This is a genomic window from Thermobacillus sp. (assembly GCF_003390775.1).
GTDB lineage: Bacteria > Bacillota > Bacilli > Paenibacillales > Paenibacillaceae > Thermobacillus > Thermobacillus xylanilyticus.
The window spans coordinates 57,050-113,964 of the sequence record NZ_QEWA01000033.1 but is presented as its reverse complement, the minus strand read 5'-3'; the positions used below and the strand labels follow the sequence as shown (position 1 = coordinate 113,964).

Below are 56,915 nucleotides of genomic sequence, written 5' to 3'. Positions count from 1 at the left end.
AATACTCGCTGCGCGAGCTTGTCGCGCTGGCCGAAACGGCCGGCGTCGAAGTGCTCACTGCGGTCACGCAGCACCGCGAGGCGCCGGACCCGCGCTTTTTTCTCGGCAAGGGGAAGGTGGAAGAACTGCGCGCGGTCGCGCAGGAGCTCGGTGCGACGACGGCCATTTTCGACCAGGAGCTGTCCGGCGCGCAGGTGCGTAATCTGGAGGAAGGGCTCGACCTGAAGATCATCGACCGGACGCAGCTCATTCTCGACATTTTCGCAGGCCGCGCAAAGACGCGGGAAGGCATCATCCAGGTCGAGCTTGCCCAGCTCAGCTATCTGCTGCCGCGCCTTGCGGGCCACGGCAAGAATCTGTCGCGGCTCGGCGGCGGCATCGGCACGCGGGGGCCGGGCGAGACGAAGCTGGAGACGGACCGCCGCCATATCCGCGAGCGGATCGCGGATCTGAAGCGGCAGCTCAAGGAAGTGGTCCGCCACCGCAGCGTGCAGCGCGAACGCCGGCGCAAGACGGGCGTCACGCAGGTCGCGCTCGTCGGCTATACGAACGCCGGCAAGTCGACGCTGCTCCGCGAGCTGACGAATGCGGATGTGTACGTCGAGAACCAGCTGTTCGCGACGCTCGATTCGACTTCGCGCGCCTGGACGCTTCCGGACGGGACCGAGGTCGTCCTGACGGATACGGTCGGCTTTATCCAGAACCTGCCCCACGAGCTGGTGGCCGCATTCCGGTCGACGCTCGAGGAAGCGGCGGAAGCCGATCTCATCCTCCATGTCGTGGACAGCTCGTCGCCGTACCGGGAGGAGCAGATGGCGGTCGTCGATCGGATTTTGACCGAGCTCGGAGCCGGAGACAGGCCGCGGATCGTGCTGTACAACAAGATCGACCTGTGCACGAATGAGGAACTGCATCTGCTCCGGCGGGACGGGGACGCGCTGCTCGTCAGCGCGTTCTCGGCAAGCGACCGGGAGGCGATCGGCCGCGCCGTGCAGGACAAGCTGACCGGCGAAATCCGTTCGTTCGCGATTCCCGCCGCAAGGGGCGATCTGATCGCCCTTGCGCACCGGATGGGTGAAGTTGTCGAACAGTCGGTCTCGGACGACGGGGAGACGATGCGGATTGCGGTACGGCTGAACAAGCGCGAATATGAGGTGAGCGGATATAAGCTGCAGCCTTATGCGCTGTAGGCTGGGGCCAGGTTCGTTCCGGACCTGGCTATTCTGTTTCGCCGCCTTGCGATTGATTACCGGAAACGAAATGTGCTTTAATGGGTCTGACAATTATGAAGCGATGGGATGGAGACTGGATGATTCACGGCATTGACAGCGAACTGCTCCGTCTCGCCGAGGCGGTGGAAGAGCGGATCGCCCCGCGGCTCCGCGAGGCCGACCGGATCGCGGAACGGAACCAGTGGAAAGTGATCCGCGCGTTTCAGCGCCACAAGGTGAGCGATTTTCATCTGAACGGTTCAACCGGATACGGATACAATGACAGCGGGCGCGAGGCGCTCGACCGGGTGTATGCCGACGTGTTCGGCGCGGAGGCGGCGCTCGTGCGGCCGCATTTCGCATCCGGCACGCATACGATCAGCTGCGCGCTGTTCGGCGTGCTCCGGCCGGGGGACGAACTGCTCTACATGACCGGGCGGCCGTATGACACGCTGCACAAAGTGATCGGCGAGCCGGGAGACGGCAAGGGATCGCTGCGCGATTTCGGCATCGGCTACCGGGAGGTGCCGCTGGCCGAAGGCGGCCGCGTCAACTGGGACGCCGTGCTGGACGCGATCGGCGAGCGGACCCGCGTCATCGCCATCCAGCGGTCGCGCGGCTACGACTGGCGCGCATCGTTCACCGTGGACGAGATCGGCGAGATGGTGCGCCGGGTGAAGGCGGTCAAGCCCGACGCCATCGTCTTCGTCGACAATTGCTACGGCGAATTTACCGAGGAGACGGAGCCGACGGAGGTCGGCGTCGATCTGATGGCCGGCTCGCTGATCAAAAATCCCGGCGGCGGGCTGGCGCTGTCCGGCGGCTACATCTGCGGCCGGGCCGATCTCGTGGAGAAGGCGGCCGGCCGGCTGACCGCGCCCGGCATCGGCGGCGAAGTCGGCGCGACGGCCGGCATGCAGCGCTGGATGTTCCATGGATTTTTCCTTGCGCCGCACATGGTAGGGCAGGCGGTGAAAGGGAGCATTTTTGCCGCTGCCATGTTCGAGGAGCTGGGCTTCGAGTCGAAACCGCGCTGGAACGAGCCGAGAACCGATCTGATTCAGGCCGTCCGGTTCGATTCGGCCGACTCGCTCATCGCCTTCGTGCAGGGCATCCAGCAGGCGGCGGCCGTCGACGCGCACGCCGTGCCGGAACCGGGCGACATGCCGGGATATGCGCATCCCGTCATCATGGCGGCCGGCGCGTTCGTGCAGGGCGGAAGCCTGGAACTTTCGGCCGACGCGCCGATCCGGGAGCCGTATATCGCGTATATGCAGGGCGGGCTGACGTACGCGCACGCAAAACTTGGGGTGCTTTCCGCCTTGACACGGCTTGCCGAACGGTCTAACATTGTAATTAAACCTAACATTTCTTGACACGTTTTATTCGTGTCGATACGAGTACCCATACTACAAAAAATTGGAAGGTTGATGCGGCATGGGTGACGAGATCCGCAGAAACATGGCGCTCTTCCCGATCGGCATCGTGATGAAGCTGACGGATTTGACCGCCCGCCAAATCCGCTACTACGAGCAGCACGGTCTGGTCATGCCGGCGCGGACTTCGGGCAACCAGCGCCTGTTTTCGTTCAACGATGTCGAGCGGCTGCTGGAGATCAAGTCCCTGATCGAGAAAGGCGTCAACATCGCCGGAATCAAGCAAGTGATGAATCCGGTTTCAAAGGAATCGGAAGAAGCGACGGTCATTACGCCGCAGACGGAAAGCAAACGCCGCGAACTGACGGATCTGCAGCTCCACCGGCTGCTCAAGCAGCAGCTGCTCGAACGCCGTCCCGGCAGGACATCGCTCATCCAGGGTCAGCTGTCCAGGTTCTACAACAATAAACCTTAATCGCGGCAAGGAGAGGATAAGATGGGCTACACCAAGGAGGACATCCTGCGCATCGCGCGGGAGCAGAACGTCCGGTTCATCCGTCTGCAGTTCACGGATCTGCTCGGGACGATCAAGAACGTTGAAATTCCGCTGAGCCAGCTCGAGAAGGCGCTGGACAACAAGATGATGTTCGACGGTTCCTCGATCGAGGGTTACGTCCGGATCGAGGAGTCCGACATGTATCTGTATCCCGATCTCGATACATGGGTCGTCTTCCCGTGGGTGACGGAAGACCGGGTCGCCCGTCTGATTTGCGACGTGTACATGCCGGACGGGACGCCGTTCGCGGGAGACCCGCGCGGCATTCTGAAACGGGTGCTGAAGGAAGCGGAGGAGCTCGGCTTTTCCACGATGAACGTCGGTCCGGAACCGGAGTTCTTCCTGTTCAAAACCGACGAGCGCGGCAATCCGACGCACGAAGTGAACGACCAGGGCGGCTATTTCGACCTCGCGCCGACCGACCTCGGCGAGAACTGCCGCCGGGAAATCGTGCTCACCCTCGAAGAGATGGGCTTCGAGATCGAGGCTTCGCACCATGAAGTCGCGCCCGGCCAGCACGAGATCGACTTCAAGTATTCCGATGCGGTAACGGCGGCGGACCGGATTCAGACGTTCAAGCTCGTCGTCAAGACGGTTGCGCGGCAGCACGGCCTGCATGCGACGTTCATGCCGAAGCCGCTGTTCGGCGTGAACGGATCGGGCATGCACTGCCATCTTTCGCTGTTCCGGGACGGCGAGAACGCGTTCTACGATCCGGACGATCCGCTCGGTCTGAGCGATACCGCGCGCTGGTTCATGGCCGGGGTGCTGCATCACGCCCGCGGGTTCGCGGCCGTTACGAATCCGACCGTCAATTCGTACAAGCGGCTTGTGCCCGGCTATGAAGCGCCGAACTATGTCGCCTGGTCGGCGAGCAACCGGAGCCCGATGGTGCGCATTCCGGCGTCGCGGGGGCTGAGCACGCGGATCGAGGTGCGCAACCCCGATCCGGCGGCCAATCCGTACCTTTGCCTCGCGGTCATGCTCAAGGCCGGACTTGACGGCATCAAGAACCGGATGAGACTGCCGGCGCCGACGAACCGGAACATCTATGTCATGACCGAGGAGGAACGGATCGAAGAAGGCATCCAGATGCTGCCCTCGAGCCTGCGCGAAGCGCTGGACGAGCTGATCCGCGACGAAGTGATCTGCGAGGCGCTGGGGGATCACGCCCTGTCCTATTTCTACGAACTGAAGGAAATCGAATGGGACATGTACCGCATGCAGGTTCACCAGTGGGAACGCGATCAATATTTGACGCTGTATTGATGAATAAGAGCAAAGGAAAAGCCCCGCAAGTTCGGCATCGCTGCCGGACAAGCGGGGCTTCAATATTCGGGCGCCGTATTCAACGGATGCTGCGGAACAATCCGATGACTTTGCCGAGAATCGTGACATGTTTCAGCCGGATCGGCTCCATCGCCGGGTTCTCGGGCTGCAGCCGGATATGGTCGCGCTCCTTGTAGAACGTCTTGACGGTTGCTTCGTCGTCTTCCGTCATCGCGACGACGATGTCGCCGTTCTGCGCCGTCTGCTGCTGGCGCACGATGACATAGTCGCCGTCGTGGATGCCGGCTTCGATCATGCTGTCGCCCTTGACCGTAAGCATGAACACATCGTCATCACCGGTGAAATGGGCGGGGAGGGGGAAATATTCCTCGATGTTCTCCGTCGCCGTGATCGGCGCGCCGGCCGTTACCTTGCCGACGACCGGGACGCGGGTGACGGCGAGCGGGAACGGCAGCTGATCTTCGTTGTCGTCATCCAATATTTCGATCGCGCGCGGTTTGGTCGGATCGCGGCGGATGAGTCCCTTCTTCTCCAGCCGATCCAGGTGGCCGTGGACGGTCGAGCTGGAAGCAAGGCCGACGGCTTCACCGATTTCCCGAACGGAAGGGGGATAGCCTTTCTCCCGGACTTCCCGTTTAATGAATTCCAGTATGGCTTGCTGGCGGTTGGATATTCTGGACACGGCATTCACTCCATCAAATATTGGTTACACCAAATTATAGCACAGAACCCGAGTTCGCACAAACATTCGTTCTCGAAAACACAGGTTCGCATTTTTGCAGGAAATCCGGCGGACGGCTCAAAGCGGGAACATGCATTCCCGGAACAAATGTTCTAAAAATGATTGACGGCAAACAGATGTTCGTGTTATGATGGGATTACAAAACGAGAACGTTTGTTTGGGGTGTTGGCCATGATGTATGTAAGTGAATGCCGGTCCTATCGTTCCATCCAAGAAAGCCGTCCTGGCGAAGTTGGACAGACTTCCGCGGTTCGCAGGCAACGCGCGGCGAGCGGGGAACGGATCACTTTCATGCGTTATGCCGCAGCCATGCTGTTCATCGTGCTGGTCAGCGCGGGTTTCATGATCATGGGAACCGGCGCGTCGGAACGGGTGCCGGCCGAACCGGCTCCCGCGGAATCGGTCATTGTCGTGGATGCCGGCGAGACGCTGTGGGAGATCGCCGCAGCGGCGAAGGCGGAAGGGATGGACACGCGCCGCGCCGTCTATGAAATCCGGAAGCGCAACGGTCTGGACGGCAGTGTGATCCAAGCGGGACAGCAGCTCGTCATCCCGGATTGGTCCGGCCGCTGATCCGGTGCGGAAGCGGAAGACGGGAGCGTCCCTGTCGATTGCCGATGGATTGGCCCGGGAACGGTTCAAGCCGTTTCCGGGTTGTTTTTGTTTTGTTGTCGGCTTGACAACGATCCGGCCGGGATGTCAAAGTAAGGTGTGGTATGTCAGGGGTATGGGAGGCACATCACGCATGGACGAATTGACGGCGCGCATCAACGAGCTTGCCCGCAAGCACAAGACGATCGGTCTCACGCCGGAAGAGACGGCGGAGCGGGACAAGCTGCGCAGGCAATATCTGGCGCGTTTCCGAAGCAATCTGAAACAGCAGCTCGACGCGATCCGCTGGACGGATGAAACAGGCGGCACGTTGAAGCATTAGCGTATAGAAGGGGGAGCTGGCATGTCCCGCTCTTGGGAACGGAAAGTCCGCAAGAACACGGAACAGCTGAACAAACGGCGCAAGAAAGCCGGTCTCAAAGCCGTCGCTTCGCCGGGAGCGGTGACGGACCGCTACAGGGGACGCAATTACGTCTTGCCGGCTTTGTTGATCCTGTTCATCGGCTTCTACATTTATATGATGACGATTCCCGCGGACGATCCGAACACGACGAATCCGTTCGAGACGCCGATCTTCTGGCTGACGGTCGCGTGTTATCTGGCGTTGGCGGCGCTGTTCTGGTTCCGACGGCCCTATCTGCTCGTGGGAAGGGATTTCGTCGGCACGCGCAAATTTACCGGCGACAAGACGCTGACGGCAAGCGCGATCAAGGCGATTACCGTCATCCGTCCGGGATACATCATCATCGAGCCGAAGAAGGGCGGCAACTGGGTATTCTCGCGCATGCTGAACCGGTATCCGATCGACGAGATGGCCGACCGGCTGCAGCGGTTTGCGGAGGATAACCGCATTCCCTACACCGAGCAGCAGAAAGACAAGAAAAAGTAATGACGGGAGAGAAACCGGATGGCAAAACAAGCGGTACTGTTCGACCTGGATGATACGCTGCTGTGGGACGAACGCAGCGTGAAGGAGGCGTTCGAGGCGGTCTGCCGGTATGCGCAAGAGCGGACCGGCGCGGATCCGGAGAAGCTGGAAGCGTCGGTTCGCCGGGAAGCGCGAGCGCTGTACGAATCCTACGAAACCTATCCGTTCACCCAACGGATCGGCATCAATCCGTTCGAAGGGCTGTGGGCGCGTTTTCGCGAGGGAGAGCAGGAGGAGTTCCGCAAGCTCGAGGCGCTTGCGCCGGCCTATCGCCGTGAATCGTGGATCCGCGGCCTGCGCGGCATCGGCATCGAGGATGAGCGGCTCGGCGAAGAATTGGCCGAACGGTTCCCGGCGGAGCGCCGGGCGCGGCCGCTCGTCTACGACGAGACGTTCGAAGTGCTGGATCGGCTGCGCGGCCGCTACAAGCTGCTGCTCTTGACGAACGGATCGCCCGATCTGCAGCGCGAGAAGCTGGCCGGCGTACCGGAGCTCGCGCCGTACTTCGACCATATCGTCATCTCGGGCGAATTCGGGGAAGGCAAGCCCGCGGCATCAATCTTCCGTCATGCGCTGTCGCTGCTCGGTATCGGGCCGGATGCCGGCGTCATGGTCGGCGACAAGCTGACGACCGACATTCTCGGCGCGAACACCGTCGGCATGGATTCGGTATGGATCAACCGGCACGGTCTCAAGCGGTCCGGCGAGATTGAACCGGCCTGCGAAATCCGTTCGCTGCGCGAACTGCCGGCGCTGCTTGAGCGGCTGTAAGCAGCGAAGAAGCCATCCGCTCCTTGCCGAAAGGGGCTTGGGCGGATGGCTTCCGAACATGTAAGGCCGAATTTATGCTTTTTGGAATTCCGGATCTTCGTACGGATGGGCGACCCAGCCCGCCGGCTCGATGAACAGACGCACGGCGACGATCTGACGGTTTTCCATCAGCGTGAAGTAGTGCGGATTGCCTTCCGGAACGGAGATGACATCGCCTGCTTCCAGCTCGACGTCGAAGTAGCCGACTTCCGGCTTGCCCTTGATGATGAAGATGCCTTTGCCTGCCACGATGGCGCGGACTTCGTCCTCGGTGTGCGTATGCACCTGTTCGAATTTCTTCAGCAGCTCATCCAGGTTCGGCGTCGCGTCGGACAGGGAAATGACGTCCCACGTCTGATAGCCGCGCCGGCCGGCGAGATCGCGGATCTCCGCGTCATACGCTTGGAGGATTTCGTTCTTCTCCTCATCGCTCAGCACGAATTTTTCCCGCAGATGCTCCGGCAGTTTGGACGTATCCCAGTGCTCGTAGAGGACACCTTGTCCATTCAGAAATTCGCGCACATTCTCCTCGCCGGTGATTCTCTCGTTGGTGTTGCGGATGCGAATCTCGGCCATCTTAATCCCTCATTTCCAATAGGATTTATCAATCATTAACCTGAATTATACACGATTTCAGCGCGTTTGTCGATGGGTCCGGGCTTTTCAGGCGTTTTTCATTCTGCTAGAATAAGGCTTAACTTTTTTGGCGGAAGGTGTGCCCATGTCGAAACCGACCCTGCAGGAAGCGATGAAACATCGCATTCTCATATTGGACGGCGCAATGGGGACGATGATCCAGCAGGCGAACCTGACCGCCGCCGATTTCGGCGGCGAAGAGCTGGAAGGCTGCAACGAGATGCTCGTCCTGACGCGACCGGATGTGATCCGCGGCATCCACGAGGCGTATCTGGACGCCGGCGCGGATATCATTGAAACGAACACGTTCGGCGCGACGAGCGTCGTGCTGGCCGAGTACGGCATCGCGGACAAGGCGCGCGAGATCAACATCGCCGCGGCCCGGCTTGCGGCCGAAGCGGCGGAGAAGTTCTCGACGCCGGAGAAGCCGCGCTACGTGGCCGGCTCGATGGGGCCGACGACGAAGACGCTGTCCGTGACGGGCGGCGTCACGTTCGACGAGCTCGCCGAAAGCTATTATGTCCAGGCGCTGGCCTTGATCGAGGGCGGCGTCGACGCGCTGCTCATCGAGACGTGCCAGGATGCGTTAAACGTCAAGGCGGCGGGCATCGGCGTACATCGCGCGTTCGAGGAAGCCGGACGGAAGCTGCCCGTCATGATCTCCGGCACGATTGAACCGATGGGCACGACGCTGGCGGGACAGAACATTGAATCATTCTATATTTCGCTGGAACATCTGGAACCGATCTCGATCGGCCTCAATTGCGCGACCGGTCCGGAATTCATGCGCGATCACATCCGCAGCCTCGCGTCCATCGCCAAGACGGCCGTCAGCTGCTATCCGAACGCCGGGCTGCCCGACGAGAACGGCCATTATCACGAATCGCCCGAATCGCTCGCGCGGAAGATGGAGCAATTCGCGCGCGAAGGGTGGCTCAACATCGCGGGCGGCTGCTGCGGGACGACGCCGGCGCACATCCGGGCGCTCGCCGAAGCGCTGGCGCCTTACAAGCCGCGGACCGAAACCGGCAGCCATCCGCCGGCCGTCTCCGGCATCGAGACCGTGTACATCGAGCCGGAAAACCGGCCGTACCTCGTCGGGGAGCGGACCAACGTGCTCGGCTCGCGCATGTTCAAAAGGCTGATTGCGGAAGGCAAGTACGAGGAAGCGGCCGAGATCGCCCGCGCCCAGGTGAAGAACGGGGCGCACGTCATCGACGTCTGCCTGCAGGACCCGGACCGCGACGAGCTGGCCGACATGACCCGTTTCCTCGAGCAAGTCGTAAAGAAAGTGAAGGTGCCGCTCGTCATCGACACGACCGATCCGCGGGTCATCGAAGCGTCGCTCAAGTTCTCGCAGGGCAAGGCGATCATCAACTCGATCAACCTTGAAGACGGTGAAGAGAAGTTCCAGCGGGTCGTGCCGCTCGTCCAAAAATACGGCGCGGCGGTCGTCGTCGGCACCATCGACGAACGGGGCCAGGCGATCGCGCGCGATGCGAAGCTGGAGGTGGCGCGGCGGTCGTATGACCTGCTCGTCAACAAATACGGGCTGCAGCCGGAGGACATCATTTTCGACCCGCTCGTCTTCCCGGTCGGCACCGGCGATGAGCAGTACATCGGCTCGGCGAAGGAGACGATTGAAGGCATTCGGCTCATCAAGCAGGAGATGCCGCGCTGCCAGACGATCCTCGGCATCAGCAACGTCTCGTTCGGCCTGCCGCCGGCAGGACGCGAAGTGCTCAACTCCGTGTTCCTCTACGAATGCACGAAGGCGGGGCTTGACTACGCCATCGTCAACACGGAGCGGCTGGAACGCTACGCCTCGATTCCGGAGCATGAGCGCAAGCTCGCCGAAGCGCTCATTTACGATACGAACGACGAGACGCTCGCCGCGTTCGTCGCCGCTTTCCGCGACAAGACCGTCGAGAAGAAGGCGAAGAACACGGCGGATCTCCCGCTGGAAGAGCGGCTCGCGAATTACGTGGTCGAAGGTTCGAAGGACGGCCTGTTCGCCGATCTCGACGAGGCGCTCAAGAAATATGCGCCGCTCGACATCATCAACGGCCCGCTTATGCGCGGCATGGAGGAAGTCGGCCGGCTGTTCAACAACAACGAGCTGATCGTCGCCGAAGTGCTGCAGAGCGCCGAAGTGATGAAGGCGTCCGTCTCGTACCTCGAGCCGCACATGGAGAAAACCGAGACGAGCGTCAAGGGCAAAATCATGCTCGCGACCGTCAAGGGCGACGTGCATGACATCGGCAAAAATCTCGTCGAGATCATTCTGTCCAACAACGGATACGAAATCGTGAACCTCGGCATCAAAGTGCCGCCGGAAGCGATCATCGAGGCGCAGCGGCGGGAGAACGCCGACATCATCGGCCTGTCCGGCCTGCTCGTCAAGTCGGCGCAGCAGATGGTGACGACGGCGCAGGATCTGAAGGCGGCCGGCATCGACACGCCGATTCTCGTCGGCGGCGCGGCGCTTACGCGCAAGTTCACGAAGACGCGCATCGCGCCGGAGTACGACGGGCTGGTGCTGTACGCGAAGGACGCGATGAACGGCCTCGAACTGGCGAACAAGCTGATGGACCCCGATGCCCGGCGCGAATTGGAGGAAGAACATCGGGAGTTGAAGGCGTCTTTGGCTGAATCGCGGGAACGGGAACGGGAGGAGGCGGCACCGGCGAACGTACGCTCGAACGTTTCGCAGAACGTCCCCGTATTCATGCCGCCGGATTTCGAGCGGCGCGTGCTGCGCGATATTCCGATCAGCCAGATCGTGCCGTACATCAACATGCAGATGCTGCTCGGCCACCATCTCGGTCTGCGCGGCACCGTCAGCGACCTGCTCGCTGCCGGAGACGAGAAGGCGGTGCAGCTGAAGGAAGCGGTGGACGGGCTGATCCGCGAAGCAGCTGAGAAGAAGACACTCAGGCTCGATGCGATGTATCGCTTCTTCCCGGCGCAGTCGGACGGCAACGACATTCTGATCTACGACCCGGCGGGCAGCGGGGAAATCATTGAGCGGTTCTCGTTCCCGCGCCAGCGGACCGAACCGTTCCTGTGCCTGGCCGATTTCCTGAAACCGGTCGAAAGCGGCGTCATGGATGTTGTCGGCTTCCTCGTCGTCACGGCCGGACGAGGCGTGCGCGGGCTGGCGGAAGAGGCGAAAGAGCGGGGCGACTACTTCCGCTCGCACGCGCTGCAGGCGCTCGCCCTCGAGACGTCGGAAGGGCTCGCGGAGCGCGTCCACCAGATGATGCGCGACGTCTGGGGATTCCCGGACCCGCCGGAAATGACGATGAAACAGCGGTTCGCGGCCCGCTATCAGGGCATCCGGGTGTCGTTCGGCTACCCGGCCTGCCCGAACCTGGAAGACCAGGAGAAGCTGTTCAAGCTCATGCATCCGGAGGATATCGGCGTGGAACTGACGGAAGGGTATATGATGGAGCCGGAAGCGTCGGTCAGCGCGATGGTGTTCGCGCATCCGGAAGCCCAATATTTCAACGTGGACAAATGACGGACCAATCCCCCGCACGGCAGCGTGCGGGGGATTTCTCGATCACCGGACCCGCGGCCGAGTAGGCTCGACGGCGATCGGCTACACTGGATACGGAGGTGTGTCGGATGGAACTGACCATGCTCGGAACGGCGGCCGGACGGCCCGCGGAAGGACGGAACGTGACGGCGTCGGCGCTTGCGATGCCGCCGCAGCGCGGCACGTTCTGGCTGTTCGACTGCGGCGAAGGGACGCAGCATCAGCTGCTCCGCGCCGGATTGAAGCTCTGCAAGCTGGAGCGCATCTTCGTGACGCACCTGCACGGCGACCATGTCTTCGGGCTTCCGGGGCTGCTCGGCAGCCGTTCCTCGATGGGCTGCGAAACGCCGCTCACGCTTCACGGCCCGCGGGGCATCCGGCACTGGCTCGAGACGACGTTCACCGTCACGGGGGCCCATGTGCATTACGAACTGGAAATCCGGGAAATCGACGAAGACGGCGGAGTCGTCCATGAAGATGACCAATTTACGGTCACGGCCGCGCCGCTGAACCATCGGATCGCCTGCTACGGCTACCGGATCGAGGAGCGGCCGAGGCCGGGAAAGCTGGACGCCGCGAAGCTGGCCGAACTTGGCGTGCCGCAGGGGCCCCTGTATGCGCAGCTCAAGCGGGGAGAGGATGCGACGCTGCCGGACGGCCGCGTCATCCGCGCCGCCGACGTCGTCGGACCGCCGATTCCGGGGCGGATCATCGCCATCCTCGGCGATACGACGCCGTGCGATGCGGCGGTCAGGCTGGCCGAAGGCGCCGATCTCGTCGTGCACGAAGCGACGTTCGAAGCGGCGCTCGCCGACAAGGCGGCCGAATACGGGCACAGCACGACGGCGGAAGCGGCGCGCACCGCGCGCGATGCGCGGGCCGCGCGGCTCCTGCTCACACATTTCAGCGGCCGCTACCGGGACGAAGATCTGCCGCGGCTGGAAGCGGAAGCCCGGGAAGTCTTTCCGTCATCCGCCGCGGCCCGCGATTTCCTCACCGTTCAGCTGCCGCACAAGCGGAGAACGTAACAGCGTCATTCCCCTTGTTCGCGCTGAAAATTTGCTTCGTCCCGGATTTCGGAGCGAAGGCCGGCAAGGCTTTCCCGCCGCCGCTCGTTCTTCGCTTCGATCCGTCTCCGCTCTTCATCGCCGATCTCGCTCGCGTGCTCGTCGAGATATTCTTCGGCTTCCCTCATGTTGCGAATCGTGTTCGTGATCGCCTTCTGCAGGCGAGGCACGTTGTCTTCGCGATTGTCCGGTTTGGCCACGGCTTCATCACCTCGTGAAGGATTTGACCGCTTCCCGGCACGGCAAGCCGGAGAACGCGGATTTACGCGATTAGGATGGATCGCGCGCAAGGTGCTTATGACTTGAGGCACTTCGGAATCGCCGGGAAGGCGGGCCAATCGTTGACATGGTGTGAGCGGTCTTTCCGGCGAAGCGTTGCAGGGCGAACATATATTCTGTACAATGGAGTAAAGTGCGTAAAGCATGGGAGCAGATGCAATGAACCGTTGGACCGGCAAGGCAGAAAATCTGGACGAATGGCTGAACGATCTTCGCAGCCGCCCCGAGATCATGAACAACGTCACGCACTGGGAGACGATTCCGGCGCGCGAAGCGGTGTACGCGCCGCTGCCGCGCGGATTGCACCCCAAGCTGGAGGCGGCGCTCCGCGCGAAGGGGATCGACCGGCTTTATTCCCACCAGGCGTCGGCCTTCGAGGCCGTGCTTGCCGGCCGGAACATCGTGACGGTCACGCCGACCGCTTCCGGCAAGACGCTCTGCTACAACCTGCCCGTCCTGCAGGCGCTGCTGGAGGACAACGGCGTGCGGGCGCTCTACCTGTTCCCGACGAAGGCGCTCGCGCAGGATCAGGTCGCCGAGCTGCAGCAGCTGGCCGATCTGATGGAGGCGGACATCAAGACGCATACCTACGACGGCGACACGCCCCCGACGGTCCGGCAGGCGATCCGGAACGCGGGGCACATCGTCGTGACGAACCCGGACATGCTGCACGCCGCAATTCTGCCGCACCATACGAAATGGGTCAAACTGTTCGAGAACGTGAAATATATCGTGCTGGATGAGCTGCACGCCTACCGCGGCGTCTTCGGCAGCCACGTCGCGAACGTCATCCGGCGCCTCAGACGGATCTGCCGGTTCTACGGCTCGAACCCGATCTTCCTCTGCGCCTCGGCGACGATCGACAATCCCGGCGAGCACGCGGAGCGGCTCATCGGCGACAAGGTGCAGGTCATCGACAACAACGGCGCGCCGTCCGGTGAGAAGCATTTCATCTTCTACAACCCGCCGGTCGTCAACCAGCAGCTCGGCATCCGGCGCAGCAGCGTGCTCGAGACGCAGCGGCTCGCCGCGATGCTTCTCCGCCAGGGGGTTCAGACGATCGTCTTCGCCCGCAGCCGCGTCCGGGTCGAAATTCTGCTGACCTACCTGCAGGACGCGGTGAAGCAGCTGCCCGGCGGCAAGCAGATCCGCGGCTACCGCGGCGGCTACCTGCCGAAACAGCGGCGCGAGATCGAGCGCGGCCTGCGCAATGGCGAGATCCTCGGCGTCGTCAGCACGAACGCGCTGGAGCTCGGCATCGACATCGGCCAGCTGCAGGCGTGCGTCATCAACGGCTATCCGGGCACGATCGCGAGCACCTGGCAGCAGTCGGGCCGGGCCGGCCGCCGGCACGGGACAGCCGTGACGTTCCTCGTCGCGAGCAGCAACCCGCTGGACCAGTATGTAATCCAGAACCCGGAATTCTTCCTCAACCGGCCGCCGGAGCGCGCGCTCATCCATCCCGACAACCTGCTCATCCTGATCGACCACGTGAAATGCGCGGCCTACGAGCTGCCGTTCGAGAAGGGCGAAACGTTCGGCTGCGAGAAGCTCGAGGACATGCTGGAGTTTCTCGTCGAGGAGCAGGTGCTGCACCGGGTGAAGGACCGCTGGTACTGGATGGCGCAGTCGTTCCCGGCGAACAACATTTCGCTTCGCTCGGCGGCGCAGGAGAATTTCGTCATCATCGACATCACGAACGGCAGCCGTGTCATCGGCGAAGTCGACCGGTTCAGCGCGCCGACGCTCATCCACGAGGAAGCGATCTACATCCACGAAGGCGTGCAGTACCAGGTGGAGAAGCTCGACTATCCGGAGAAAAAAGCTTACGTCCGCGAAGTGAGCGTCGATTATTTCACCGATGCGAACATGGCCGTGGAACTGAAGGTGCTCCATGTCGACCGGGAGGCGGAGAGCGGCGGCATCGTGCGGCAGTACGGCGAAGTGACAGTGAACGCGCGGCCGACGATTTTCAAAAAAATCCGCCTCCGCACCCACGAGAACATCGGTTCCGGACCGATTCATCTGCCCGAGGAAGAACTGCATACGAGCGGCTATTGGTTCTCGTTCAGCGAGGAGGCGGCGGCGCGCCTCGGAACGAATGCGATGCAGAGCGCGCTGCTCGGCATTGCGAACGTGCTTATCCACATCGCGCCGCTCTACCTGATGTGCGATCCGTTCGACATCCGCGTCTATCCGCAGGTGAAGTCGGTGCACATGAAGCGGCCGACGATCTATTTCTACGACCGCTATCCCGGCGGCATTGGCCTCTCCGAGCGGCTGTTCGAATTGCACGACGAACTGCTTGAACGGGCGAGGCAGCTCATCCGCGGCTGCACCTGCCTGAGCGGCTGCCCGGCCTGTGTCGGGCCGATCGAGGAGGTCGGCCTGCTCGGCAAGAGCCAGGCGCTGCAGCTGCTCGAGGAAACGGCGGTGGGGGCGCCGTGAGCAGTCTGCGCGAGCGGATGAACCGGCTGCGCGGTTCGGCCGGCGCGCAGCCGGGCGGCGGGGGAGCGAGCCCGAACGGAACGGGCGGGGGGCAGCCGGAATGCCGGCAGCCGGATGCAGCCGGGGCCGTACCGGCGCCGGAGGCCGGCGATCTTCGGCACGCGGACAGCGTCAGCCCCGCACTCGACCCGGCGTGGACGGCGCTCGGCGTGACGCGCCTCGTCAATGAAGCCGGCGAATGCCTTGTCCGCCGGGTCGACTATCCGCTCGATCACCGGCACGGCTTTCACCGGCTCGATGAACTGGCCGAATGCGCCCATGCGCTGGCCGCGCTGTGCAGCGGCGGCAACGGCCCCGCGCCGGAGGCCGAGCGCATCCTGTTCCTCGACCTGGAGACGACCGGGCTGGGCGTCGGCGCGGGCAACGTGCCGTTCATGACCGGCATCGGATACGTCGAAGGGGACCGGTTCGTCATCGAACAGACGCTGATCCGCCATCCGGCGGAAGAACGCGCGATGCTGGAAGAGCTGCGCGTGAAGCTGACGGAGCGGCCGTATCTGGCCACCTACAACGGCCGGACATTCGACTGGCCGCTCCTGAAAGGCCGGTTCATCATGAACGGATTCGGCTGCCGCGCGGCAGCCGAACCGTGGCATCTCGATTTTCTCCATCCTTCGCGCAGCATCTGGCGCAACACGCTCGCTTCGCTCCGCCTCAGCCATGTCGAGGAAGAGCGGCTCGGCATCGTCCGCTCGGGCGACGTGCCGGGTTCGATGGCGCCGGCGATCTATTTCCGGTTTCTGCAGGACGAAGATCCCGAGCCCCTGGGCGCCGTGTTCCGGCACAACGAGCTGGACATGCTGTCGCTTGCGTGTCTCGCGATCCGCTTCGGCCGCCTGCTGTCCGGCGGCCTCGGCCGGCATGTGCCGCTGCCGGAGGAAGACGAGGAACTGCTGCGCACCGGGCTTTGGCTCGATCGGATGGGATGCGCGGAGGAAGCGGAAGCGCTGTTCGAGCGGCTGGCCGGCCGGGAGACGGCCGGCCCCTGGTGTCTGCCGCTGGCAGCGCGCGACAAGAAATGTGGAAATTGGCGCCGCGCTGTGCTATTGTGGCAGAAGGCGGCGCTTGCCGCCGAGCGTCAGGGGTGGGCTTCGGGCGAAGCGCACATCGAGCTGTCGATGTACTACGAACATCGGGCCAAAGATTATAAGCAGGCGCTCCGCTACGCCTCGGCCGCGCTGGAGCTCGCCGCGCGGCGGGCGTCCCTCGGCCGCTTCGACGCGAAGAAGCGCGCGGAGCAGGACGCGATCCGCAGGCGGATCGAGCGGCTGACGAAAAAGGCGGGGCGGATCGAGGCCTGACGACCCATTACGTCCGCAGAGCTGCGGATGGATAGAACTTACGGAACGAAAGAGGAATGACCATGCCGGAATGGCCGGAAATGGAACATTATCGCAAACTGCTCATGGAACGGATCGGCGGACAGCGGATTGTCGGCGTTGAGATCGAGCGGCCGCAATCGATCAATGTCGACCCCGGCGAGTTCGCGCGCGAGACGATCGGATCGGCCGTCTGGTACGTGGAGCGCCGGGGCAAATATCTCATCTTCCATCTCGACAACGGCAAACGGCTGCTGCTGCACCTGATGGTCGGCGGCTCGCTGTTCTTCGGCACCGAAGAGGAGCGGCCGGACCGCACGGCGCAGATTACGCTCCAATTTCCGAACGGCAATCTTTATTTCATCGGGCTGCGGCTCGGTTACCTGCACCTGCTTTCGGTGAAGGATGCAGCCGGCCGCCTCGCGGAGCTGGGCCCCGACCCGATGGACCGCCGGCTGGACGCCGCGGCTTTCGCGGCGCGGTTCGCGGGCAAGCGCGGCATGCTGAAACCCGCGCTCACCGATCAATCCAACGTCGCCGGCATCGGCAACTGCTACGCCGACGAAATGCTGCACAAGGCGGGCATCCGCCCGGACGTGCCGGTGCCGCAGGTCGATGCGGCCGGCTGGCAGCGGCTGCATGGCGCGATGCGGACGGTGCTGGAGGAAGCCGCGGCGCACGGCGGATACATGGAGATGCCGCTGTACGCGGGGGACACGCGGACAGGCAAGGCCGTCAACCTGCTGCAGGTGTACGACCGGGAAGGGGAACCGTGCCCGAAGTGCGGCGGCGCCATCGTGAAGACCGAAGTGTCCGGCCGGAAGACATTCTTCTGCCCGGTTTGCCAACCGGAACCTTGATCCATGCGGATCGGCTGCCATGTAAGCATCCGCGGCGGCTACGCGGAAGCGGCCGTCCGCGCGGCCAGGCTCGGATGCACGGCGTTTCAATATTTTCCGAAAAATCCGCGCGCCTTGGGGCTAAAGGCGTTCGACCGCGCCGACGCCCGCCGCTGCGCCGAATATTGCCGCGAGCGCGGCATCGTTTCGATCGCGCACGCGCCGTATCCGGTCAACCTGGCGGCGGAGCGGCCGGAGCAGCGCGCGCGCATGGCGGCATCGCTCCTGAATGACCTGGAAATCGCCGAAGCCAACGGCTCGATCGGTGTTGTCGTCCATTTCGGCATTTACAAAGGCGCGGACCCGCTTGGCGGCTACCGGCTCATCATCGAGGCGCTGAATGCGGTGCTCGGACGGTGGGAGGGCGCCGCGAAGCTGCTCCTCGAGAACCAGGCCGGCGACCACGCGCCGATGGGGACGACGCTCGAAGAGCTTGTCCAGATTCGGCGGCTGTGCGCCTATCCGGAACGCGTCGGTTTCTGCCTCGACACCTGCCACCTGTTCGCCAGCGGCCAGTGGAACGGCCGGAATGAAGCGGAATGGTGCCGCCGGGCGCGGGAGCTGGGGTATTTCGATCATCTGGCCGCCGTGCATGCGAACGATTCGCTCCACGAGAGCGGGCGGCGGATCGACCGCCACGCGCCGCTCGGCGCGGGCCGGATCGGAGCGGACGGCTTCCGCCGGCTGCTGGCCGCGCCGGAGCTGAGCAGCCTGCCCGTCATACTCGAGACGCCGGAGACGGACGAACTGCCGCTGGACCGGCAAATGCGGCTGCTCAGGGAATGGATGGGAGAGAAGTAGCAATGATTCACGTTTTTCTGGACGATTACCGTCCCTGCCCGCCGGGATTCGTCGCCGCGAAGTCGGCGGAAGAGTGCATCCTGCTGCTGGAAGCGGAAGAGGTGGACATCCTGTCCCTCGATTACGACCTCGGCTGGGGAAATCCGACCGGGCTTGACGTGGTGCGGTACATCGCGGACAACGGCCGCTACCCGCGCCGCATCTACATGCATTCGTCCAGCCCTTCGGGCCGGGAGCGGATGTACCAGGTGCTCCGATCGGCATTGCCGCCGGGCGTACACCTTTCGCACTGTCCGATGCCGGACAGCGTGGCGGCCGAGGCGGCCGGAAAGCGGGTATAGCATGGAAGGAGACAATCCATGATCAGGCTTCAACAAGTCACCTGGCGGCGCGAGAACCGCGACATTATCAAAGGCGTGGATCTGCACGTCCGCCCGGGCGAACATTGGGTCATCCTCGGCCGGAACGGCTGCGGCAAGACGACCATACTCGAAATGATCACCGGATACCTGTTCCCGACTTCGGGCACGGTCGAGGTGCTCGGCCATCGCTACGGCCGGGTCGACGTGCGCGAAGTGCGGAAGAAGATCGGATACATCAGCCAGTCGCTCGTCGAGAAAATGAGCCTTTCCGACCCCGTGTGGGAAGTCGTCGCGACGGGCGAATACGCGTACCTGCGCTTCTACCAGACGATCGATCCCGATGTCGTCCGCAAGGCGCATGACATGCTCGAACGCCTCGGCATCGCCCATCTGGCGAACCAGCCGTTCGGCACGCTGTCGCAGGGCGAGCGGAAGAAGGCGCTGCTCGCGCGGGCGCTGATGGCGGAGCCCGAGCTGCTCATCATGGACGAAGCTTGCGCCGGGCTCGATCTGTACGAGCGGGAGAAACTGCTGGCCGACCTGAACCGGCTCGGCAACCTTGCGAAAACGGTGCTCTACGTGACGCACCATATCGAGGAAGCGATCCCGCTGTTCACCCACGCGGCCATCGTGCACGACGGACGGATCGCCGCCGCCGGACCGAAGCGCGAGGTGCTGACCGGCGAGACGCTCAGCCGGGCCTACGAACTGCCGATCGAAGTCGACTGGGTGTACGACCGGCCGTGGATCCGGACGCAAGGGGCCAGGGTCCGGACATGACGCGCTTCATCTGCACGGCCAACCACGGCTTTGCGCCGTACGCCATGGAAGAGCTCAGGCGGCTGCTTGGGCAGGCGTCTTTCCGGATGGTCGTGCCGGGCGAAGTGTTCGAACTGTCCGCGGAGAACGGCCGGGACGAGATTCTGGCGCAAATCCGGCAGGCCGAACCGATCTTTCTCCGCCACATCCAGCCCGTCGACTTCGCCAGGCCGATTGCGGGAGGACCGGACGATCTGGCGGCGCTGGCCGATATCGTGCGAGGGACGCCCGACCGGTTCGCGGGGAAGCGGACAGCGGTGCATATCCGGCGCAGGGAAGGAAGTCCGTTTGCGTATCCGGCTGCGGAGGCGAAAGCGGCGGCCGACGCCGCGCTGAGGGAAGCCGGCGCCGAGCCCGCCCAGCAGTCACCGGATCTCATCCTGTCGGTCTTCGCGACGGACAGCGAGCTGCTGATCGGCTGGGGGACCGCGGACGAGATGCTGTCCGACTGGCCGGGCGGCGCCATTCGTTTCCGCCGGGAAGACGGCCAGATCTCGCGGGCGAAGTTCAAGCTGCTCGAAGCGGAGCGAACGTTCGGCCTGCGCCTGGATGCGCACGAGCGGGCGCTGGACATCGGCGCCGCACCCGGCGGCTGGACGTCGCTGCTGCTCGAGCGAGGGCTGGACGTTACCGCCATCGATCCGGCCGATCTGCATCCGTCGCTGGTCGGCCATCCCCGTGTGACGTGGCTGAAGCGGAACGCCGGCGAGGTCAGTTTCCCTCCCGGCACGTTCGATCTGCTCGTCTGCGACATGAGCTGGGACCCCGCGACGATGGCGAAGCTGGTGCTCCGCCTTTCGCCTTGCCTGAAGCCCGGCGCGGAGGCCGTCGTCACGGTGAAACTGCTGCACCGCAAGCCGATGCAGACCATACGAAACGTGACGGAACAGCTCGCCCAGGCGTTCGACATCCGGCGGGCGAAACAATTGTTTCACAATCGGGATGAAATTACGCTATACTTGATTTATCGGGGAGCGTGACGCTCCATCGGATCGGGAAAGCATCCCGTTCAGCCGCCTCATGGCCGCGGCAGGATGGGATGCTTTTGTTTTATGTGAAGGAGGAGAAAGACGGACATGAATTGGCGTGGTCCATCCGATGCAGGCCGCAGCCCGCTGCCCGCGCCCGGCGAAATCGTCGCCGAACGGTATGCGATTATCCGCGAAGCCGGGCGGGGCGGCATGAGCGTCGTCTATGAAGCGGCCGATCTGAAACTCGGCGGCAAGCGGCGGGCGCTGAAGGCGATGAAGCCGGGGACGCCGTACGCGGACGAAGGCGGCATCGGCGAACTCCGCGTGCTCCAGCGGATCGATCATCCGCGGCTGCCGCAGGTGATCGACGTCATCCCGCCGGCGGGCGGAAGGCCGCTCATGCTGGTGACCGACTTTGTGCACGGCGAGCCGCTGACTGCCGCCTTCGCGCGCGCGGGCGGGAAGATGGAAGCGCGGCAGGCGGCGGCCATCGCAATCGGCATTTGCGAGGCGCTCGCTTATCTGCACGAACTGCGGCCGCCGGTCGTCCATTTCGACGTGAAGCCGTCGAACGTCATGCTCGACCCGGCGCTCGGCGTCCGGCTGATCGACTTCGGCATCGCCAAGCTGCTCGGCAAGGGGCGGGACGCCGCCTTGCGCCTCGGCACGCCGGGGTTCGCGGCGCCGGAACAGGCCGCCGTCGGTCCGTGCGGGCCGGCGGCGGACGTATACGCGGTCGGCGCGCTCCTCTACTTTCTGCTCAGCGGCGGGCATGCGCCGAAGCCCGGAGAGCATCAATTCCGGGGCCTTGAGGCCGGCGTTCCCGATCCGCTGCTGGACGTGATGGCGCGGCTGCTCAGCCGCGATCCGGCCTGCCGTCCGTCCGCCCGGCAGGCCGCAGCCCTGCTGCGGCAGGCGGCCGGCGGCGCAGCGGCGCTCCCGGGCCTGGCAGCGGGGGCCGATGGCGCGCATTCGCCGGCCGGCGAAGCGCTGCCCCGCCCGCGCCTGATCGGCGCCGCGTCATTCTCCCGCGGCGCCGGGGCGACGTTGATTGCCGCCATCCTGGCCGCACAGCTCGCGCGCTCGCGGCCGACGGCGCTCGTCGAAGCCCCGGGCGGAGAGCCGGAGCTGCTCGCGCTGCTGGCCGGCGCGGATGCGGCCGGCCGGCGGTCCGGGCGGCCCGCGCCGCCGCCGGTCAGCCGCCGCCACGTCTGCTGGCTGGACGGACCGCGGCTGCAGGTGCATGCGCTGCACCCCGACACTGTGATTCCGGCCATTGAACCGGACCCGTACGGCGCCCCGGAAGGGGCGGCCGATGCAGTAACGGCGATGTTCGCGCCGGAGCGGTTCTCGTTCCCGGCGGCGTCCGCCGCCGAACCGCCGCTCGTCATCGCCGACCTGTCGTCCGGATGGACGGCGGGCGGCGCCCGCAAGCTCGCCGCCGCCTGCGACGTGCTGCTGATGGTCGCCGACCCGGCGGTCTGGCGATGGACGCCGCAGCGGCAGTCCGCCTGGTGCGAACTGGCCCGGCAGCGGGAGGCCGCGGGACGCGCATCGGTCTGGATCGCGAATCAGGATGCCCGCTTTCCGCAGCGCTCCGCCTGGCTCAAGCTGATGCCGCAGCCTCCGGCCGCGTGCGTGCCGCAGCTGGCCCCGGGCGCGTGGCCGTCCGCCGTATGGTCGGGCAAGCCGCTTGCGGGCGGCGGGAAGCTGCCGGCCGAAGTCGAGCGGTGTCTGCGGCCGGTCGTGGATCTCCTCCTGAACGGATAGGCAGCGCAAGAAGCCGTATGATACAATAGAAACCGGGTTTTTTGACCCGAGCTTGACCGAACTTGCAGGAAATGCCGAACCGGCATGCGATATGGCGATGCATGAAGCAACGGATGCGGATTCAGCCGGAAGGAGGATCTGTGTGAACGAACGTTTGCTGGTCATCGAAGACGAGACATCGATCGCGCGTATTTTACAGCTGGAGCTGGAGCATGAAGGATACACCGTCGGACGCGCCGAGGACGGTCGCAAAGGGCTTGAAATGGCGCTCTCCGGGGAATGGGATCTCGTGCTCCTCGATGTCATGCTGCCCGGTCTGAACGGCATCGAAGTGCTGCGGCGCATCCGCAGCAGCGGCAGCCAGATTCCGGTCGTGCTGCTGACGGCCCGCGACACCGTGCCCGACAAGGTGAGCGGGTTCGAGACCGGGGCCAACGACTACATTACGAAACCGTTCGCGATGGAAGAACTGCTCGCGCGCGTCCGCAACCTGCTGCGCATTTTCCAGCAGAAGCAGGCAGAAGGCGAGAAAGGCGACGTGCTGAAAGCCGCCGATCTGACGATCGAGCTGCGCACCCGCAAGGTGTACCGCAAGGAGATTGCGGTGGAGCTTACGCCGCGCGAGTTCGATCTGCTCGTCTATCTGGCCGAGCACAAGAACCAGGAGAAGACGCGGGAGCAAATATTGTCCGATGTGTGGGGCTATGATTTCGTCGGCGAGACGAACCTCGTCGACGTTTACATCCGATATTTGCGGCAGAAGATCGACCGCGGATTCCGGACGAAGCTGATCCATACGATCCGCGGGGTCGGCTACATGCTGAAGGAACCGGAAGCATGACGCTGCGCAAGCGTTTTACGCTGTTCACCATCTTCTGGTTCATCTTCATCCTCATTCTGTTCAACATCTTCGTCTACTTCTTCGTCATCCGGATTTCGACCGGCAGCGAAGAGCAGCTCATCGCGAACAAGGTGAACCTGATCATCGAACATATCCGTTCCGAACCGGAACGTCCGCTCAAGGATCCGGCGCTCCTGGTCGATTTCTACAATGTCAACGAAGTAATCCGGATTATCGACCGCGGCGGAAACATCGTCAACCAGATCGGCACCGACGAAGATCTGCTCGAACGGGAGACGACGTTCTCCGCCACCCACCAGTCGGGTCTGACTTCGATCCGCGGCATGCGCGTCATGTACATGAAAGTCCCGCTGCTGCGCGAATACGAAATCATCGGGACAGTGGAAGTGCTGCGCAAGCTGACGTCGCTCGACCGTTACCTTCAGGTGCTCGTCGGCGCGCTCACCGTGACCAGCCTCGGCGCGGTGCTGTTCGCCATTTTCGGCACGTACTGGTTCACGCTCCGGCTGACGGCGCCGATCCAGACGATGGTGCAGACGATGCGCGAGATCGAGCGGAGCGGCAAGCTGCGGCCGATCGAGCTGAAGGACAAGGAAGAGTCCGCCGAACTGCAGCAGCTCATCCGGGCGTTCAACCAGATGATCGAGCGGCTGGATCGGCGGATGGACGGGCAGCGCCAGTTCGTCGCGGACGCTTCGCACGAACTGAAGACGCCGCTGACGGTCATCAGCAGCTACGCGGGCATGCTGAAGCGCTGGGGAAGGGAAGACTCGGCGATCCGCGACGAGGCGATCGAGGCGATCGCGAAGGAATCGGAACGGATGCAAAATCTCATCAAGTCGATGCTTACGCTCACCGAAGCGGAACAGGAAGTGTGGGCGAGAGAAGACGAATTCGATCTCGTGCAGCTCATCGATGAGATCGCGTCCATGCTGCACAAGACGTTCAACCGGATCATCCGGGTGCACGCGTACGATGAGTCCGGCATTCCGATGAAGGGCGACCGGGACAAAATCAGCCAGCTGATGGTCATCCTCATTGACAACGCGATCAAATACAGCAAGGACGCCATCGACATTACCGTGAGCCAGTCGCGCAACATGATCCGGGTACTCGTCTCGGACAAGGGCATCGGCATTCCGGAGGAAGAGATTCCGAACCTGTTCGACCGGTTCTACCGGGTGGACGGCGCGCGCCAGCGCGAGACGGGCGGTTTCGGCCTCGGCCTGTCCATCGCCAAGCGGATCGTCGACCTGCACGAAGGAACGATCGACGTGTTCAGCAAGGTCGGCGTCGGCACGACGATCGCGCTTCAGTTCCCGAAGAAATAACGAAAGGACCGGAGAGGCTCCGGTCCGCTTCGCGGAAGGAGATGTGTTGGATGCAGGTTTGGCGTCATGCGCCGAGTCGGCGTGCGGTGGCATAGTTTTTCTTCCAGTAAGTCGTGTTGATGCTCGAGAACTTGACGCCGCCTGCGCCGTAAGTATGAATCATTTTGCCGTTGCCGACGTAGATGCCGACGTGCCCGATGATATTTCCGCGGCTCGGCACCTTGAAGAAGACGAGGTCGCCTTTCTTGAGATTCGATTTGGAGACGTAGCGGCCCACCTTCGCCTGCTCCCTGGCCGTGCGGGGCAGATTGTATCCGAATTTCTTGAACACATGTTTCGTGAAGGACGAACAGTCGAAATATCGGGTCGTGCTCGTGCTTGCGCCGAATTTGTACGGCGTTCCGAGGTAATTGTCCGCATAGCTGACCAGCTTGTCCGCCGTCGATTTCGACAGCGCGTCCGCCTGGCCGGCTCCGGCGAATCCGAGCGCGGTGAACCCGATCGCGGTGCCAAGTGCCAGACCCAAGAGCCGTTTCATCGTGTTGCGCAGTTGTTTCATCGTGCTGCAGCTCCTTTCGTTGTTGGGCGGTTGTCCGCCCGTGCAACTGTGCAGCTATTACATTACCAGATCCGCCATTTCCTAAATGATTCCTCGGTGAACGGAAGTGCCGTTCCCGCAAAGGTTGCAGCAAAATCATGAAAAATCGATTAAAAAATTCTCATGCTGGACAGGAGGAAATCGCTTGAACAAGGAGTTGCATGTCTATGTGGACGGAAAACCCGCCCGGGTGACGATCCGGCGATACGGGGAGAAGGACTTCGACGCGCTCATCGATATTCAGCGCGAAAGCTTTCCGCCGCCGTTCCCGGAGGAACTGTGGTGGAACAAGGATCAACTGCGCGAGCATATCACGCGGTTTCCCGAAGGGGCGCTGTGCGCGGAAGCGGAAGGCCGGCTTGTCGGTTCGATGACGGGACTGCTTGTCCGTGACGAGCAGCTGGAAGGCGCGCATACGTGGGAAGCGGTGACAGACGGCGGCTATATCCGCAATCACGATCCGTCAGGGGAGACGCTGTACGTCGTCGACATCTGCGTCATCCCCGCATACCGGAAAGCCGGCATCGGCAAATGGCTCATGTCGTCGATGTACGAGACGGTCGTCCATCTCGGCAAGAGACGGCTGCTCGGGGGCGGACGGATGCCCGGCTATCACAGGGTGAAGGACCGGATGACCGCCGAGGAGTATCTGGACAAAGTCGTGGCCGGGGAGCTGCATGATCCGGTCGTCGGCTTTCTGCTCCGCTGCGGCCGGGTGCCGGTCGGCGTGGCGGCCGGCTACCTGGAGGACGAGGAATCGTGCAATTACGCCGCGCTGATGGAGTGGCGCAACCCGTTCCGGTGAACCGGAAACGAAGCATGTACATACTGAATCGTCAAAGGAGAGAATGCAAATGGAATATGTGCGACTGACGTCGATTCGGGACCCGCTGTTCAAATCGATGCACGAGCTGCTAGGCCGCATTTTTCCGAAGGAGGAAGTGCTGGCGTTCGAATTGTGGGAAGAGCCGCTTCGCGACGAAGGCATTTACGTCTACGCCGCCGTCCACGACGGTGAAGTCGTCGGCGCGACGGAGTACCGCTATTATGCAGACATGCGCGTAGCGGTGACCGACTTCACGGCGATCGGCCGGGAGGGGCTCGGCATCGGCCGCTTCCTCGCCGAGAACCGGCGGAAGCATCTGGAGCAGCTGGCGGCCGAAACCCGCACGTCGCCGCTCGGGATGTTCGCCGAAATTTACGATCCGCGGAAAGCGGACACTGCGGGTTCCGAACTGACACCGATGCATCCGTACGTCCGGCGCGAAGTGCTGTCCCATCTCGGTTACCGCAGACTCGATCTCGACTACGTGCATCCGTCCTGGGACCATGAGGGGAACGCCGTCACCGGGCTGGATCTCTGCTTCATGCCGGCCGACGAACGGACGACATTCCTGCCCGCATCGCTCGTCGCGGCATATCTCGAGCGTTACTATGCCGCATTGCCGAACCGTCCCGACAGCTGGTACGCGATGATGGACGGCCTCCGGAAGCGCGCCGCGGTTGATCTGCTGCCGCTCTGACGATCGAGCGGACGGGAAAGGATGGGAAACGGATGACGGCAACGCTGCGCTTCCTCGGGACGGGCGATGCGATGGGGGTGCCGCGCGTTTACTGCGACTGCGCCGTCTGCACGGAAGCGCGCGCGACCGGCGTGAACCGGAGATTCCGCTCCGCGGTGCTGATCGACGATCCGGAAGCCGGGCACACTTTGATCGACTGCGGGCCCGATTGGGGACGGATGATGGAGACGGCCGGCTTGCGCTTTGCGGAGCAGATGCTGCTGACGCATGCGCACTACGACCATATCGGCGGGCTGCCGGAGTGGGCGGATGCCTGCCGGTGGCTGAACCGCCGGGGAATCGCCTGGGCGCCGGAGGAGACGATCCGCGAGGTGACGGCGCGGTTTCCGTGGCTGGCGCGGCGGATCGAGTTCCGGCCCGCGGACGGCGGATTTCGCCTCGGCGGGTGGAACGTGCGCATCTGGCGCGTCAACCACGGGTTCAACGGCCATGCTTACGCCTATCGGTTCGATCATGACAAGATCGGCTGGGCATGGGCGTATTGCCCGGACGCGATCGGACTCAGCGACACGGAAAAAGCCCCGCTGGCGGGGCTTGATCTGCTCGTGCTGGGGACGAGCTTCTGGCACGAGACGATCCCGTACGAAAGACGGTCCGTCCACGACGTGGTCGAAGCGCTGGAGCTGCTGCGCGAGCTCAAGCCCCGCGCGGCGGTATTCACGCATCTGTCGCACGACATTGACCTGACGCGCCGTTACGACCTGCCGGAATCGGTCCGGTTCGCGGAGACGGGGCTCAGGATCAGACTCGGCGACGGCTGACGGCCGCGCAGCCGGGCGAGCAGTTCCGCCGCCTTCGCTTGCGGAATGTGACGGATCAGCCAGACGGCGGCATAACTGCTCGAAGCGGTGACGACCTGCAGCGTCGCAAGCTTGCGCCGCGCCTGCAAGGGCGACACCTTCGTCCGGAGCCATTGGATGCGCCGGCGCGGGATGAACGCCACTTGAACGCCGAAACCGCCGCTCCGGACGATGATGCCGTCATTGCTCAGACGCCAGCCCGCATGCCGGAAGCGCAGCACGCCGTGCAGGAGGGCGGCGGCGGGCAGCGCCAGGGCCGTCCAGCCGTACCCGCCCGGAATCCAGATCAGTCCCGGGACGGCGGCTGCGGCGGCAACCGCCAGGGGGAAGGCGATGTAGCCGGTCAGCGCTTCCCGGCCGGGCCGTTCGAAGTCTTCCGGCCAGACGGCCTCCGGAACGAATGCGGCCAGCAGTTCGGGAATGTCGCGCACCGGAACAAGCGGGCAGAGCAGGGAATGGATCTGCCCGTCGTTCTTGATGGACGCAAAGGTGACCAGGTTGACGCTGGCGCAGCCGAACATGCGGCGCAGCGCGTTCTGCGTCACCTGCACCGCCTGGATCCGCTCGAGCGCGACGGAGAACTGTTTGCGTTCGAGCAGCCCGCGGCGGATGAGCAGCTTTCCGCCCTGGCGTTCGATCGTGAAGCCGTATTCCTTCACCGTGATGACCGCCGTGCCGAGCAGCCAGATAACGGCGCATGCCGCTGCCGCAAACCACGCCCAGCCTCTGGCGTCGGACGGCATCACGGCTTCCCATGCGTCCGGATCGAACAGGCCGAGATTCCGGACCCAGTCATCGAACTGCGAGTACAGCGCCGCGATGATGGCCAGCGACAGGAAGATCCGTCCGGATGTCGCGCTGTACAGCAGAATGCGGCCCGTCGGCACCTGATAGAGCGGCCGGGCTGCGGCAGATCCGTCTGCCGAGCCGGCTGAAGCGCCGCTCGGGCCCTGACCGTCGTTGTGCGCGCCGCTGCCGGCGCCCGTTACTGCGGCGTCCGACGCATCTTTCACCATGGCGGTGCGGATCCGGTCGGCTTCGGCTTTCGACACCGCGCTCAGCACGACTTCCGGCTTGCGGCTGCCCGCGGTTTCAATCACCAGCTTCTGCACGCCGAAGAGCCGCTGTACGATGCCGGCCGACATGTCCACCGACTGGACGCGGTCGCGCGGGATGGACAATTTTTTCCGGATGATCAAGCCGTACTCGACGTGCATCGCGTTCGGCTCCAACCGGTAGACGTAGCGGAGCCAGGACAGCGCGCCCAGCGCGATGGCAACGGCTGAGAACAGCGCGATGCCGCCCCAGAGCCACAGCGGATGCACGTCTTCCCTGAGCGTCGTGGACAGGATGAATGCGGCGAGCGGATAGATCATGTCCTTGACGATCTTCATGATGAAGAACAGGACGGAGATCGGGTGCTGCCGCCTGGGCATGCTAGAGTTCTTCATCGGTGATCCTCGCGAGCTTCGCGATTCTGGACTGGACTTCTTCGGCCCGCGCCGCGCCGAGCGCCGGAATTTCGTGCTTGCCGGCGGCGGTCGAGAACGTGACGGTCAACAGGCCGTACCGGCGCAGAATCGGGCCTTGCTTCGTGTCGACATGCTGAATTTTGACCATCGGGATGAGCGTCCGCTTGCGGACGATGATACCGTGGAGCAGATCGATTTCGTCTTCCCGGATCGCATAGCGGATCCGTGCCATCCGGACTTTCGGCACGACGGCGATTTCAACCGCCGCGGCGGCCGCGGCAAGGACGGCGAGCAGGCTGACAATCCATGCCGGCCAGTCGAAACGGAGCGTCAGCCACAGCACAATACCGACGATGACCGCGTACACCGCGGCGGAGATCCAGCCGGTCGTCCGCCAGACGCGGAGGGCGGCATCGTCGATTTTTTCATCGGGCAGGGGATAATGCAACGATTGCTCACCTCTCACGATGCACGTTATTTCAATCCCGGCTCAAGATGACGAGCAGCAAGCCTTCTCCGACCGTCACGGCGCCTTCATCGGCTTCCAGCACATTGCTGATGCCGAGCGACTGGCCGATCTCGAGCCGCGCGCCGCTCAGCGGATAGAGGAAACCTTCGAGCGTGATGCCCGTTACGACCGGCGTCAGCGGCAAGAGCGACACGGCCGGATGATCCGTACGGCGAAGCGTCAGCCGTTCGCCCCCGGCGGCGAGACGGATTTCATTGCGATCGTCCGTGACGACGGCCCGGACGCCGCGCCGATGAGCGGCCGCGAGCAGATGAACGTTCGCGAGCGAATGATCGAAGCGCGTGCCGAGCGCGCCGGCAATGACGATTTCTCCGGGTTCAAGTTCGAGCGCGCGGTTGAACGCAAGCTCGGTATCGGTGTAGTCTTTGTCCACCGGATCGACGATTTCCGTCCGGCGGCTTATCCGGCGGATCGTCTCGAGTTCATCCGGCGAGACCGAATCGAAGTCGCCGATGGCCAGATCCGGCACAAATCCGAGCTCGATCATCCTGGCCGCGCCGCTGTCCGCGCCGATCAGCAGATCGCCGGGGCGGATGAACTTCGCCGAATCATTCCCGAGATTTCCTCCGGCGAAAATGACGATGCGCTTATCGTCAGCCATTGCGCCAAATCCCTCCGTGTATGCAACATCTCCCAGCCAAGTATAACCGTATGCGGCGCCGCAGACCATACCCGCGAGCGAAGCTTGGCCGGTTAATCACCGAAAAAATGACAACATCATGCAAGATGCTATTGCGTTCGACCGTCCGCCGTCTATACAATGGTGAGGTACGATCGACTAGCCGCGCTATTTGTCCCGGCGTTTCCGGCGGGCGCGGCCGGAGGAAAACATTCATGGAATGGCATGTTTTTGATGTTCTGAGCATGATCGGAACCGTCGCGTTCGCGGTGAGCGGCGCGGTCGTCGCGATGGAGGAAGAGTACGACGTGCTCGGCGTGTTCGTGCTCGGCCTCGTGACGGCCTTCGGCGGAGGGATTGTCCGCAACTTGCTGATCGGCGTGCCGGTGACGACGCTGTGGAGCCAGAAGTCTCTGCTTACGGCGGCGATCATTTCGATCGCGGTCGTTTTCGTGCTGCCGGTCGCCTGGATCCGGCATTGGCGGCGGAGTGAAACGTTTTTCGACGCCATCGGGCTGTCGGCGTTCGCCGTCCAGGGCGCGCTCTACGCAACGCAGCAGAACCACGCGCTGCCGGCCGTCGTCGTCGCGGCCATGCTGACCGGCATCGGCGGCGGCATGATCCGCGATCTGCTCGCGGGCCGCAAGCCGCTCGTCCTGCGGGAAGAGATCTACGCCGTATGGGCGATGGGCGCCGGCCTCGTCATCGGTCTCGGATGGGCTGACAGTACAAGCGAGTATTTGGTGCTGTTCACCGCGGTCGTCGCTTGCCGCATGCTGTCCGCGCACTACAAATGGCGGCTGCCGCGCCGCTCGCTGCGCCACGCTTTCGCGGAATCCGTCCACGCCGTAAGGCCGGTTCCGGACGGGGGGGAGAACCGGAAGCAATCCGAATCGGAAGGAGCCGATCCATCATGATCCGCATCTTGTTCGTCTGTCTCGGCAACATTTGCCGCTCGCCGATGGCCGAAGCGGTCATGCGGCATCTGATCGAGCGGGAAGGGCTGTCGGACCGCATCACCGTCGATTCGGCCGGCACGGGCGACTGGCACATCGGCAAACCGCCGCACGCCGGAACCCGGGAAGCGCTGGACCGCCGGGGAATATCCTGGGAAGGCATCCGGGCGCGGCAATTCACGAAGCGCGATCTGGACGCGTTCGATTACATCGTCTGCATGGATACGAGCAACCGGCGGGACGTGGAACGGTTCGGAAGGGGCGGCGCCCGCGTCATGACGTTCATGGAACTGGTGCGGGACGCGCGCTCCCCGGACGTTCCGGATCCCTATTACACGGGCAACTTCGAAGAAGTGTACGCGCTTGTGGAAGAAGGATGCGAAGAACTGTTGCGCCGCATCCGCAAGGAAATGAAAGAAGCTCCGGCAGCGCCGTGAGGCGCCCGGAGCTTGCTTGTTTCTCACATTCCCGCGAACCACTTGAGACCGTCGGGCACATCTTTCTGCCAGTATCCCCACAGATGTTCGCCGTCCCGTTCGGCATATTCGACGCGTGCGCCGCGCTCTTCCAGCAGCTTCCTCGCTGTTCGGTTCATGGCGACGAAATCGAATACGCCCCGGTCCGTCTTGAACGCCGTTTCCTGCAGGCCGACCGTCATGAAAATGTTGAGATGCGACAGGCCGCCGGCTGCGGCAATGGCCGCCTGCGACGACGGATAGAACGCGCCGGACAGCGACATGACGTTCACGAATCTCTGCGGAAACGCAAGCGCCAGCTGCAGCGAGACGGCGCCGCCCAGCGAACAGCCCGCGAGAAGCACGTATTCCGGCTCGGTTCTGACAGGGTATCGGGCGGCGATGAAGGGAACGAGTTCTTCGGCGAAAAACGCGGTGTACCCTTCGTGCAGATCGCCGTCCGCCGCGTATTCCCGCGTGCGCACCGATTTGTCGACGTCGACGCCGACGACGAGAAGCGGCTCGATCTCGCCTTCGGCGATCAGAACGGACGCGATCGTCGCAATCCGTCCGAAGTTGAAGAAGTCTTCGCCGTCCTGGCAGTAGACGACCGGATATTCCGTCAGCTCATTGTAGCCGGGCGGCAGACTGATGCGCACATCCCGCGATCCGGCCGGAAGCAGACGGCTGGGCACGGATTCCTTTTTTACGATTCGTTTCACGTGCGGTTCGCTCATGGCTGATCAGGCTCCTTTGCTTTCAGCGGGCGGCTGAATGGATTGGATGGGCGGTGGGCAAACAAAAGAAGCAGGCAGCGGTCGGCATCCTTGCCGCCGGATCGGATTGTATTATTCTGTACTAACGATTTCTACATGCTGTTTTATAAACAAAACCGTATGAAAAATAAAATAAATGTCGATAAATAAAGGTTTAGCTCGTTTTTATTTTTGACCTTCGCATAGAAACAGTATTATAATGATTCTATAACAGAGTCCTTGCGGATTTCAATTCATCGATGAGGTGAACGATACGATGAGCAAGCTGCCGTACGAAGTGCAGACGGAGCCGGTTACGCCGCTCTCCATTCTGTCGCCCGAAGGCGAAATTCTCCAGCCGGATCTTGTGCCGGAACTGACGGACGATCAGCTGCGCGAGATCATGTACCGCATGGTGTTCACGCGCACCTGGGACGAGCGGGCGGTCAACCTGGGCCGTCAGGGGAGGCTCGGATTCTACGCGCCGGTATCCGGCCAGGAAGCGTCCATGGTCGGCAGCGAGTATGCGCTGAACCGCGACGACTTCATCTGTCCGGGTTACCGCGACATGCCGCAGCTCGTCTGGCACGGACTGCCGCTGTACCAGGCGTTCCTGTATTCCCGCGGCCATCAGCACGGCGGGCAGATTCCGGAAGACGTGCATGTGCTTATGCCGCAGATCATCATCGGCGCGCAGGTGCTGCATGCCGTCGGCGTCGCAATGGCGTTCAAGAAGCGCGGCGAGAAGCGCGTCGCCGTCGCGTACACGGGCGACGGCGGATCGTCGGAAGGCGACTTCTATGAAGCGTTGAACTTCGCCGGCGTGTACAAGCTGCCGGCCCTGTTCATCGTGCAGAACAACCGGTATGCGATCACGACGCCCTTCGAGAAGCAGACGGCGGCGCTGTCGATCGCGCACAAGGCGATCGCGGCCGGCATCCGCGGCGTGCAGGTTGACGGCATGGACGTGCTTGCCGTTATCCACGCCGTCCGCGAAGCGGCGGAACGGGCGCGGGGCGGGGAAGGCGCGACGCTGCTTGAGCTGCTGACGTACCGCTACCGTCCGCACTCGATGGCCGACGACGCGACGAAATACCGCACGAAAGACGAAGAAGGCGAGTGGGCGGAGAAAGACCCGCTCATCCGGTTCGGCCGCTATCTCGAGGCGAAGGGGCTGTGGTCAGAAGAAGAGACCGCGCGCGTCCGGGAAGAGGCGAAGTCGGTCGTGAACGAACAGATCAAGAAGGCGGAGTCGGTCGAAAAAATGACGGTTGCCGGCCTGATCGATTCGATGTTCGAGACGACGCCGAAGCATCTTGAGGAACAGAAAGCCGATTTCGAGTAAACGGGGAGGAACCAGCGACCATGGCGCAGATGAATATGAAAGAAGCGATCCGCGACGCCATCCGCACGGAGCTGCAGCGCGATCCGAACGTGCTGGTGTTCGGTGAAGACGTCGGCAAGGTCGGCGGCGTATTCCGGGCGACCGAAGGGCTGCAGGCGGAATTCGGAGAGGACCGGGTGTTCGACACGCCGCTCGCCGAGTCGGCGATCGCCGGCATGGCGGTAGGCCTCGGCATTCAAGGTTTCCGGCCGATCGCGGAGATTCAGTTTATCGGATTCATTTTCGAAGCGATGGACCAGATGTTCGTGCAGGCGGCGCGCATGCGCTACCGTTCCGGCGGCCGGTACAACGCACCGATCGTCTTCCGTACGCCGTGGGGCGGCGGGGTCAAGGCGGCGGAGCTGCACACCGACGCGCTGGAAGGTCTGGCGATGCAGACGCCGGGCATCAAGGTCGTCGTGCCGTCCAACCCGTTTGATGCGAAGGGCCTTCTGATCTCGGCGATCCGCGACAACGATCCGGTCTTCTTCATGGAACATCTCAATCTGTACCATGCGTTCCGTCAGGAAGTGCCGGAAGGCGAATATACGATCGAGCTCGGCAAGGCGAACGTCGTCCGCGAGGGCAAGGACGTGACGATCATCGCCTACGGCCTGATGGTGCACACGGCGCTGAAGGCGGCCGACGAACTGGCGAAGGAAGGCGTTTCGGCGGAAGTCATCGACCTGCGCACGCTTGTCCCGCTGGATACGGACACGATCGTGGAGTCGATCAAGAAGACGAATCGGGCGATCGTCGTCCAGGAAGCGCAGAAATCGGCCGGCGCCGCTGCCGAAATTATCGCACGGATCAACGAGCTGGCGATTCTTCACCTGGAAGCGCCCGTGCTCCGCGTGGCGGGACCGGATACGGTCTATCCGTTCGCGCAGATCGAGGACATCTGGCTTCCGACGCCGGCGCGCATCGCGAAAGCGGTCCGCAAAGTGCTGGAGTTCTAATCGAGGAGGATAAGGCCAGTGGCAAGATTCGAATACCGGTTCCCGGAGCTGGGCGAAGGACTGCACGAAGGCGAGATTATCAAAATCAACATCAAGCCCGGCGACAAGGTCACCGATGACGACATCATCATGGAAGTGCAGAACGACAAGGCGATCGTCGAAGTGCCGTGCCCGGTGAACGGCACCGTGCTGGAAGTGCTCGTGAAGGACGGGCAGGTCTGCCATGTCGGCGAAGTCGTCGCCGTCATTGAAGCCGAAGGCGACGTGCCGGAGCAGGCACCGTCCGCCGGCGGCGAGTCGCAAGGCTCCCAGGCGCCGGCACCGGAGGCTTCGGCGGCAACGCCGGGAGCAAGCGCGCCGTCGGCGCCGCCCGCGCCTGCGGCACCTGCGGCGGCCGAAGCGCCCAAGGCGGGCGGCCTGGTGCTCGCGACGCCGGGCGTACGCAAATACGCGCGCGAGAAAGGCGTCGATCTGACGCAGGTAACCGGCACGGGCAAGAACGGCCGAATTACGCGCGAAGACGTAGACCGCGCGGCGGCGGGCGGTGCGGCGCCGGCAGCTCCGGCTGCGGAGGCGGCTCAGGCCGCGCCGACAGCAGCGGCGGCAGTACCGGCGGGATCTCGCGTCGAGGAACGCGTGCCGCTCAAGGGCATTCGCAAGGCGATCGCGAACGCGATGGTGAAGTCGGTCTATACCGCGCCGCACGTGACGCTGATGGACGAAGTCGACGTGACGAAGCTCGTCGAACTGCGCGCGAAGGCGAAGCCGCTCGCGGAGAAGAAGGGCGTCAAGCTGACGTATCTGCCGTTCATCGTGAAGGCGCTCGTCGCCGCGTTGCGCGAGTATCCGATCATGAATGCGTCGCTCGACGAAGAGACGCAGGAGATCGTCTACAAGAAGTACTACAACATCGGCATCGCGACGGATACGGATGCCGGCCTGATCGTGCCGGTCGTCGCGGACGCCGACCGGAAGAGCATCTGGATGATCGCGGACGAGATCCGCGACCTGGCGGCGCGCGGCCGCGAAGGCAAGCTCGCGCCGCATGAGCTGCGCGGCAGCACGATGACGATCACGAACATCGGCTCGGCGGGCGGCATGTTCTTCACGCCGGTCATCAACTATCCGGAAGTCGCGATTCTCGGCACGGGCCGCATCGCGGAGAAACCGATCGTCCGCGGCGGGGAGATCGTCGCCGCGCCGGTGCTCGCACTCTCGCTCAGCTTCGACCACCGGCTGATCGACGGCGCCACGGCGCAAAATTTCCTGAACTACATCAAGCAGCTCCTCGGCGATCCGGAACTGCTGGTCATGGAGGTGTAACCGATGGTCGTGGGCGACGCATCCCTCGATATCGACGTGCTCGTCATCGGCGCCGGCCCTGGCGGCTATGTAGCCGCCATCCGCGCCGCGCAGCTCGGGTTCTCCGTCCTGTGCGTCGACAAGCAGTATGTCGGCGGCGTATGTCTGAACGTCGGCTGCATTCCGTCGAAGGCGCTCATTTCGGCCGCGCATCAGTATGAAGCGGTCAAGCACGCGGCTCAGTTCGGCATTGAGGCCGGCGAACCGTCCGTCAACTGGGCGAAAGTGCAGGAGCACAAGAATAGTGTCGTGTCCAAAATGACCGGCGGCGTCAACGCGCTGCTCAAGGGGAACAAAGTGCAGTTCTTCAGCGGCGAAGTGATGTTCATCAACGAGCACGAAGCGCGCGTGTTCAATGAGCAGGAATCGCCGCGCTACCGGTTCAAACATTGCATCATCGCGACCGGCTCCCGGCCGATCGAGCTGAAGGCATTCCCGTTCGGCGGCCGCATCCTGTCGTCGACCGAGGCGCTGTCGCTGCCGGAGCGGCCGCAAAGCCTGGTCGTCATCGGCGGCGGCTACATCGGCATCGAACTCGGCCAAATGTATGCGAAGTTCGGCACGAAGGTAACGGTCATCGAAGGCGCGGACACGATCCTGCCCGGCTTCGATCCGGAAATGTCGCGGCTTGTGGCGAAGAAACTGGCGTCGTCGAACGTCGACGTCTACACCGGCGCGCAGGCGCAATCGGCCGAACAGACCGACAAGGATGTGACGGTGACGTTCACGGTCGGCGGCGAAGAGAAGAAAGTGACGGCCGACTACCTGCTGGTTACGGTCGGACGCCGTCCGAACACCGACGGCGAGCTTGGCCTCGATCTGATCGGCATCAAGCTGACGGACCGCGGCCTCGTCGAAGTCGACGATCAATGCCGCACCAACATTCCGCACATCTACGCGATCGGCGATATCGTGCCGGGTCCGGCGCTTGCGCACAAGGCGACGTATGAGGCGAAGGTCGCGGCCGAAGCGATCGCCGGCCTGCCGAGCAAAGTGGACTACCGCTGCATTCCGGCGGTCTGCTTCTCCGATCCGGAATGCGCGAGCGTCGGCCTGACCGACGCCGAAGCGAAGGCGCAGGGGTACAAGACGAAGGTCGGCCGCTTCTCGTACGGCGCGAACGGCCGCGCCGTCTCGCTCGGCGCCGCCGAAGGTTTCGTGAAGCTGGTCGCGGACGCGGAAACGGGCCTGCTGCTCGGCGCGCAGGTTGCCGGCCATGAAGCGTCCAACCTGATCGCCGAGATGGGCCTGGCGATCGAGATGGGCGCCACGCTGGAAGATGTGGCCTTGACGATCCACGCGCATCCGACGCTCGGCGAGATGGTCATGGAAGCGGCCGAAGTGGCGCTCGGCCATCCGATCCACGCGATCGTCCGTTGACGGAGAGTCATAATCGAGAACATGGGGGAGGACTGCCGCAGTCGGCGGTTCCTCCTTTTGTTTTTTGGACAGAGAAAGGAGAGAGCCCGATGGAAAGCGCGCAAGACCGCAAGCCATGCGGCGCGTCCCGAACGATCATGACACAGCTCGTCTTCCCGCAGGACACGAATCATCACGGCACGATGTTCGGCGGCAAGCTGATGGAATACATCGACAAGACGGCGGCGATTGCCGGAATGCGGCATGCGCGCAAGCCGGTTGTCACCGCGTCGAGCGACAGCATGGACTTCCTGAAGCCGATCCGGCTCGGCGAAGTGATCCAGCTCGAGGCGTTCGTCACCCGGACGTTCCGGTCGTCGATGGAAATCTATGTGAAGGTCGACTCCGAACAGCCGTATACCGGCGAGCGGCAGACGACCGTCACGGCGTTCCTCACCGGCGTGGCGCTCGGGGAAGACGGCAGGCCGGCGCCCATCCCGGAGGTCTACCCCGAGACGGAAGAGGAACGCTGGCTGCACGAGTCCGCGGAAGATCGGCATGCGCAGCGGCAGGAGCGCAGGCGGAGAAGGAGCGGAAAATAGCCGGCGTTCCGCAACATTTCAACCGGCCCCGTCCGAAACATGGTACAATAGGGATATCAATGGTCATGGCGGAGGGCGAGCAATGAGCAAGAACGAGAGAGCATATCTTGATCTGCTGGATCACGTGCTTCACAATGGCGTGCGCAAGGAAGACCGGACAGGGACGGGAACGCTGTCGGTGTTCGGCTGCCAGATGCGTTTTGATCTCGGGGAAGGATTTCCGCTGCTGACGACCAAAAGGGTGGCGTTCCGCCTGGTGGCCAACGAGCTGCTCTGGTTCATCCGCGGCGACACGAACATTCGCTATCTGCTTCAACACAACAACAACATCTGGAACGAATGGGCGTTCAAGCGCTGGGTGGAAAGCCCGGATTATGACGGCCCCGACATGACGAATTTCGGGCTGCGCGCGCAGCAAGACCCGGCATTCGCGAAGCTTTACGAAGAGCAGGAAGCGATCTTCAAGCGCCGCATCCTCGAAGACGACGCGTTCGCCGCGAAATACGGCGAGCTGGGCAATGTCTACGGGAAGCAGTGGCGCCGCTGGGAGACGTCGCGCGGCGAGACGATCGATCAGCTGCGCAATGTCATTGACGAGATCAAGCGCAATCCCGATTCGCGCCGGCTGATCGTGACGGCCTGGTCGCCGGAAGACGCGGTGCCGGAACGGGCGGCGCTGCCGCCGTGCCACGTCCTGTTCCAGTTCTGGGTCGCAAACGGGCGGCTGTCGTGCCAGCTCTACCAGCGGAGCGGCGACTTGTTTCTGGGCGTGCCGTTCAACATCGCGAGCTACGCGCTGCTGACGCACATGATCGCCCGGGAATGCGGCCTTACGGCCGGCGAATTCGTCCATACGATCGGCGACGCGCACATCTATCTCAATCATATCGATCAGGTGCGGACGCAGCTGTCCCGCGATCCGCGGCCGCTGCCGAGGCTCCGTCTGAATCCGGATGTGAAGTCGGTCTTCGACTACGAGATGGACGACATCGCCGTCGAAGGTTACGACCCGCATCCCGCGATCAAGGCGCCCGTCGCCGTGTGAGAAACGGTTGGTTTATGCAGATTGCTGCCGGAGGTTGACATGACGATTACGCTGATCGCCGCCATGGCGCGCAATCGCGTCATCGGACGGGACAACGGGCTGCCGTGGAGGCTGCCGGATGATTTGAAATTTTTCATGCGATCGACGCTCGGCCGCACCGTGCTGATGGGACGGCGGACGTTCGAGTCGCTGCCGGGCGGACCCTTGAAGAACCGTCTGAACGTCGTGCTGACGCGCCAGTCCGATTACCGGCCGGAAGGCTGCGAAGTCGTCCATTCGGTGGAAGAGGCGCTGTCGCGTTACGGAGACGGGGAACTGATGGTGGCGGGCGGGGCGGAAGTGTACGCCCAGTTTCTGCCCCATGCCGACCGGATGCTGCTGACGGAAGTCGATGCGGAAGTGGAGGGCGACGCCCGGTTCCCGGAATGGAATCCGGCCGAATGGGTGCTTGTGGAAAGTGAACACCACCCGGCGGACGAGCGCCACGTCTATTCGTTCCGATTCAACACTTACGTGCACAAACCGGTTGGCGAATAACCCATCCCCTTTTCCCGGCCTTCGTCATGAAGTGCAAATAGTTGTGCGGATAATCCATTATGATCGGCACCGCGGGATGGTACGATTAGGATTATCGAGAACTGCCGCGAAGCGCGGCCAGACCGCGTTCGGTCGGACAAGACCGATGGCGGGGCCGCTGGAAAGGGGAATACCGATGTCCACGCCGACCGGATTCATGGAATACAAACGCGAAATTCCGAGAGACCGCGATCCGCTCGAGCGGGTCCGCGACTGGTATGAATTTCACCTTCACATGGACGAGGAGCAGCTGCGCACGCAGGGTGCGCGTTGCATGGATTGCGGCACGCCCTACTGCCATACCGGCATCGAACTGGCCGGCGGCGTATCCGGCTGTCCGCTGCACAACCTCATTCCGGAATGGAACAACCTCGTGTACCGCGGACTGTGGCGCGAGGCGCTTGACCGGCTGCACAAGACGAACAATTTTCCCGAGTTCACGGGCCGGGTCTGCCCGGCGCCGTGCGAAGGCTCTTGCACGGTCGGGCTGATCGGCGAGCCGGTTGCGATCAAGACGATCGAGCAGGCGATCGTCGACCGGGGCTTCGAGGAAGGCTGGATTGTGCCGCAGCCGCCGCAGAAGCGGACCGGCAAGCGCGTGGCGGTCGTCGGGTCGGGTCCGGCCGGACTCGCCGCGGCTGCGCAGCTGAACAAGGCCGGACACGATGTGACGGTGTACGAGCGGGCCGACCGGATCGGCGGGCTGCTCACCTACGGCATTCCGACGATGAAGCTCGACAAGTCGATCGTCGAACGCCGCGTCAATCTGCTCAAGGCGGAAGGCATTGAATTCATCACGAACACGGAGATCGGCCGCGACATTCCGGCGCAGAAACTGGTCGAGGAATACGACGCCGTCGTCCTGTGCGGCGGCGCGACGAAGGCGCGCGACATCGACATCGAAGGCCGGAATCTGAAGGGCATTCATATGGCGATGGATTTCCTGAACGCGACGATCAAAAGCTTCCTGGACAGCGGTCTGAAGGACGGCAATTATATCGACGCGAAGGATAAGGACGTCATCGTCATCGGCGGCGGCGATACCGGCACGGACTGCGTCGCAACGGCGCTGCGCCACGGCTGCCGCTCGGTTACGCAGTTCGGCACCCATGCCCGGGCGCCGCTGTCGCGGGACCCGGTTGCGAATCCGTGGCCGCAATTTCCGAACGTCTATACGCTCGATTACGCGCACGAGGAAGCAAAGGCGCTGTTCGGCGAAGATCCGCGGGCGTTCTCGGTGCTGACGAAGAAGTTCGTCGGCGATGAGAACGGCCATGTGAAGGAGCTGCACACGGTCGGGATCGAGCGGATCGTCGACGAGACGGGGCGCAAGATCTACAAGGTAATTCCCGGCACCGAGCGGGTGTGGAAGGCCGATCTCGTGTTGATCGCGGTCGGCTTCGAAGGGCCGGAGCGGACGCTGATCGAGCAGCTCGGGCTGGAGACGGACCGCCGCTCGAACGTAAAGGCGGAATACGGCAAGTACCGCACGAACGTCGAGAAGGTGTTCGCCGCAGGCGACATGCGCCGCGGCCAGAGCCTGGTCGTGTGGGCGATCAACGAAGGCCGCGAGGCGGCGCGCGAAGTGGACCGCTATCTGATGGGGTCGACGCAGCTGCCGTGACGCGCGACGCATGATGAAGGGGCTGTCCCGGAAGTCACCGTTGATGGATGACATTCGGGCGGTCCCGATTTGCTTGGGGGCATGAGCTGCGGCGGACCCGACACCATGGCGCTCCGGACGCCATGCCGCGCTGCAGCGGCTTCCTGCACCCGGCACTCTCGCAATCTCTTACGCTGCCGCATGGAAATATGGTAGAATCAGGAGCAGCATCACTTCTCGCAAACTGTACCAACAGCAGCGCAAGGGAGCGGTAGCTTGTGTCAGGCGGAGACGTGCTGATCCTGACGCCGGGGGACGTCGGCAGAATCCGGAGTTATGTGCGAACGAAATATGCTTCGCTGCCCGGCGAGCGGCATGCGGAGATCGTCGCGGACGCCGTGCGGCGCGCCATCGAACGGCAGTTGCCGGCTTTCGAGGCGCCACTGCGGCGCCGGCTGACGGATGCGCTCATCCGCCATGTCGTGCTTGCCGGCCGGCGGCCGGTCGCGGCCGCGGACGTGCTGGAGCAGATCATGCAGCTGGATTGGCGCGAACCGGATCGATTGCGCGCGCTGCAAGCCTGGGCGGCCGAGCGGCTCGGTTCGGGGCTTCATGCGGAGGCGCTGGAATCGGCCCTCGCCGGCGCCGAAAACGGCTTGCAAGCCTGGTACGCCCTGCGGACGGCGGCAGCGGGGAGCGCGGAAAACGCGACCTGTCGGGCCTCCGATGCCGGCCGTTGGTCTCCGGCCTCCGCCGCGGCTGCGGAACATCCGTCCGGCGCCGTCGTCGTGCCTTTCCCGAAGCAACCGGATCACGCCTCGGGACAGCCGGACCGGCCGGCACGACAATTGCGCTGGCATTACGCGGCGCTTGCGGCGCTGCTCGCCGTCGGCATGTCGGCATACGGCATCACGGCCGCTTCGAAAAAGGCCGAAATGCCTGCATTTCCTCCGCCGATGCCCGAGTCCATGTCCCAAGATTATACTCTGACGCCGAGCGCAAGCCGGGTCGAGGGCAACGAGCTGCCGGTACGGCTTCGCTACAAGGAGATCGATGCGGACAGGCTGCGGGAGTACCTCGCCACGCGCAATTCGCTGCTGCGGCATGAACCGTATTTTTCGACGATCATGGGAACGGCGTATGAATTCGACATCCATCCGCTGCTCCTGTTCGCCATTACCGGCCAGGAACAGGGTTTCGTGCCTGAGGATCATCCGCAGGCTGAACTCATCGCCAACAATCCGTTCAACGTGTATCACAGCTGGCAGGAATTCAATACGACGACTGCCCATTCGGCGGAAGTCGCCGCCCGCACGATCATCCGGCTCAGCCGGGAGCGGCCGGCGGGCGTCGATCCGGTCGAATGGATCAACCGGGAATACGCCGAAGATCCGCTCTGGCATCGCGGCGTGAACGCCCTGTTCAGCACCATGGAACAATATTTGTCAGGCGGCGGGGAAGGAGCGGTTACAAGCGGGTGAAGACACTCGTCATCGCGGAGAAACCGGACATGGGCCGGACGATCGCCCGCGTCATCGAACCGGGCGCCGCCCGGCGGCAAGGCTATCTGGAGGGCGAAAGCTACATCATTACCTGGGCGATCGGCCATCTGGTCAGCCTCGCCGAACCCGAAAGCTACGACGCCAAATACAAGAAGTGGCGGGACGAAGATTTGCCGATTCTGCCCGCGGCGTTCAAGCTGCAGCCGAACCCGAAGACGAAAGATCAGCTCAAGATCATCGCGGAGCTGGCGAAACGGTGCGACCGCATCGTGAACGCCTGCGACGCGGGCCGGGAAGGGCAGCTCATTTTCCACTTGATCCGGGAATATTTGAAGCTGAATCTTCCCGTCGACCGGCTCTGGATATCCGACCTGACGCCGGAGACGATCCGCCGCGGCTTCGCCGAGCTGCGAAGCGACCGCGAATTCGACGCGTTGACGCGGGCGGCGCGGGCGCGCAGCCAGGCGGACTGGCTGATCGGGATGAACGCCTCGCGGGCGTTCACGATCCGGCACCGGACGCTGTTGTCCGCCGGGCGCGTCCAGACGCCCGTGCTCGCGCTGCTCTATGAGCGGCACAAGGAGATCGAAGCGTTCCGTCCGGAGACGTATTATACCGTTCACGGGCGGTTTCTCTCCGGAAATACGGCCTATCGCGGCATCCGGACGGGCGAGCGGCTGACGAGCCGCGAGGCGGCGGAGGCGATTGCCGGGAAGGCTGCGGGCCGGACCGGCCGCATCGCCGAATATGACGTAAGCGAGCAGAAGGAGTATCCGTACCGGCTGTACGATCTGACGCTGCTGCAGCGGGAAGCGAACGCAAAGTACGGCTTTTCCGCCAAAAAAACACTCGATCTCGCCCAGTCGCTGTACGAACGGCACCAGGTCATCACCTACCCGCGCACCAGTTCCCGCTATGTCACGGAGGAAAACATTCCGTACATGCACAAGGCGCTCGCCATGCTGCGGGACCTCGCACCGTACGACCGGGTTGCCGCCGGATCCGACATGCGGCTTGTCCACCGCGGCAACAAGGCGGTCTGCAATCCGGCGAAGGTGGAAGATCACCACGCGATTCTTCCGACGCCGAAAAAGCCGGGCAGCCTGACGCCCGACGAGCGCAAGCTTTACGATATGATCGTGCGCCGGTTCCTGTCCCATTATTATCCGCCGGCCGTTTACCGGGTGCATGAGATCGTAACGGAAGCGGCGGACGAGACGTTCAAGACGACGGTCAAGGAACAGCTTGACGCCGGCTGGAAAGCGGTGCTCGAGACGGATGACGGCGGGAACGGCAAAAAGGGCAGACGCGGCAAGTCCGACCGGGACGGGGAAGACGGGGACGAAGACGGAACGCAGATCGTCACCGGCGGTTTCACGCTGGACCCCGATGCGCCGGTCCTTTGCGAAGGCGTCAACATCGCGGAGAAAACGACCAAGCCGCCCAAGCCGTACACCGAAGGCACGCTGCTGAAGGCGATGGAGTCGGCGGGCCGGATGATCGAGGACGAAGACCTGCGCGAGGCAATGAAGGAAACCGGGCTCGGCACACCCGCGACCCGCGCCGCGACGATCGAACGGCTGAAGCAGGTCGGGTATGCCGCGCTGAGAGGCCGAGCGATCGAGATTACGCCGAAGGGCGTCGCCGCGGTCGAGCTGATCCGCGGGGCGGGTGTCGAGCTGCTCACGTCGCCGGAGATGACGGGACGCTGGGAGCAGCGGCTGCATCAGATTTCGCGCGGCGAAGCGTCCGACGAGCAGTTCATGGACAATGTGCGGCGGTTCGCGGTGAAGATCGTCGAGCTGGTCCGCATGCAGCGTCCGGTGCCGCCAGGCACATTCGCCGAACCGGAACGCGGAGGCCGATCCGGCAAGCAGGGAAGAGCGAGGCGGACACAAGCGGCGGAAACCGTTGCCGGCAAGAAGTCCGCCAGGAGGGCGGCAAAAGCGGCTGCGGATGCTGCCGGCGTTCCGGGAAGCAGTACAGCGGTGAAAACGGCGAAAATCGCATCCGGTCCGTCAGGCAGCAACACGGTGGGCCAACCCGCGGGTTCCGTTTCCGCCGGCGACAAGGCGCGGCAGCCGGCCGCCATCGCCCCCTGTCCGCGCCCGGGCTGCGGCGGCACGCTCATCGAGGGGAAGCGGGGATACGGCTGCTCCCGCTATCGCGAGGGCTGCCGATTCGTCATCTGGAAACAGTACGCCGGCAAGCGGATCACCGCCGCGATGGCGGCGTCGCTGGCGACATCCGGCAAGACGAGGCCGCTCGTGCTGACGCTGCCGGAAGGCACGAAGGCGAAAGGCCGGCTGCGGCTGGTCGATCCGGCGACCGGCGAAATCGCACCGGAACCCGAATAAACCACAACAAGGGCTTGGCGCGCCATACGGCAGCGCCAAGCCCTTCCTTGTCAGCGGACCATCCGCGTTCGGACGTAACCGGCGATGGCCTCGGGCACATCTATGAGCTGTTTCAGGCGGATGAAAGCGCCCTTCGGCTCGACGTCGACGCGGGCGATATTGTACTGCCATTCCGTCTCCGCCTGCACATGGATGGCGTGAATGCCGGCCTTCAGCGCGGGGATGACATCGGTGCGAAGCGAATTGCCGATCATCCAGGTGCGGCTGCGGTCGAAACCGCACGATGCGGCAATCTGCTCCAGCGCGTCGGCGTTCTTGTGCCGGCGGATATGGATGCGCGAACCGAAATAGCGCTGCAGATTGAACTTGTCGATCTTCCGGCGCTGAATCTCCGGCTCGCCGCCGGTATACAGATGAAGCTCATGGCCTTCTTCCTTCAGCCGGTCCAGCGTTTCCTCCATGTGCGGATACGGTTCCGTCTCGAGCTCGTAGACGCTCCGGCCGAGCCGCCGCACCGTCTCCTCGTCGTCGCGCGACGGCTTCACGCCGAACTGCGCGGCGAAATGCCGGTACGTCTCGACGAACGAGCGGGGAAAATGCTCGCTGTCGAAGCCGACGACCTGGACGCCGGCGATGTCGATCTCGGCCTGCACGCGGCGCACTTCGGCGGGGTCGAGACCTTCCCGCCTGAACCGGTCGGCCATCCAGTCCGCGAACTGGTCGATGACCATGAAGAAATAGCGATTGCAATGAACAAGCGTATCATCAAGGTCGAACAGGATCGTCTGTCTCATATTGCCTCCGGCTGCTGACAGTTTTCCATGCCTTATCCTGCAAGCTGCGGTCTCCCTCAATCTAACGGATCGGAACCCGCCAGTCAAATCGGCGGGTCCCGGCAAGGATCCGGTTACGCATACAAGGCACGCTTCCGGGCGAGGTCGTTCTTGATGAAGGCGATGCGCTTCCTGACGTAGAAATCCAGGCTGTCTCCCTTCAGATCCTTGGGCGAGAGGACGGTATCCGAGGCGTTGTCAATGATGGTCAGGGCGCCGTCCGAATAGAACTTGAACGTCAGGTCCCGCCAGGGACGATGGCGTTCGATAAACCGGTAATGCTCGCAGCTTCTCATGAATCGGCACCTCCGGATCACCTGGAATGAATAAGGAGAACATTTGTTCCTGTTCCCATTATAGCAAACATTTGTTCGCGTGGAAAGTATTTCTCGATTCCCTTAGACTATTTTTTGAGCAAGCTGGGACGTTGGAGGGGCGACATGATCGAAGCGAGAAAATTGACCAAACGGCTTGTCGACGGCAAAACGGTGCTTGCGGACGTCGATTTCCAGGCGGAGCGCGGGCAATTCACCGCGGTGGTCGGGGCGAGCGGCAGCGGCAAGTCGATGCTGCTGAAGTGTCTCGCGCTGCGCGAGAATTGGACGAGCGGTCAGCTGCTGCTGGACGGCGAAGACGTGTTCAAGGGCGGATGGAAGGCGAAAATGCGCGTGAAACGGGAAATCGCCTATCTGGAAGAAAAGCCCGATCTCAATCCGAACCGCACCGCGCTGAAGAACGCGCTCGTCGGCACGCGGTATCAGACGCCGCTCTGGCGCAGAATGATCGGCTCGGTCCGCAACGATGACTATATGGGTGTCATGGATGTGCTCGAACAGGTCGGCCTGCTCGACAAGGCGCACATGAAAGCGTCCGCGCTCAGCGGCGGCGAACGCCAGCGCGTCGCCATCACCCGGGCGCTCGTGCACGGCGCGCGCGCGCTTCTGCTCGACGAGCCGGTCACCGGCCTCGATCCGCATTCCGCGGAGCGGATTCTGACGGATCTGAAGGCGATGTGCGAACGCGGCATTGCCATAGTCGCGGTACTGTCCAATCTCGAATGGGCGGAGAAATTCGCCGACCGCATCGTCGGCTTGAGCGAAGGGCGCGTCGTCTTCGATGTCGCCGGCCGGCGGCTGACCGGCCGCGAACGGTCGATGCTGTAACAGGGCACATGCCGGAAACGGGGATGACGGGTCGGATATGACGCGGCGGGCGCCTGCATAGAATGTACCATTCCATTCAAGGCAGGTGCATTGGCGCATGGCATTCCGTTTGCCCCTCATCGTGCAGGCCGTTCGTCTGACGCGGCCGAAGACCGAAATCTGGTCGCCGTTCATCAGCGGCCTTCCGAATCTGGAGGCGCAGAGCCGCATCCGCCAGTCGCTTCAGGAGGCGGAGCGGTCGCTGGAAGCGCAGCAGGGACCGCTCGACGATCCGCGCGCCGAGATGCTCGGCTGGTTCGAAGTGAAGACGAACGAGCGGGGCGTGTTCAGCATATCGCTGTACAATTACGCCTACACCGGCGGCGCGCACGGCCGGACGCTGCAGACGTCGCGTACGTATGATACCGATACGGGGCGCGTCCACAAGCTCGGCGATCTGTTCAAGCCCGGCAGCCCGTATCTCGAGCGGCTGACGGAGATGGTCCGGGAGCAGGTCCGGCGGCGGGACATCCCCGTGTACGAGAACACGCAGGTGACCGTCACCCCGGACACGGACTTCTACATTGCCGACCGGGCGCTCGTGTTGTACTTCCAGCAATACGAGATTACGCCTTACGTGTTCGGCTTCCCGTATTTCCCGATATCGGTCTTCGACCTGTCGGACATCGTGCGCGAGGACAGCCCGCTCGGGGTCATGAACGTCAATGATTGAACGCATTTCCCGGGCAAGCGCAGGAAGATGCATGAAGATTCGCATTTCGACAGCGGCATCCGCATCGCCGCTGTCGATTTTTTTATATCCATGCGCCGGATGCGCAGTGATGAATTTCATTGTCCGCGCCGCCGCAATGCCGGTATAATGACAAAAAATAGAATGAATGAAGGGTGAGGGCGTGAAAGAGACGAATTCCGGCGAAGGCGTGCTGCTGTCGGTCAACGTCGGCATGCCGGCCGAACTCAGGCATGGTTCGAAAACGGTCGAGAGCGGCATCCTGAAAGTTCCGGCGGAAGGTCCCGTGCGGGCGCTGCGGAACGGACTGCCGGGCGACGGGCAGGCCGACAAAGTGAATCACGGCGGTCCTGACCGGGCCGCATGTGTATACACCTACGATCACCGCTCCTATTGGGAAAATCTGTGGGGGAAGCCGTGCGGCTTCGGCGCGTTCGGCGAAAATTTCTCCATCAGCGGATACCGCGAGACCGACGTCCATATCGGCGACATCTTCCGCATCGGCACTGCCCTGTTCCAGGTAACGCAGCCGCGCATGCCCTGCTTCAAGCTGGGGATGCGCCACGGCAGGCCTCAGCTGCCGGACGAAGTGCTGAAGTCGGGCTTCACCGGGTGGTATTTCCGCGTCCTCGAAGAAGGGACGGTTGTGGCAGGCGACCGGATCACGCGGATCGAAAAGCGGACGGACAGCCCGACCGTTGCCGAGGCGGCGCATACCGCGGCCTATCGCAAGCGCGACGGGGACGCCATCCGGCGGGTGCTCGAAGCGGACGGGCTGTCGGCCGACTGGCGGGACATGATGGCCGGCAGGCTCGCAAAACTGGAAGCGGGAGAGGGGATGGAACATGAATGAGGCGGCGAAAGGCCGCGTACTGATCACCGGCGCGGCCGGCGGAATCGGCAGCCGGCTGGCCGAGGCGTACGCGAAGGCGGGGCATCCCGTCGTCATGACCGATGTGAACCGCGGCCGGGGAGAGGAGATCGCAAGCCGGATTCGCGGCGTCACGGGGGAGGCGGATGTCGTTTTTATCCCTGCCGATCTGGCTGTACCAAAACAGATTGAAGAGCTGTTTCAATCCATGGATGAACAGTCGCTGCACGCGGACATTGTCATCAACAACGCCGGGTTCGGCATCACCAAAAGCCCGTACGAGCTGACCTGGGAAGAATGGGACAGCGTGCTGAGCGTCAACCTCCGGGCCGCTTTCCTGTGCGCCAGGGAAGCCGCCATGCGGATGCGGCGCGCCGGCAAGGGCGGCTCGATCGTCAACATCGCCTCGACGCGCGCGTTCATGTCGGAGCCGCATACGGAAGCCTATGCCGCGTCGAAGGGCGGGATCGTCGCGCTGACCCACGCGCTGGCGGCGTCGCTCGGTCCGGACGGCATCCGCGTCAACTGCATCAGCCCGGGCTGGATCGAGACGGGCGATTACGGCGCCCTGCGCGGCATCGACCACGCGCAGCATCCGGCGGGGCGCGTCGGCAGGCCTGACGACATCGTCCGGGCGTGCTTCTATCTGACCGATCCGGCCAACGACTTCGTCACCGGCATCAACCTGACCGTCGACGGCGGCATGACGAAGAAAATGATCTACGAGCCCTGATTTATGTGAAAACACACAATTTTCTGCCTCCTCTTTCAGAGTTCGGCATATGCTGTTATACTAGAAGCAAATCGCTGCGATAGTCGCCGCATCGACAGGAGAAGGAGCACACGGAAGACCAATCGAATCGAGAAGGAAGTGGGGACATGGCTGTATTGCCGAAGACGAACGAGCTTGGTTTCTTTGAGATTCGCCTGGAATCCATCGGCGGACTCGGCGCCAATCTCGCCGGCAAGATGCTGGCCGAAGCAGGCGTCGTTGGAAGCGGATTCAACGGTGTCAGTTTCTCATCCTACGGCTCGGAGAAGAAAGGTTCGCCGGTCAAGGCGCATATCCGTTTCTGCGCGCCCGATGTCCATATCCGGGACACGACTCCGGTCGAGCGGCCGCATATCGTCGGCATTTTCCATGAAAACCTGTACAAGACGGTCAACGTCATCAGCGGCATCTACGAGGACAGCATCGTGCTCGTCAACTCGGCCAAGTCGCCCGAACAGCTCAAAGACAAACTGAAGCTGCTCGGCGGCACGATCGCGGTCGTCGACGCAACGGGCATTGCGCTCGAGGAGAAGAACCGCGTCAACATGGCGATGCTGGGCGGACTGTTCAGACTGTGCGATTTCCTGGATCCCGAATTCATGAAGGGCGTCATTCGCAAGTCGCTCGAGAAAAAGTATCCGCAGGCCGTCGAGCCGGCGATCCGGACGTTCGAACGCGGCTACAACGAAGTGAAATTCCAGACGTTCACTCTGTCCGAAGGCGTCGAAATGCCGAAGCCGACCCGCTGGGACATTCCCATTCTCGGGTATGAAACGCAGCCGATCGGCGGCACGGTCACGAATCCCGGCAACAGCATCCTGAAGGATCTCAGCATATCCCGCGCGGGCATGATGCCGCATTTCCATGAAGACAAATGCATCCACTGCGCGGCCTGCGACACGGCCTGTCCCGACTTCTGTTTCGTCTGGGAGGAGAAGCCCGACAAGAAAGGCCGTCCGCAGATGTTCCTGCAGGGGATCGACTACCAATACTGCAAGGGCTGCCTGAAATGCGTCGTCGCCTGCCCGACCGAAGCGCTTACGGCCGAGCGGGAGACGGACGGCTACGGCGAGGAACACCGCGTGCCGCACCGCTTCGCGCTCGCGAACGCGTAAGGCTCCGGCGACAATTCATCTGCGAGGTGAATGAGCATGGCGATCGAGATCAGCAAGGAACGCCCGGCCGGCACGGTCGAGCAGCGGATGGTCTATGAATCCGGCAACGAGATGGCGGCTTACGCCGCACATCAGATCAACTACCATGTCATGGGGTATTTCCCGATTTCGCCGTCCACGGAGGTCGCGCAATTCCTCGACCTCATGAAGGCGAACGGCCAGCATGACATCAAGCTGATACCGGCGGACGGCGAGCACGGCTCGGCCGGCATCTGCTACGGCGCTTCCGTCGCCGGCGGGCGCGTGTTCAACGTGACCAGCGCGAACGGCTTCCTGTACATGCTGGAGCAGCTGCCGGTGCAATCCGGCACGCGCTTCCCGATGGTGATGAACCTGGTCTGCCGTTCGGTGTCGGGACCGCTCAACATCCACGGCGATCATTCCGACCTGTACTACGCGCTCAATACGGGGTGGCCGATTCTGCTCGCGCGCGATCCGCAGGCCGTCTATGACATGAACATCATGGCGATCAAGCTGGCCGAACATCCGGACGTCCGGCTGCCCGTCATCGTCGCGTCGGACGGCTACTTCACGTCGCACCAGAAGCGGCGCGTGCAGACGTTCGCGCACCGCGAAGACGTGCTCAAGTTCATCGGCGAGCAGCCGCCGGAAGGGTTCCCGCACGTGCTCGACCGGAACAATCCGATCACGGTCGGCCCGTACATGAACGAACCGGACTTCATCAACAACCGTTATCAGCAATCGGAAGCGATGTACCGCGCGGCGGACGTCTTTGAAGAGATCCGCAAAGAGTACGCCGTGCTCACCGGCCGCGATTATCCGAAGCTCGATCTGTACCGGATGGAAGACGCGGAGGTCGCCGTCTTCCTGCTGAACTCGGCGTCGGAGATCATCAAGGACGTCGTGGACCAGCTACGGGCGAAGGGCGTCAAGGCGGGCGCGATCACGCCGAACATCATCCGCCCGTTCCCGCAGAAGGAAATCGCCGAAGCGCTGAAGAACGTCAAGGCGGTTACGGTCGGCGACCGCGCCGATTCGTACGGCGCCTACGGCGGCAACATGACGCTCGAAGTGAAGGCGGCGCTGTTCTCGCACGGCAACTCGACGACGAAGGTGATCAGCCGGGTCTACGGCCTCGGCGGCAAGGACTTCTACGCCGAAGACGGCCATCATTTCTTCGAGCTTGCGATTGACGCGGCCGAGAAAGGCTACGTCGAGAAGCCGTTCGACTATTACGGCCATACGCCGGGCGACCCGGCCAAGGCGCCGAAGCGGGTTCTCGAGCCGATGAAGTACGAGGACCTGAAGACCGGCCTCATCACGGTGGAGAAGGACGAGGAAACGGGCAAACTGAAAGTGAAGGTTCCGCCGCTCCGCAATCTGACGAAGAAACCGAAGCGGCTTGCGCCGGGCCACGGCGCCTGCCCGGGCTGCGGCATTTTCTCCGGCCTCGAGCTGTTCTTCAAGGGCATCGAGGGCGACATCGTCGCGCTCTTCCAGACCGGCTGCGCGATGGTCGTTACGACCGGTTATCCGTACTCGTCCCACAAGGCGACGTATATCCACAACCTGTTCCAGAACGGTGCCGCGACGCTGTCCGGCGTCGTCGAGATGTTCTGGGAGCGCAAGCGGCGCGGCGAGCTTGACCATCTCGGCCTGAAGGACGACTTCACGTTCGTCATGATCACGGGCGACGGCGGCATGGACATCGGCATGGGTCCGGCGATCGGCGCGGCGCTCCGCAATCATAAGATGATCATCCTTGAATACGACAACGAAGGCTACATGAATACGGGCGCGCAGCTGTCGTACTCGACGCCGCTCGGCCACCGGACGTCGACCTCGAACGTCGGCAAGCATCAGGGCGGCAAGCTGTTCCACCACAAGGACACGCCGCAGATCATGGCGGCCACGAACATTCCGTATGTATTTACGGGAGCGGAAAGCCAGCCGCTGGACCTGGTCCGCAAAGCGGCGAAGGCGCAATATTACGCGCAGAACGAAGGCCTCGTCTACGGGAAGATTCTGATCACCTGTCCGCTGAACTGGCTCTCGGAAGAGAAAATCGGCCAGGAGCTCATCGACGACGCGGTCAACAGCTGCTTCTTCCCGCTTTACGAGGTCGAGCACGGGGTGACGAACATCACGTACAACCCCGAGGAGAAGGGCAAGCGGATTCCGGTGTCCGACTGGCTGAAACGGATGGGCAAGACGCGCCACCTGGCGCGTCCGGAATACGCCGAAGCGCTGAAGTCGTTCGAGGACGAAGTCGAGCGGCGCTGGCAGCGGCTGAAAGCGAAGCACGAGAATCCGTACCTGTAATCCGGAGGCCTGAAGCAACAATAGGCTACGGCGCACCTTCCGTCAGGGGGGCTGCGCCGTTTGTTTGAAATTGTCCGGCTTCCGGCCAAGCTGAAATTCAGGACGTGACACAAGGAGGATTTGTGGGATGCCGATGACGAAGGCGGCCGGATCGTTCGCCCGGTTCAGGGAACTGGCGCCGGATCAGGAAGCGGTGTTCGGCGATGAACTGCGGAAAGGCGGATTTGCCGCGGTGCGCGTTTTTCTGGAAGATTTCCGCACATTCTTGCGGCAATACGACGAGCCGCAACAGGAAGAAGCCGAGCGGCTGATCAGGCGCGGGCGCGACGTGCTGCCCGAGCCGGGACGGATCAGCCCTTCGTGGGCCCGCATCTGGGAAGAGTTCGCATCCATCGCCGCATACAAGCGCGACGTTTTTCTCCGCATCCCTCCGGACCATCGGGAAGGCGAATGGCAGGTGCTGCTCGACAACCCGTATACGAACGGACAGATCGTGGTCTATCCGGCGCTTGCGTTTCTGGAAGCGGCCTATATGTACGCCTATTTCCGCACCGGATTGGAACCGAACGAAGTGATCCGGATGCAGCGGATTCATACCTTCCTGCACGATACCGGCCGCTCGCCGGAACCCGGAGCCGAAGAAAGGCGGGACGGCTGATTTGACGGACTATATTCGGCGGAAGATGGAATCGCTGGCCGCCATACAGCCGGTGCGGACGGCGCGGGACGACTACGAGGCGTTCTGGTCGTCGATGATGGACATCCGCGCGGAACTCGGCGGCAAGGGGGCAAGAACCGAGGCAGATCCGGAGCTTCCCGGTATCCGGGCGTACCGGGTCAAGCTGGACGGGTGGGGCGGCACGCCGGTCCGCGCCTGGTTCCTGCTGCCGCCGCCGCCCGCCAGCGCGCCGTATCCTTGCCTGGTCATCGCGCACGGCTACACCGGTTCGAAGGGTGATCCGGAGCAGTATGCCGCCTGGCTGCTGCGCGGTTACGCCGTCATGGCGTTTGATGTGCGCGGACAGGGCGGCGAGACGGGCAACCGGGCGGGCACCGACTACGGCACGGTGAAAGGCTGGATCACCCAGGGCATCCTGGACAAGGACACCTGCTATTACAAGGCGATCGTGCTGGATGCGCTGCAGGCCGTCGATTGGGCGGCCGCCCAGCCCGAAGTCGATCCCGGCCGGATCGCGATGATGGGGGTCAGCCAGGGCGGCGGGCTGACGCTGCTTGCCGCGGCGTTCCATCCGCGCATTGCGGCCGCGGTGGCCGACATTCCGAACATGTGCCAGATGGATTTCGGCATTTTCAATTCGACGGGCTCGCTCTCGGAGGCGGCCTAGTTCGTGAACCGGCATCCGGAGCATCTCGAACGGGTGCTCGCCACGCTCAGCTATTTCGACGCCGTCAACTGTGCGGACCGCATCCGCTGTCCGATCCTCGTCTCCGCCGGGCTGAAGGACATGGTGTGCTGGCCGGAGACGATCTACGCCGCTTACAACGGCATTGCGTCGGAACAGAAGACGATCGTGTCGTTCCCGTTCGCGGGACACTTCACGGCTGCGGGACACGGACGGACCGTCTACGCTTTCCTGAAGCGGCATGTGCCGGCGCTCACCTGACGATGGAACGGCCGCCGCGCGGATCAGCGGGGGACGCCTGCAATCCGCCCGGTCGCCAGCAGATGCGCGGCGATCTTGCGCCCGTGGAAGCGGCCGGATTCGATGAAAATCTCGTTCGCTTCGTTGCGGGAAGCGACGACGCCGGCAAGATAGAGGCCCGGCACATTCGTCTCCATCGTCTCGTCGTCGTAGCGCGGCCAGCCTTCCGGCTCGATGACGACGCCGGCTTCGGACAGGAAGCGGCGGTCGGGGTGGAAGCCGGTCATCGCCAGCACGAAGTCGTTCGGCAGCGTCACGATCCCGTCCGGCGTCTTGATGTCGATCGTTTCTTCCGCGATCGCGGCGACTTTCGAACGGAGCATGAGCTTGACGGCGCCTTTGTCAACCTTGGCCATGAAGACCGGCAGCACCCACGGCTTCACGCCGCGCGCGAGCGTCTCGCCGCGGTGAACGACGGTGACGCGCGCGCCGACACGTTCGAGCTCGAGCGCGGCATCCACCGCGGAATTGGCGCCGCCGACGATGACGACGTCCGTATTCGTGTACGGATGGGCTTCGGTGAAGAAATGCGTCACTTTCGGCAAATCTTCGCCGGGAACGTCCAGCAGGTTCGGATGATCGAAGTATCCGGTCGCCACGATGACGATATCCGCCTCGTAGCGGACCGGGCGCGTCGCCCGGCGGCGCGCCTCGAGCGCGAAACCGCCTTCGGGCTTCGCGGACAGCCGTTCGACGGTCGTGAACGTATGGATGCGGACGCCTCTGCGAAGCGCAACCGTGCGATAATAATGCAGCGCCTCAAGCCGCGTCGGCTTCGGTCCGGCCGTCGTGAACGGAATGTCATCGATCTCCAGATTCTCCGGCGAGCTGAAAAACTCGAGGTAGACCGGGTACCGCGAGATCGAATGGACGACGTTCTGTTTCTCGATGACGAGCGGATTCAGCCCGATCTTCTTGAGTTCTACAGCGGCAGCGAGACCGCACGGTCCGGCGCCGATGATGATGATGTTTTCCCTGTGAATTTCCTGCGCTTGCATGATGACGAAAACCTCCCGTACCGCTTGCCGCGGCGCTGATAGTCTCATTGTAATGCGCAAGGCGGCGGGGATCAACGAATCGACCTATGTACAAATGAGCGAATCGTGTATAATAGGGGCGAAACGCATGCCGCTCAATCCTGCTGACGACCCGGCAGTGATCGACAACGTTAAGGAGGATTCATCCATGCGTCGGCGCTTTGTCATCGAGGCCGTAATGGTGGCGACTTACGGGCAGCTGCTTGTACCGTCCCGGCCTGTCGACTATATCATCCCTTATTCAACCATCATGGAACTGTACGATATGAAAGAAGGGCCGGAGCCTGTCATGGACGATCCCGATGACGACCGTCACGTCAAGCAGAAAATCGGCGAACTGATCGAATTTTTCGCCGAACCGCTCAACAAGAAGAAAATCGAGCGCGCCTTGCAGGTGCCCTGGCGGGAAAGCTCGCCGCTCCTCTTGAATGACAACGTCTCGTTCATCGTCATCCACGCCATCGACAACGCGCAATACGGCGAGACGTTCGACCCGATCGAGACGGAGCAGATCTTGACGGCCATGAAATACCAGGTGCCGCTGCTGACCGACCAGCTCGAACTGCAGGACCGCATCATCGAAGCGGAAGTTCCCGTGCAGGTTTTTGATATCGAAGATTTTGAATATGCGGTGGAAGTCGGGACGGAGTTGGACTGGGAGACCAGCCGGGATCTGTGACAGCCGGCGCATTGCAGGATCGACCGTCGCCTTGAACCGGAGGAGGTTCAGGGCTTTTTTGCGTTCCGTTTTGTGCGCGCATTGGAAATAATCGGGTGCGTTTTGGGACATGCTAGGTTCGAATATCCCGAAGGAATGGAGCGAACCGGCATGATGACAAAACGCAGATGGCGGCTTCGGCGCAGCCTGAAGCCGGAGGTGCGCGAAGTGTTTGCGCTCACGAGCAGCCTGGATGAAATCCGCGACCGATTCGAAATTGTGAAGATTACGGCGGAATATGAACCGCAAGAAGCGGTGGAGCCGACCGATCCCGTTCCGATCATCGTCGGCCGGCGCCGCGAGCGGAGGCTGGTGGATGCCCGCTGGGGATTGTTCCCGTTCTGGGCGAAAGATTCCGTGCATGCCGACCTGCACGGCGTGCTGGACAAGCCGATATTCGAACGGCTGGTCCGGAAACAGCGATGCATCGTGCCCGGGACGGCCTTGGCCACGCTCAGGGAGG

General features: G+C 63.1%; 55 protein-coding genes and 1 pseudogene (2 of these 56 running past the window's edge). 45 read left to right on the top strand and 11 right to left on the bottom strand.

Annotated elements, in window-relative coordinates; translation table 11 throughout:
- From hflX to glnA, 4 genes are all read left to right on the top strand, one after another.
- Positions 1–1,190, top strand: the 3' portion of a protein-coding gene (gene hflX / locus C6W55_RS06670) for a GTPase HflX (RefSeq protein ID WP_286892027.1). It extends 97 nt beyond the left edge of the window; the window shows 1,190 of its 1,287 coding nt (coding positions 98–1,287); its start codon lies beyond the left edge, outside the window; its stop codon occupies positions 1,188–1,190.
- Positions 1,191–1,309: 119 nt separating this feature from the next.
- Positions 1,310–2,587: a methionine gamma-lyase family protein gene (locus C6W55_RS06665; RefSeq protein WP_286892026.1), complete on the top strand. Its 1,278-nt coding sequence runs from the start codon at positions 1,310–1,312 to the stop codon at positions 2,585–2,587.
- A 61-nt stretch (positions 2,588–2,648) separates the two neighbouring features.
- Positions 2,649–3,062 (top strand): MerR family transcriptional regulator, encoded by a 414-nt coding sequence (locus C6W55_RS06660; protein ID WP_015254633.1) that lies wholly within the window; start codon positions 2,649–2,651, stop codon positions 3,060–3,062.
- A 21-nt stretch (positions 3,063–3,083) separates the two neighbouring features.
- Entirely contained in the window at positions 3,084–4,412 is a 1,329-nt protein-coding gene (gene glnA, locus C6W55_RS06655) for a type I glutamate--ammonia ligase (RefSeq protein ID WP_286892025.1), read from the top strand.
- A gap of 79 nt (positions 4,413–4,491) precedes the next feature.
- On the opposite strand, the gene lexA is transcribed toward glnA, so the two are convergent.
- Positions 4,492–5,115 carry a transcriptional repressor LexA gene (gene lexA / locus C6W55_RS06650; protein WP_015254631.1) on the bottom strand — a complete coding sequence of 208 codons (624 nt, stop codon included), beginning with the start codon at positions 5,113–5,115 and terminating at the stop codon, positions 4,492–4,494.
- 351 nt (positions 5,116–5,466) lie between these two features.
- On the opposite strand from lexA, the gene C6W55_RS06645 reads away from it, so the two are divergent.
- From C6W55_RS06645 to C6W55_RS06630, 4 genes are all read left to right on the top strand, one after another.
- Positions 5,467–5,748 carry a LysM peptidoglycan-binding domain-containing protein gene (locus C6W55_RS06645; RefSeq protein WP_213483392.1) on the top strand — a complete coding sequence of 94 codons (282 nt, stop codon included), beginning with the start codon at positions 5,467–5,469 and terminating at the stop codon, positions 5,746–5,748.
- 172 nt (positions 5,749–5,920) lie between these two features.
- Positions 5,921–6,109, top strand: a complete 189-nt coding sequence (locus C6W55_RS06640; protein WP_213483393.1) for a DUF896 domain-containing protein — start codon at positions 5,921–5,923, stop codon at positions 6,107–6,109.
- 21 nt (positions 6,110–6,130) lie between these two features.
- A complete protein-coding gene (locus tag C6W55_RS06635) occupies positions 6,131–6,676 on the top strand; it encodes a hypothetical protein (RefSeq protein WP_286892024.1) in 546 nt (181 codons plus the stop codon).
- Between the two features lie 18 nt (positions 6,677–6,694).
- A complete protein-coding gene (locus C6W55_RS06630; RefSeq protein WP_213483395.1) occupies positions 6,695–7,486 on the top strand; it encodes an HAD family hydrolase in 792 nt (263 codons plus the stop codon).
- Between the two features lie 72 nt (positions 7,487–7,558).
- Here C6W55_RS06630 and C6W55_RS06625 read toward each other — a convergent pair whose 3' ends face one another.
- On the bottom strand, positions 7,559–8,101 hold the full coding sequence (locus C6W55_RS06625; RefSeq protein ID WP_015254626.1) for a 1,2-dihydroxy-3-keto-5-methylthiopentene dioxygenase: 543 nt from the start codon (positions 8,099–8,101) through the stop codon (positions 7,559–7,561).
- 145 nt (positions 8,102–8,246) lie between these two features.
- On the opposite strand from C6W55_RS06625, the gene metH reads away from it, so the two are divergent.
- Together metH and rnz are read left to right on the top strand one after the other, a co-directional pair.
- Positions 8,247–11,684, top strand: coding sequence for a methionine synthase (gene metH / locus C6W55_RS06620; RefSeq protein WP_286892023.1), 3,438 nt, complete (start codon positions 8,247–8,249; stop codon positions 11,682–11,684).
- Between the two features lie 107 nt (positions 11,685–11,791).
- Complete coding sequence (gene rnz / locus C6W55_RS06615) at positions 11,792–12,730, top strand: ribonuclease Z (protein ID WP_286892022.1); 939 nt, start codon at positions 11,792–11,794, stop codon at positions 12,728–12,730.
- A 5-nt stretch (positions 12,731–12,735) separates the two neighbouring features.
- Here rnz and tlp read toward each other — a convergent pair whose 3' ends face one another.
- On the bottom strand, positions 12,736–12,969 hold the full coding sequence (gene tlp, locus C6W55_RS06610) for a small acid-soluble spore protein Tlp (protein WP_015254623.1): 234 nt from the start codon (positions 12,967–12,969) through the stop codon (positions 12,736–12,738).
- A 238-nt stretch (positions 12,970–13,207) separates the two neighbouring features.
- Here tlp and C6W55_RS06605 point away from each other — a divergent pair, with 238 nt between their 5' ends.
- From C6W55_RS06605 to C6W55_RS06560, 10 genes are all read left to right on the top strand, one after another.
- Positions 13,208–15,496, top strand: coding sequence for a DEAD/DEAH box helicase (locus C6W55_RS06605; protein ID WP_015254622.1), 2,289 nt, complete (start codon positions 13,208–13,210; stop codon positions 15,494–15,496).
- Positions 15,493–16,857 (top strand): ribonuclease H-like domain-containing protein, encoded by a 1,365-nt coding sequence (locus C6W55_RS06600; protein WP_286892021.1) that lies wholly within the window; start codon positions 15,493–15,495, stop codon positions 16,855–16,857. Before C6W55_RS06605 ends, C6W55_RS06600 begins: the two co-directional genes overlap by 4 nt.
- A gap of 62 nt (positions 16,858–16,919) precedes the next feature.
- A complete protein-coding gene (locus tag C6W55_RS06595; protein WP_015254620.1) occupies positions 16,920–17,735 on the top strand; it encodes an Fpg/Nei family DNA glycosylase in 816 nt (271 codons plus the stop codon).
- A gap of 3 nt (positions 17,736–17,738) precedes the next feature.
- A complete protein-coding gene (locus C6W55_RS06590; RefSeq protein ID WP_286892020.1) occupies positions 17,739–18,575 on the top strand; it encodes a deoxyribonuclease IV in 837 nt (278 codons plus the stop codon).
- Between the two features lie 2 nt (positions 18,576–18,577).
- Entirely contained in the window at positions 18,578–18,916 is a 339-nt protein-coding gene (locus C6W55_RS06585; RefSeq protein WP_015254618.1) for a cyclic-phosphate processing receiver domain-containing protein, read from the top strand.
- A gap of 18 nt (positions 18,917–18,934) precedes the next feature.
- Entirely contained in the window at positions 18,935–19,717 is a 783-nt protein-coding gene (locus tag C6W55_RS06580) for an ABC transporter ATP-binding protein (protein ID WP_015254617.1), read from the top strand.
- Positions 19,714–20,736 carry a 23S rRNA (cytidine(2498)-2'-O)-methyltransferase RlmM gene (locus C6W55_RS06575; RefSeq protein ID WP_015254616.1) on the top strand — a complete coding sequence of 341 codons (1,023 nt, stop codon included), beginning with the start codon at positions 19,714–19,716 and terminating at the stop codon, positions 20,734–20,736. Before C6W55_RS06580 ends, C6W55_RS06575 begins: the two co-directional genes overlap by 4 nt.
- A gap of 96 nt (positions 20,737–20,832) precedes the next feature.
- The gene (locus C6W55_RS06570) at positions 20,833–22,497 is read left to right on the top strand and encodes a serine/threonine-protein kinase (RefSeq protein WP_286892019.1); all 1,665 of its coding nucleotides are present in this window, start codon (positions 20,833–20,835) and stop codon (positions 22,495–22,497) included.
- 142 nt (positions 22,498–22,639) lie between these two features.
- Positions 22,640–23,338 carry a response regulator transcription factor gene (locus C6W55_RS06565; protein WP_015254614.1) on the top strand — a complete coding sequence of 233 codons (699 nt, stop codon included), beginning with the start codon at positions 22,640–22,642 and terminating at the stop codon, positions 23,336–23,338.
- The gene (locus C6W55_RS06560; RefSeq protein WP_015254613.1) at positions 23,335–24,690 is read left to right on the top strand and encodes a sensor histidine kinase; all 1,356 of its coding nucleotides are present in this window, start codon (positions 23,335–23,337) and stop codon (positions 24,688–24,690) included. Before C6W55_RS06565 ends, C6W55_RS06560 begins: the two co-directional genes overlap by 4 nt.
- 64 nt (positions 24,691–24,754) lie before the next feature.
- On the opposite strand, the gene C6W55_RS06555 is transcribed toward C6W55_RS06560, so the two are convergent.
- A complete protein-coding gene (locus C6W55_RS06555; RefSeq protein WP_015254612.1) occupies positions 24,755–25,249 on the bottom strand; it encodes a C40 family peptidase in 495 nt (164 codons plus the stop codon).
- A gap of 184 nt (positions 25,250–25,433) precedes the next feature.
- On the opposite strand from C6W55_RS06555, the gene C6W55_RS06550 reads away from it, so the two are divergent.
- The 3 genes from C6W55_RS06550 to C6W55_RS06540 are packed head-to-tail and all read left to right on the top strand — an operon-like array spanning position 25,434 to position 27,632.
- Entirely contained in the window at positions 25,434–26,093 is a 660-nt protein-coding gene (locus C6W55_RS06550) for a GNAT family N-acetyltransferase (RefSeq protein WP_286892018.1), read from the top strand.
- Between the two features lie 49 nt (positions 26,094–26,142).
- Positions 26,143–26,811, top strand: coding sequence for a GNAT family N-acetyltransferase (locus tag C6W55_RS06545; RefSeq protein WP_286892017.1), 669 nt, complete (start codon positions 26,143–26,145; stop codon positions 26,809–26,811).
- Between the two features lie 32 nt (positions 26,812–26,843).
- On the top strand, positions 26,844–27,632 hold the full coding sequence (locus tag C6W55_RS06540) for an MBL fold metallo-hydrolase (RefSeq protein ID WP_286892016.1): 789 nt from the start codon (positions 26,844–26,846) through the stop codon (positions 27,630–27,632).
- Here the strand turns inward: C6W55_RS06540 and C6W55_RS06535 are convergent.
- Genes C6W55_RS06535 through C6W55_RS06525 form a run of 3 tightly spaced genes read right to left on the bottom strand, consistent with a single transcriptional unit; the run spans position 27,566 to position 30,273 of the window.
- A complete protein-coding gene (locus C6W55_RS06535; protein WP_286892015.1) occupies positions 27,566–29,107 on the bottom strand; it encodes a PH domain-containing protein in 1,542 nt (513 codons plus the stop codon). The two genes, C6W55_RS06540 and C6W55_RS06535, sit on opposite strands and share 67 nt — an antisense overlap.
- A 1-nt stretch (position 29,108) precedes the next feature.
- Complete coding sequence (locus tag C6W55_RS06530) at positions 29,109–29,591, bottom strand: PH domain-containing protein (RefSeq protein WP_213483410.1); 483 nt, start codon at positions 29,589–29,591, stop codon at positions 29,109–29,111.
- 31 nt (positions 29,592–29,622) lie between these two features.
- Positions 29,623–30,273 (bottom strand): thiamine diphosphokinase, encoded by a 651-nt coding sequence (locus C6W55_RS06525; protein ID WP_286892014.1) that lies wholly within the window; start codon positions 30,271–30,273, stop codon positions 29,623–29,625.
- A gap of 233 nt (positions 30,274–30,506) precedes the next feature.
- Between C6W55_RS06525 and C6W55_RS06520 the strand changes: the two genes are divergently transcribed.
- Together C6W55_RS06520 and C6W55_RS06515 are read left to right on the top strand one after the other, a co-directional pair.
- Complete coding sequence (locus C6W55_RS06520) at positions 30,507–31,208, top strand: trimeric intracellular cation channel family protein (RefSeq protein WP_015254605.1); 702 nt, start codon at positions 30,507–30,509, stop codon at positions 31,206–31,208.
- Positions 31,205–31,684: a low molecular weight protein-tyrosine-phosphatase gene (locus C6W55_RS06515; protein ID WP_015254604.1), complete on the top strand. Its 480-nt coding sequence runs from the start codon at positions 31,205–31,207 to the stop codon at positions 31,682–31,684. Before C6W55_RS06520 ends, C6W55_RS06515 begins: the two co-directional genes overlap by 4 nt.
- A 23-nt stretch (positions 31,685–31,707) precedes the next feature.
- Here C6W55_RS06515 and C6W55_RS06510 read toward each other — a convergent pair whose 3' ends face one another.
- Positions 31,708–32,439 carry an alpha/beta hydrolase gene (locus C6W55_RS06510; RefSeq protein ID WP_015254603.1) on the bottom strand — a complete coding sequence of 244 codons (732 nt, stop codon included), beginning with the start codon at positions 32,437–32,439 and terminating at the stop codon, positions 31,708–31,710.
- A 295-nt stretch (positions 32,440–32,734) separates the two neighbouring features.
- Here C6W55_RS06510 and pdhA point away from each other — a divergent pair, with 295 nt between their 5' ends.
- The 10 genes from pdhA to C6W55_RS06460 all read left to right on the top strand — a co-directional run bounded on the left by pdhA (position 32,735) and on the right by C6W55_RS06460 (position 45,206).
- A complete protein-coding gene (pdhA, locus tag C6W55_RS06505; RefSeq protein ID WP_015254602.1) occupies positions 32,735–33,802 on the top strand; it encodes a pyruvate dehydrogenase (acetyl-transferring) E1 component subunit alpha in 1,068 nt (355 codons plus the stop codon).
- Positions 33,803–33,822: 20 nt separating this feature from the next.
- Positions 33,823–34,800 carry an alpha-ketoacid dehydrogenase subunit beta gene (locus tag C6W55_RS06500; RefSeq protein WP_286892013.1) on the top strand — a complete coding sequence of 326 codons (978 nt, stop codon included), beginning with the start codon at positions 33,823–33,825 and terminating at the stop codon, positions 34,798–34,800.
- Between the two features lie 18 nt (positions 34,801–34,818).
- Positions 34,819–36,123, top strand: a complete 1,305-nt coding sequence (locus tag C6W55_RS06495) for a dihydrolipoamide acetyltransferase family protein (RefSeq protein ID WP_286892012.1) — start codon at positions 34,819–34,821, stop codon at positions 36,121–36,123.
- Positions 36,124–36,126: 3 nt separating this feature from the next.
- On the top strand, positions 36,127–37,542 hold the full coding sequence (lpdA, locus tag C6W55_RS06490; RefSeq protein WP_286892011.1) for a dihydrolipoyl dehydrogenase: 1,416 nt from the start codon (positions 36,127–36,129) through the stop codon (positions 37,540–37,542).
- A gap of 89 nt (positions 37,543–37,631) precedes the next feature.
- Positions 37,632–38,123 (top strand): acyl-CoA thioesterase, encoded by a 492-nt coding sequence (locus tag C6W55_RS06485; RefSeq protein WP_286892010.1) that lies wholly within the window; start codon positions 37,632–37,634, stop codon positions 38,121–38,123.
- 82 nt (positions 38,124–38,205) lie between these two features.
- The gene (locus C6W55_RS06480) at positions 38,206–39,168 is read left to right on the top strand and encodes a thymidylate synthase (protein ID WP_286892009.1); all 963 of its coding nucleotides are present in this window, start codon (positions 38,206–38,208) and stop codon (positions 39,166–39,168) included.
- 39 nt (positions 39,169–39,207) lie between these two features.
- Positions 39,208–39,705 carry a dihydrofolate reductase gene (locus tag C6W55_RS06475; RefSeq protein ID WP_286892008.1) on the top strand — a complete coding sequence of 166 codons (498 nt, stop codon included), beginning with the start codon at positions 39,208–39,210 and terminating at the stop codon, positions 39,703–39,705.
- Between the two features lie 175 nt (positions 39,706–39,880).
- A complete protein-coding gene (locus C6W55_RS06470) occupies positions 39,881–41,368 on the top strand; it encodes a glutamate synthase subunit beta (RefSeq protein ID WP_286892006.1) in 1,488 nt (495 codons plus the stop codon).
- Between the two features lie 257 nt (positions 41,369–41,625).
- Complete coding sequence (locus tag C6W55_RS06465) at positions 41,626–42,828, top strand: hypothetical protein (RefSeq protein ID WP_286892005.1); 1,203 nt, start codon at positions 41,626–41,628, stop codon at positions 42,826–42,828.
- On the top strand, positions 42,825–45,206 hold the full coding sequence (locus C6W55_RS06460) for a type IA DNA topoisomerase (protein ID WP_286892004.1): 2,382 nt from the start codon (positions 42,825–42,827) through the stop codon (positions 45,204–45,206). Before C6W55_RS06465 ends, C6W55_RS06460 begins: the two co-directional genes overlap by 4 nt.
- Before the next feature lie 50 nt (positions 45,207–45,256).
- Here the strand turns inward: C6W55_RS06460 and C6W55_RS06455 are convergent, their stop codons facing one another.
- Both C6W55_RS06455 and C6W55_RS06450 read right to left on the bottom strand, forming a co-directional pair.
- Positions 45,257–46,000 carry an HAD family hydrolase gene (locus C6W55_RS06455; protein ID WP_286892003.1) on the bottom strand — a complete coding sequence of 248 codons (744 nt, stop codon included), beginning with the start codon at positions 45,998–46,000 and terminating at the stop codon, positions 45,257–45,259.
- A gap of 113 nt (positions 46,001–46,113) precedes the next feature.
- Positions 46,114–46,335 carry a hypothetical protein gene (locus C6W55_RS06450; protein WP_015254591.1) on the bottom strand — a complete coding sequence of 74 codons (222 nt, stop codon included), beginning with the start codon at positions 46,333–46,335 and terminating at the stop codon, positions 46,114–46,116.
- A 144-nt stretch (positions 46,336–46,479) separates the two neighbouring features.
- On the opposite strand from C6W55_RS06450, the gene C6W55_RS06445 reads away from it, so the two are divergent.
- The 8 genes and pseudogenes from C6W55_RS06445 to C6W55_RS06410 all read left to right on the top strand — a co-directional run bounded on the left by C6W55_RS06445 (position 46,480) and on the right by C6W55_RS06410 (position 54,658).
- Positions 46,480–47,202: a phosphonate ABC transporter ATP-binding protein gene (locus C6W55_RS06445; protein WP_286892001.1), complete on the top strand. Its 723-nt coding sequence runs from the start codon at positions 46,480–46,482 to the stop codon at positions 47,200–47,202.
- Positions 47,203–47,299: 97 nt separating this feature from the next.
- Entirely contained in the window at positions 47,300–47,914 is a 615-nt protein-coding gene (locus C6W55_RS06440) for a DUF3298 and DUF4163 domain-containing protein (RefSeq protein ID WP_015254589.1), read from the top strand.
- Positions 47,915–48,095: 181 nt separating this feature from the next.
- Positions 48,096–48,785 (top strand): MOSC domain-containing protein, encoded by a 690-nt coding sequence (locus tag C6W55_RS06435; protein WP_286892000.1) that lies wholly within the window; start codon positions 48,096–48,098, stop codon positions 48,783–48,785.
- Positions 48,778–49,536, top strand: coding sequence for an SDR family NAD(P)-dependent oxidoreductase (locus C6W55_RS06430; RefSeq protein ID WP_286891999.1), 759 nt, complete (start codon positions 48,778–48,780; stop codon positions 49,534–49,536). Before C6W55_RS06435 ends, C6W55_RS06430 begins: the two co-directional genes overlap by 8 nt.
- A 146-nt stretch (positions 49,537–49,682) precedes the next feature.
- Positions 49,683–50,690, top strand: coding sequence for a 2-oxoacid:acceptor oxidoreductase family protein (locus C6W55_RS06425; RefSeq protein WP_286891998.1), 1,008 nt, complete (start codon positions 49,683–49,685; stop codon positions 50,688–50,690).
- Positions 50,691–50,726: 36 nt separating this feature from the next.
- Positions 50,727–53,033 (top strand): thiamine pyrophosphate-dependent enzyme, encoded by a 2,307-nt coding sequence (locus C6W55_RS06420; RefSeq protein ID WP_015254585.1) that lies wholly within the window; start codon positions 50,727–50,729, stop codon positions 53,031–53,033.
- A 127-nt stretch (positions 53,034–53,160) separates the two neighbouring features.
- On the top strand, positions 53,161–53,691 hold the full coding sequence (locus tag C6W55_RS06415) for a hypothetical protein (protein ID WP_286891997.1): 531 nt from the start codon (positions 53,161–53,163) through the stop codon (positions 53,689–53,691).
- Between the two features lie 25 nt (positions 53,692–53,716).
- Positions 53,717–54,658: pseudogene (locus C6W55_RS06410) on the top strand (acetylxylan esterase).
- A gap of 23 nt (positions 54,659–54,681) precedes the next feature.
- On the opposite strand, the gene C6W55_RS06405 reads toward C6W55_RS06410, so the two are convergent.
- Positions 54,682–55,695 carry a YpdA family putative bacillithiol disulfide reductase gene (locus tag C6W55_RS06405; RefSeq protein WP_286891996.1) on the bottom strand — a complete coding sequence of 338 codons (1,014 nt, stop codon included), beginning with the start codon at positions 55,693–55,695 and terminating at the stop codon, positions 54,682–54,684.
- A 187-nt stretch (positions 55,696–55,882) separates the two neighbouring features.
- Between C6W55_RS06405 and C6W55_RS06400 the strand changes: the two genes are divergently transcribed.
- Together C6W55_RS06400 and C6W55_RS06395 are read left to right on the top strand one after the other, a co-directional pair.
- Positions 55,883–56,413: a hypothetical protein gene (locus C6W55_RS06400; protein WP_015254581.1), complete on the top strand. Its 531-nt coding sequence runs from the start codon at positions 55,883–55,885 to the stop codon at positions 56,411–56,413.
- 150 nt (positions 56,414–56,563) lie between these two features.
- On the top strand, positions 56,564–56,915 hold the 5' portion of the coding sequence (locus tag C6W55_RS06395) for an SOS response-associated peptidase family protein (protein ID WP_286891995.1). It continues 320 nt past the right edge of the window; the window shows 352 of its 672 coding nt (coding positions 1–352); its start codon is at positions 56,564–56,566; the stop codon falls past the right edge of the window.

Coding starts and splice junctions, on each gene's coding strand:
- C6W55_RS06665 (WP_286892026.1), top strand. CDS start 1,310: ATGATTCACGGCATTGACAGCGAACTGCTCCGTCTCGCCGAGGCGGTG.
- C6W55_RS06660 (WP_015254633.1), top strand. CDS start 2,649: ATGGGTGACGAGATCCGCAGAAACATGGCGCTCTTCCCGATCGGCATC.
- glnA (WP_286892025.1), top strand. CDS start 3,084: ATGGGCTACACCAAGGAGGACATCCTGCGCATCGCGCGGGAGCAGAAC.
- C6W55_RS06645 (WP_213483392.1), top strand. CDS start 5,467: ATGCGTTATGCCGCAGCCATGCTGTTCATCGTGCTGGTCAGCGCGGGT.
- C6W55_RS06640 (WP_213483393.1), top strand. CDS start 5,921: ATGGACGAATTGACGGCGCGCATCAACGAGCTTGCCCGCAAGCACAAG.
- C6W55_RS06635 (WP_286892024.1), top strand. CDS start 6,131: ATGTCCCGCTCTTGGGAACGGAAAGTCCGCAAGAACACGGAACAGCTG.
- C6W55_RS06630 (WP_213483395.1), top strand. CDS start 6,695: ATGGCAAAACAAGCGGTACTGTTCGACCTGGATGATACGCTGCTGTGG.
- C6W55_RS06625 (WP_015254626.1), bottom strand. CDS start 8,101: ATGGCCGAGATTCGCATCCGCAACACCAACGAGAGAATCACCGGCGAG.
- metH (WP_286892023.1), top strand. CDS start 8,247: ATGTCGAAACCGACCCTGCAGGAAGCGATGAAACATCGCATTCTCATA.
- rnz (WP_286892022.1), top strand. CDS start 11,792: ATGGAACTGACCATGCTCGGAACGGCGGCCGGACGGCCCGCGGAAGGA.
- C6W55_RS06605 (WP_015254622.1), top strand. CDS start 13,208: ATGAACCGTTGGACCGGCAAGGCAGAAAATCTGGACGAATGGCTGAAC.
- C6W55_RS06595 (WP_015254620.1), top strand. CDS start 16,920: ATGCCGGAATGGCCGGAAATGGAACATTATCGCAAACTGCTCATGGAA.
- C6W55_RS06590 (WP_286892020.1), top strand. CDS start 17,739: ATGCGGATCGGCTGCCATGTAAGCATCCGCGGCGGCTACGCGGAAGCG.
- C6W55_RS06585 (WP_015254618.1), top strand. CDS start 18,578: ATGATTCACGTTTTTCTGGACGATTACCGTCCCTGCCCGCCGGGATTC.
- C6W55_RS06580 (WP_015254617.1), top strand. CDS start 18,935: ATGATCAGGCTTCAACAAGTCACCTGGCGGCGCGAGAACCGCGACATT.
- C6W55_RS06575 (WP_015254616.1), top strand. CDS start 19,714: ATGACGCGCTTCATCTGCACGGCCAACCACGGCTTTGCGCCGTACGCC.
- C6W55_RS06570 (WP_286892019.1), top strand. CDS start 20,833: ATGAATTGGCGTGGTCCATCCGATGCAGGCCGCAGCCCGCTGCCCGCG.
- C6W55_RS06560 (WP_015254613.1), top strand. CDS start 23,335: ATGACGCTGCGCAAGCGTTTTACGCTGTTCACCATCTTCTGGTTCATC.
- C6W55_RS06555 (WP_015254612.1), bottom strand. CDS start 25,249: ATGAAACAACTGCGCAACACGATGAAACGGCTCTTGGGTCTGGCACTT.
- C6W55_RS06545 (WP_286892017.1), top strand. CDS start 26,143: ATGGAATATGTGCGACTGACGTCGATTCGGGACCCGCTGTTCAAATCG.
- C6W55_RS06540 (WP_286892016.1), top strand. CDS start 26,844: ATGACGGCAACGCTGCGCTTCCTCGGGACGGGCGATGCGATGGGGGTG.
- C6W55_RS06535 (WP_286892015.1), bottom strand. CDS start 29,107: ATGCCCAGGCGGCAGCACCCGATCTCCGTCCTGTTCTTCATCATGAAG.
- C6W55_RS06525 (WP_286892014.1), bottom strand. CDS start 30,273: ATGGCTGACGATAAGCGCATCGTCATTTTCGCCGGAGGAAATCTCGGG.
- C6W55_RS06520 (WP_015254605.1), top strand. CDS start 30,507: ATGGAATGGCATGTTTTTGATGTTCTGAGCATGATCGGAACCGTCGCG.
- C6W55_RS06515 (WP_015254604.1), top strand. CDS start 31,205: ATGATCCGCATCTTGTTCGTCTGTCTCGGCAACATTTGCCGCTCGCCG.
- C6W55_RS06510 (WP_015254603.1), bottom strand. CDS start 32,439: ATGAGCGAACCGCACGTGAAACGAATCGTAAAAAAGGAATCCGTGCCC.
- pdhA (WP_015254602.1), top strand. CDS start 32,735: ATGAGCAAGCTGCCGTACGAAGTGCAGACGGAGCCGGTTACGCCGCTC.
- C6W55_RS06500 (WP_286892013.1), top strand. CDS start 33,823: ATGGCGCAGATGAATATGAAAGAAGCGATCCGCGACGCCATCCGCACG.
- lpdA (WP_286892011.1), top strand. CDS start 36,127: ATGGTCGTGGGCGACGCATCCCTCGATATCGACGTGCTCGTCATCGGC.
- C6W55_RS06485 (WP_286892010.1), top strand. CDS start 37,632: ATGGAAAGCGCGCAAGACCGCAAGCCATGCGGCGCGTCCCGAACGATC.
- C6W55_RS06480 (WP_286892009.1), top strand. CDS start 38,206: ATGAGCAAGAACGAGAGAGCATATCTTGATCTGCTGGATCACGTGCTT.
- C6W55_RS06475 (WP_286892008.1), top strand. CDS start 39,208: ATGACGATTACGCTGATCGCCGCCATGGCGCGCAATCGCGTCATCGGA.
- C6W55_RS06470 (WP_286892006.1), top strand. CDS start 39,881: ATGTCCACGCCGACCGGATTCATGGAATACAAACGCGAAATTCCGAGA.
- C6W55_RS06455 (WP_286892003.1), bottom strand. CDS start 46,000: ATGAGACAGACGATCCTGTTCGACCTTGATGATACGCTTGTTCATTGC.
- C6W55_RS06450 (WP_015254591.1), bottom strand. CDS start 46,335: ATGAGAAGCTGCGAGCATTACCGGTTTATCGAACGCCATCGTCCCTGG.
- C6W55_RS06445 (WP_286892001.1), top strand. CDS start 46,480: ATGATCGAAGCGAGAAAATTGACCAAACGGCTTGTCGACGGCAAAACG.
- C6W55_RS06440 (WP_015254589.1), top strand. CDS start 47,300: ATGGCATTCCGTTTGCCCCTCATCGTGCAGGCCGTTCGTCTGACGCGG.
- C6W55_RS06430 (WP_286891999.1), top strand. CDS start 48,778: ATGAATGAGGCGGCGAAAGGCCGCGTACTGATCACCGGCGCGGCCGGC.
- C6W55_RS06425 (WP_286891998.1), top strand. CDS start 49,683: ATGGCTGTATTGCCGAAGACGAACGAGCTTGGTTTCTTTGAGATTCGC.
- C6W55_RS06420 (WP_015254585.1), top strand. CDS start 50,727: ATGGCGATCGAGATCAGCAAGGAACGCCCGGCCGGCACGGTCGAGCAG.
- C6W55_RS06415 (WP_286891997.1), top strand. CDS start 53,161: ATGCCGATGACGAAGGCGGCCGGATCGTTCGCCCGGTTCAGGGAACTG.
- C6W55_RS06405 (WP_286891996.1), bottom strand. CDS start 55,695: ATGCAAGCGCAGGAAATTCACAGGGAAAACATCATCATCATCGGCGCC.
- C6W55_RS06400 (WP_015254581.1), top strand. CDS start 55,883: ATGCGTCGGCGCTTTGTCATCGAGGCCGTAATGGTGGCGACTTACGGG.